Origin of the sequence: Thiorhodococcus fuscus (genome assembly GCF_042682685.1) — a bacterium.
GTDB classification, from domain to species: Bacteria; Pseudomonadota; Gammaproteobacteria; order Chromatiales; family Chromatiaceae; genus Imhoffiella; species Imhoffiella fuscus.
Genome location: NZ_JBHUHX010000003.1, coordinates 2,638 through 60,308, shown reverse-complemented (window position 1 = coordinate 60,308; position 57,671 = coordinate 2,638). Strand labels below are relative to the sequence as shown.

Annotated in this window: 49 protein-coding genes (1 of these 49 running past the window's edge); 32 read left to right on the top strand and 17 right to left on the bottom strand. The window is 62.9% G+C overall.

Features of this window, described 5'->3' with window-relative positions; translation table 11 throughout:
- Together ACFSJC_RS01505 and ACFSJC_RS01500 are read left to right on the top strand one after the other, a co-directional pair.
- Positions 1–2,177, top strand: the 3' portion of a protein-coding gene (locus tag ACFSJC_RS01505) for a hydantoinase B/oxoprolinase family protein (RefSeq protein ID WP_386022179.1). Its footprint begins 151 nt before the window's first position; 2,177 of the gene's 2,328 nt are visible here — the last part of the coding sequence; its start codon lies beyond the left edge, outside the window; the stop codon is at positions 2,175–2,177.
- Positions 2,178–2,221: 44 nt separating this feature from the next.
- Positions 2,222–2,728, top strand: coding sequence for an acetone carboxylase subunit gamma (locus ACFSJC_RS01500; RefSeq protein WP_386022176.1), 507 nt, complete (start codon positions 2,222–2,224; stop codon positions 2,726–2,728).
- Positions 2,729–2,809: 81 nt separating this feature from the next.
- On the opposite strand, the gene ACFSJC_RS01495 is transcribed toward ACFSJC_RS01500, so the two are convergent.
- The gene (locus ACFSJC_RS01495; RefSeq protein WP_386022173.1) at positions 2,810–4,831 is read right to left on the bottom strand and encodes a sigma-54-dependent Fis family transcriptional regulator; all 2,022 of its coding nucleotides are present in this window, start codon (positions 4,829–4,831) and stop codon (positions 2,810–2,812) included.
- Between the two features lie 441 nt (positions 4,832–5,272).
- On the opposite strand from ACFSJC_RS01495, the gene ACFSJC_RS01490 reads away from it, so the two are divergent.
- The 5 genes from ACFSJC_RS01490 (at position 5,273) to ACFSJC_RS01470 (ending at position 11,304) form a co-directional block, all read left to right on the top strand.
- Complete coding sequence (locus tag ACFSJC_RS01490; protein WP_386022170.1) at positions 5,273–7,249, top strand: acetoacetate--CoA ligase; 1,977 nt, start codon at positions 5,273–5,275, stop codon at positions 7,247–7,249.
- Between the two features lie 81 nt (positions 7,250–7,330).
- Entirely contained in the window at positions 7,331–8,641 is a 1,311-nt protein-coding gene (locus ACFSJC_RS01485) for an APC family permease (RefSeq protein WP_386022167.1), read from the top strand.
- Between the two features lie 380 nt (positions 8,642–9,021).
- Positions 9,022–10,401 (top strand): V-type ATP synthase subunit B, encoded by a 1,380-nt coding sequence (locus ACFSJC_RS01480; protein WP_386022164.1) that lies wholly within the window; start codon positions 9,022–9,024, stop codon positions 10,399–10,401.
- Positions 10,388–10,696: a YkgJ family cysteine cluster protein gene (locus ACFSJC_RS01475; protein WP_386022161.1), complete on the top strand. Its 309-nt coding sequence runs from the start codon at positions 10,388–10,390 to the stop codon at positions 10,694–10,696. The genes ACFSJC_RS01480 and ACFSJC_RS01475 overlap by 14 nt, the downstream gene beginning before the upstream one ends.
- Entirely contained in the window at positions 10,681–11,304 is a 624-nt protein-coding gene (locus ACFSJC_RS01470; RefSeq protein ID WP_386022159.1) for a V-type ATP synthase subunit D, read from the top strand. The genes ACFSJC_RS01475 and ACFSJC_RS01470 overlap by 16 nt, the downstream gene beginning before the upstream one ends.
- 25 nt (positions 11,305–11,329) lie before the next feature.
- Here ACFSJC_RS01470 and ACFSJC_RS01465 read toward each other — a convergent pair whose 3' ends face one another.
- Positions 11,330–12,019 carry a type 1 glutamine amidotransferase gene (locus ACFSJC_RS01465; protein ID WP_386022156.1) on the bottom strand — a complete coding sequence of 230 codons (690 nt, stop codon included), beginning with the start codon at positions 12,017–12,019 and terminating at the stop codon, positions 11,330–11,332.
- 39 nt (positions 12,020–12,058) lie between these two features.
- On the bottom strand, positions 12,059–12,625 hold the full coding sequence (locus tag ACFSJC_RS01460) for an NUDIX hydrolase (protein ID WP_386022153.1): 567 nt from the start codon (positions 12,623–12,625) through the stop codon (positions 12,059–12,061).
- A gap of 213 nt (positions 12,626–12,838) precedes the next feature.
- Here ACFSJC_RS01460 and putP point away from each other — a divergent pair, with 213 nt between their 5' ends.
- The 3 genes from putP (at position 12,839) to phoR (ending at position 16,572) form a co-directional block, all read left to right on the top strand.
- A complete protein-coding gene (gene putP / locus ACFSJC_RS01455; protein ID WP_386022151.1) occupies positions 12,839–14,350 on the top strand; it encodes a sodium/proline symporter PutP in 1,512 nt (503 codons plus the stop codon).
- Positions 14,351–14,517: 167 nt separating this feature from the next.
- A complete protein-coding gene (gene phoB / locus ACFSJC_RS01450) occupies positions 14,518–15,204 on the top strand; it encodes a phosphate regulon transcriptional regulator PhoB (protein ID WP_386022148.1) in 687 nt (228 codons plus the stop codon).
- A 39-nt stretch (positions 15,205–15,243) separates the two neighbouring features.
- Positions 15,244–16,572 (top strand): phosphate regulon sensor histidine kinase PhoR, encoded by a 1,329-nt coding sequence (phoR, locus tag ACFSJC_RS01445; protein WP_386022145.1) that lies wholly within the window; start codon positions 15,244–15,246, stop codon positions 16,570–16,572.
- Between the two features lie 172 nt (positions 16,573–16,744).
- Here the strand turns inward: phoR and ihfB are convergent, their stop codons facing one another.
- The 4 genes from ihfB to aroA all read right to left on the bottom strand — a co-directional run bounded on the left by ihfB (position 16,745) and on the right by aroA (position 21,032).
- Positions 16,745–17,122, bottom strand: a complete 378-nt coding sequence (gene ihfB, locus ACFSJC_RS01440) for an integration host factor subunit beta (protein WP_386022143.1) — start codon at positions 17,120–17,122, stop codon at positions 16,745–16,747.
- Positions 17,123–17,191: 69 nt separating this feature from the next.
- Positions 17,192–18,874: a 30S ribosomal protein S1 gene (rpsA, locus tag ACFSJC_RS01435; RefSeq protein ID WP_386022140.1), complete on the bottom strand. Its 1,683-nt coding sequence runs from the start codon at positions 18,872–18,874 to the stop codon at positions 17,192–17,194.
- A 152-nt stretch (positions 18,875–19,026) separates the two neighbouring features.
- On the bottom strand, positions 19,027–19,695 hold the full coding sequence (gene cmk / locus ACFSJC_RS01430) for a (d)CMP kinase (RefSeq protein ID WP_386022137.1): 669 nt from the start codon (positions 19,693–19,695) through the stop codon (positions 19,027–19,029).
- Positions 19,692–21,032 carry a 3-phosphoshikimate 1-carboxyvinyltransferase gene (aroA, locus tag ACFSJC_RS01425; protein WP_386022134.1) on the bottom strand — a complete coding sequence of 447 codons (1,341 nt, stop codon included), beginning with the start codon at positions 21,030–21,032 and terminating at the stop codon, positions 19,692–19,694. Before aroA ends, cmk begins: the two co-directional genes overlap by 4 nt.
- Before the next feature lie 412 nt (positions 21,033–21,444).
- Here aroA and yhbY point away from each other — a divergent pair, with 412 nt between their 5' ends.
- On the top strand, positions 21,445–21,747 hold the full coding sequence (yhbY, locus tag ACFSJC_RS01420; protein WP_386022131.1) for a ribosome assembly RNA-binding protein YhbY: 303 nt from the start codon (positions 21,445–21,447) through the stop codon (positions 21,745–21,747).
- Positions 21,748–21,749: 2 nt separating this feature from the next.
- Here yhbY and ACFSJC_RS01415 read toward each other — a convergent pair whose 3' ends face one another.
- Positions 21,750–22,586, bottom strand: coding sequence for a hypothetical protein (locus ACFSJC_RS01415; protein ID WP_386022128.1), 837 nt, complete (start codon positions 22,584–22,586; stop codon positions 21,750–21,752).
- A gap of 14 nt (positions 22,587–22,600) precedes the next feature.
- Positions 22,601–24,712, bottom strand: coding sequence for a molybdopterin-containing oxidoreductase family protein (locus ACFSJC_RS01410; protein ID WP_386022125.1), 2,112 nt, complete (start codon positions 24,710–24,712; stop codon positions 22,601–22,603).
- 319 nt (positions 24,713–25,031) lie between these two features.
- On the opposite strand from ACFSJC_RS01410, the gene ACFSJC_RS01405 reads away from it, so the two are divergent.
- Together ACFSJC_RS01405 and ACFSJC_RS01400 are read left to right on the top strand one after the other, a co-directional pair.
- Positions 25,032–25,481: a CZB domain-containing protein gene (locus ACFSJC_RS01405; protein ID WP_386022123.1), complete on the top strand. Its 450-nt coding sequence runs from the start codon at positions 25,032–25,034 to the stop codon at positions 25,479–25,481.
- Positions 25,482–25,580: 99 nt separating this feature from the next.
- The gene (locus tag ACFSJC_RS01400; RefSeq protein ID WP_386022120.1) at positions 25,581–26,777 is read left to right on the top strand and encodes an alkaline phosphatase family protein; all 1,197 of its coding nucleotides are present in this window, start codon (positions 25,581–25,583) and stop codon (positions 26,775–26,777) included.
- 22 nt (positions 26,778–26,799) lie between these two features.
- On the opposite strand, the gene ACFSJC_RS01395 is transcribed toward ACFSJC_RS01400, so the two are convergent.
- From ACFSJC_RS01395 to sufB, 4 genes are all read right to left on the bottom strand, one after another.
- Positions 26,800–27,213, bottom strand: coding sequence for an SUF system Fe-S cluster assembly protein (locus tag ACFSJC_RS01395; RefSeq protein WP_386022119.1), 414 nt, complete (start codon positions 27,211–27,213; stop codon positions 26,800–26,802).
- A gap of 86 nt (positions 27,214–27,299) precedes the next feature.
- Positions 27,300–28,628 (bottom strand): Fe-S cluster assembly protein SufD, encoded by a 1,329-nt coding sequence (gene sufD / locus ACFSJC_RS01390; RefSeq protein ID WP_386022116.1) that lies wholly within the window; start codon positions 28,626–28,628, stop codon positions 27,300–27,302.
- Positions 28,625–29,380: a Fe-S cluster assembly ATPase SufC gene (gene sufC, locus ACFSJC_RS01385; protein WP_386022113.1), complete on the bottom strand. Its 756-nt coding sequence runs from the start codon at positions 29,378–29,380 to the stop codon at positions 28,625–28,627. Before sufC ends, sufD begins: the two co-directional genes overlap by 4 nt.
- A gap of 20 nt (positions 29,381–29,400) precedes the next feature.
- A complete protein-coding gene (gene sufB, locus ACFSJC_RS01380) occupies positions 29,401–30,846 on the bottom strand; it encodes a Fe-S cluster assembly protein SufB (protein ID WP_386022110.1) in 1,446 nt (481 codons plus the stop codon).
- A 382-nt stretch (positions 30,847–31,228) separates the two neighbouring features.
- Between sufB and ACFSJC_RS01375 the strand changes: the two genes are divergently transcribed.
- From ACFSJC_RS01375 to ACFSJC_RS01355, 5 genes are all read left to right on the top strand, one after another.
- A complete protein-coding gene (locus ACFSJC_RS01375; RefSeq protein WP_386022107.1) occupies positions 31,229–31,675 on the top strand; it encodes a hypothetical protein in 447 nt (148 codons plus the stop codon).
- Positions 31,676–31,692: 17 nt separating this feature from the next.
- Positions 31,693–32,019 carry a DMT family transporter gene (locus ACFSJC_RS01370; RefSeq protein ID WP_386022251.1) on the top strand — a complete coding sequence of 109 codons (327 nt, stop codon included), beginning with the start codon at positions 31,693–31,695 and terminating at the stop codon, positions 32,017–32,019.
- Positions 32,020–32,277: 258 nt separating this feature from the next.
- Entirely contained in the window at positions 32,278–33,429 is a 1,152-nt protein-coding gene (locus ACFSJC_RS01365) for an ABC transporter substrate-binding protein (protein WP_386022104.1), read from the top strand.
- On the top strand, positions 33,426–35,996 hold the full coding sequence (locus ACFSJC_RS01360) for an ATP-binding protein (protein WP_386022102.1): 2,571 nt from the start codon (positions 33,426–33,428) through the stop codon (positions 35,994–35,996). The genes ACFSJC_RS01365 and ACFSJC_RS01360 overlap by 4 nt, the downstream gene beginning before the upstream one ends.
- Complete coding sequence (locus ACFSJC_RS01355; protein ID WP_386022099.1) at positions 35,941–36,867, top strand: diguanylate cyclase; 927 nt, start codon at positions 35,941–35,943, stop codon at positions 36,865–36,867. The genes ACFSJC_RS01360 and ACFSJC_RS01355 overlap by 56 nt, the downstream gene beginning before the upstream one ends.
- 42 nt (positions 36,868–36,909) lie before the next feature.
- Here ACFSJC_RS01355 and ACFSJC_RS01350 read toward each other — a convergent pair whose 3' ends face one another.
- Positions 36,910–37,518, bottom strand: a complete 609-nt coding sequence (locus ACFSJC_RS01350) for a hypothetical protein (RefSeq protein WP_386022096.1) — start codon at positions 37,516–37,518, stop codon at positions 36,910–36,912.
- 20 nt (positions 37,519–37,538) lie between these two features.
- Positions 37,539–38,840, bottom strand: a complete 1,302-nt coding sequence (locus tag ACFSJC_RS01345; protein ID WP_386022094.1) for a hypothetical protein — start codon at positions 38,838–38,840, stop codon at positions 37,539–37,541.
- A gap of 237 nt (positions 38,841–39,077) precedes the next feature.
- On the opposite strand from ACFSJC_RS01345, the gene ACFSJC_RS01340 reads away from it, so the two are divergent.
- The 4 genes from ACFSJC_RS01340 (at position 39,078) to ACFSJC_RS01325 (ending at position 41,170) form a co-directional block, all read left to right on the top strand.
- Complete coding sequence (locus tag ACFSJC_RS01340; protein ID WP_386022091.1) at positions 39,078–40,067, top strand: serine/threonine protein kinase; 990 nt, start codon at positions 39,078–39,080, stop codon at positions 40,065–40,067.
- Between the two features lie 18 nt (positions 40,068–40,085).
- A complete protein-coding gene (locus tag ACFSJC_RS01335) occupies positions 40,086–40,478 on the top strand; it encodes a YchJ family protein (RefSeq protein WP_386022087.1) in 393 nt (130 codons plus the stop codon).
- Between the two features lie 136 nt (positions 40,479–40,614).
- Positions 40,615–40,923 (top strand): DUF4342 domain-containing protein, encoded by a 309-nt coding sequence (locus tag ACFSJC_RS01330; RefSeq protein ID WP_386022085.1) that lies wholly within the window; start codon positions 40,615–40,617, stop codon positions 40,921–40,923.
- A gap of 52 nt (positions 40,924–40,975) precedes the next feature.
- A complete protein-coding gene (locus tag ACFSJC_RS01325) occupies positions 40,976–41,170 on the top strand; it encodes a hypothetical protein (RefSeq protein WP_386022082.1) in 195 nt (64 codons plus the stop codon).
- A 118-nt stretch (positions 41,171–41,288) separates the two neighbouring features.
- Here the strand turns inward: ACFSJC_RS01325 and lptF are convergent, their stop codons facing one another.
- Positions 41,289–42,416 carry an LPS export ABC transporter permease LptF gene (lptF, locus tag ACFSJC_RS01320; protein WP_386022079.1) on the bottom strand — a complete coding sequence of 376 codons (1,128 nt, stop codon included), beginning with the start codon at positions 42,414–42,416 and terminating at the stop codon, positions 41,289–41,291.
- Between the two features lie 183 nt (positions 42,417–42,599).
- On the opposite strand from lptF, the gene ACFSJC_RS01315 reads away from it, so the two are divergent.
- Positions 42,600–42,839, top strand: a complete 240-nt coding sequence (locus tag ACFSJC_RS01315) for a TraR/DksA C4-type zinc finger protein (RefSeq protein ID WP_386022076.1) — start codon at positions 42,600–42,602, stop codon at positions 42,837–42,839.
- A 57-nt stretch (positions 42,840–42,896) separates the two neighbouring features.
- On the opposite strand, the gene pepN is transcribed toward ACFSJC_RS01315, so the two are convergent.
- Positions 42,897–45,545, bottom strand: coding sequence for an aminopeptidase N (pepN, locus tag ACFSJC_RS01310; protein ID WP_386022073.1), 2,649 nt, complete (start codon positions 45,543–45,545; stop codon positions 42,897–42,899).
- A gap of 160 nt (positions 45,546–45,705) precedes the next feature.
- On the opposite strand from pepN, the gene grxC reads away from it, so the two are divergent.
- The 9 genes from grxC to ACFSJC_RS01265 form a co-directional block, all read left to right on the top strand.
- Positions 45,706–45,960 (top strand): glutaredoxin 3, encoded by a 255-nt coding sequence (gene grxC / locus ACFSJC_RS01305; protein WP_386022070.1) that lies wholly within the window; start codon positions 45,706–45,708, stop codon positions 45,958–45,960.
- Positions 45,957–46,367 (top strand): RNA-binding S4 domain-containing protein, encoded by a 411-nt coding sequence (locus ACFSJC_RS01300; RefSeq protein WP_386022067.1) that lies wholly within the window; start codon positions 45,957–45,959, stop codon positions 46,365–46,367. Before grxC ends, ACFSJC_RS01300 begins: the two co-directional genes overlap by 4 nt.
- A 98-nt stretch (positions 46,368–46,465) precedes the next feature.
- Positions 46,466–46,960, top strand: a complete 495-nt coding sequence (locus ACFSJC_RS01295) for a hypothetical protein (protein WP_386022064.1) — start codon at positions 46,466–46,468, stop codon at positions 46,958–46,960.
- A complete protein-coding gene (locus tag ACFSJC_RS01290; protein WP_386022061.1) occupies positions 46,957–47,832 on the top strand; it encodes an SDR family NAD(P)-dependent oxidoreductase in 876 nt (291 codons plus the stop codon). Before ACFSJC_RS01295 ends, ACFSJC_RS01290 begins: the two co-directional genes overlap by 4 nt.
- Before the next feature lie 7 nt (positions 47,833–47,839).
- A complete protein-coding gene (locus ACFSJC_RS01285) occupies positions 47,840–48,271 on the top strand; it encodes a hypothetical protein (protein WP_386022058.1) in 432 nt (143 codons plus the stop codon).
- A gap of 406 nt (positions 48,272–48,677) precedes the next feature.
- Positions 48,678–48,821 (top strand): hypothetical protein, encoded by a 144-nt coding sequence (locus tag ACFSJC_RS01280; RefSeq protein WP_386022055.1) that lies wholly within the window; start codon positions 48,678–48,680, stop codon positions 48,819–48,821.
- Between the two features lie 141 nt (positions 48,822–48,962).
- Positions 48,963–50,147: an ISAs1 family transposase gene (locus ACFSJC_RS01275; protein ID WP_386022052.1), complete on the top strand. Its 1,185-nt coding sequence runs from the start codon at positions 48,963–48,965 to the stop codon at positions 50,145–50,147.
- A 103-nt stretch (positions 50,148–50,250) separates the two neighbouring features.
- Positions 50,251–51,141: a sulfotransferase family protein gene (locus ACFSJC_RS01270; RefSeq protein WP_386022049.1), complete on the top strand. Its 891-nt coding sequence runs from the start codon at positions 50,251–50,253 to the stop codon at positions 51,139–51,141.
- A gap of 33 nt (positions 51,142–51,174) precedes the next feature.
- The coding region (locus ACFSJC_RS01265; protein WP_386022046.1) for a DUF4347 domain-containing protein at positions 51,175–57,671 on the top strand (6,497 nt) is incomplete at its 3' end.

Below are 57,671 nucleotides of genomic sequence, written 5' to 3'. Positions count from 1 at the left end.
ACCCGATCCGCTATGAGAAGATCTTCTCCAAGCTGCGCGGCGGCCTGGTCCATGCCCGCGAGACCGCGAAGAAGATCGCGGCCAGCCCGATCGTCGAGCAGGAGGGGGAACTCTGCTTCACCCTCTACAATGCCGCGGGCGACTGCGTGCTGACCTCGACCGGCATCATCATCCACGTCGGCACCATGGGCGCGGCGATCAAATACATGATCGAGAACGACTGGGAGACCAATCCCGGCATCGAGCCCGGTGACATGTTCACCAATAACGACTGCTCGATCGGCAACGTGCATCCCTGCGACATCATGACCATCGTGCCCATCTTCTCCGGCGAAAAGCTGGTCGGCTGGGTCGGCGGCGTCACCCACGTCATCGACACGGGGGCGGTCACGCCCGGCTCCATGTCGACCGGCCAGGTACAGCGTTTCGGCGACGGCTACCAGGTGACCTGCCGCAAGACCGGGGTCAAGGATCGCCTGCTGAAGGATTGGGTGCACGAGTCGCAGCGCTCGGTGCGCACGCCCAAGTACTGGATTCTCGACGAGCGCACCCGCATCGCCGGCTGCCACATGATCCGCGATCTGGTCGAGGAGGTGATCGCCGAGGAAGGGGCCGACGCCTACGAGCGGTTCGCCTTCGAGGTGATCGAGGAGGGGCGTCGCGGGCTCCAGACCCGGCTCAAGGCGATGACCCTGCCGGGCAAGTACCGCAAGGTCGCCTTCGTCGACGTGCCCTACAACCACCCCGACGTTCAGACCCCCTCGGCCTTCGCCAAGCTCGATACCATCATGCACTCGCCGGTCGAGATGGAGATCCGTGGCGACGGTTCCTGGCGGCTGGACTTCGAGGGCGCGAGCCGCTGGGGCTGGCACAGCTACAACGCCAACCAGGTCGCCTTCACCAGCGGCATCTGGGTGATGATGACCCAGACCCTGGTGCCGACCCAGCGCATCAACGACGGCGCCTACTATGGCACCGAGTTCCGCTTGCCCAAGGGCACCTGGATGAACCCGGACGACCGCCGCACCGGGCATGCCTATGCCTGGCACTTCCTGGTCTCGGGCTGGAGCGCCATGTGGCGCGGGCTCTCGCAGGCCTACTTCGCGCGCGGCTATCTGGAGGAGGTCAACGCCGGCAACGCCAACACCTCGAACTGGCTGCAGGGCGGCGGGATCAACCAGGACGGCGAGATCCACGCGGTCAACAGCTTCGAGGCCAGCTCCTGCGGCACCGGCGCCAGCGCCATCAAGGACGGACTGAACCACGCCGCCGCCATCTGGAACCCGGAGGGCGACATGGGGGACATCGAGATCTGGGAGATGGCCGAGCCGCTCCTCTATCTCGGACGCAACGTCAAGTGCAACTCCGGGGGCTACGGCAAGTACCGCGGCGGCTGCGGCTTCGAGACCCTGCGCATGGTCTGGAAGGCGCAGGACTGGACCATGTTCTTCATGGGCAACGGCTTCATGAACTCGGACTGGGGTCTGATGGGCGGCTACCCCTCGGCGACCGGCTACCGCTTCGAGGCGCACGACACCGGGCTGAAGGAGCGCATCGCGATCGGCGACTCGCTCCCGCTCGGCGCCGACACCAACCCGGACCGGCCGGACTACGAGCACCACATCGACGCCACGGCCAGGATCAAGCGCGACCAGCAGTGCATGACCACCGAGGACTGCTACGCCAACTACGACCTCTATCTGAACTATCTGCGCGGCGGTCCGGGCTTCGGCGACCCACTCGACCGCGACCCGGAGGCGATCGCCCAGGATCTCAATCAGGGAAGCCTGCTGCCGGAATATGCCCGCAAGGTCTACGGCGCGGTGATCGACCAGGACGCGAGCGGAATCTGGACCGTCGATGCGGCCCAGACCGAACAGCGGCGCAAGGCGATACGTCAGGAACGGCTGGCGCGCTCGATGCCGACCCGCGACTGGATGAAGGAGGAGCGCGAACGCATCCTCACCAAGCACGCCTCACTGCAGGTGCGGCACATGTTCGCGACCAGCTTCGGGCTTTCCGAGAAATTCCTCTCCACCTTCAAGGCGTTCTGGAGCCTGCCGGACGACTGGAGCCTGACCGAGGCCGAGCTCGGCGTCCCCTCCTACGGATCCACCTACCGCATGGACCTGTCCCTGCTGCCCGACGTGAATACCGTCAGGCTGGTGGACGAATAGGCCGTTCCCCCAAGCGTCGATCAACCTCACTCAGGAGTCATCCGATGTCTACCTATACCAAAGAACAGGTCAAGCACCTGGTCGAGGGCAAGCTCGACTGGGACACCACCATGCGCATGCTGTCCATGCCGAAGGATCGGGAGCGCTTCACCCAGTATCTCGAGGTCCTGCAGTCCAAGGTGGACTGGCCTGACCGCATCCTCCTGCCGCTCGGACCGCACCTCTATATCGTGCAGTCCGCCGAGAACCAGCGCTGGATCGTCAAGTGCGATTGCGGGCATGCGTTCTGCGATCACAGCGACAACTGGAAGCTGCACGCCAACATCTATGTGCGGGACACGGAGGAGGCGATGGCGGAGGTCTATCCCAACCTCATGGCGCCCGACACCCAATGGCAGGTCTACCGCGAATACTACTGCCCCACCTGCGGTGTCATGCACGACGTCGAGGCCCCGACACCCTGGTATCCGGTCATCCACGACTTCGAGCCGGACATCGAGACCTTCTACGAGCAGTGGCTAGGTCTGCCCGTGCCGGCCAAGGCCGCCTGACGGCCTGAAGCGAGTTTGGGCCGCCCGTCACGGGCGGTCCAGCCCATCCGGGCTGGACGAAAGGCCCCGGGGAGCGCCCCGTCAGAACCGACCGGTGCGAGATTCTTCCAGATGCCCGGACAACCCGAAACGCTTGAGCTTGAGGTAGACCGTGCTCTTGGCGATGCCCAACTCCCTGGCGACCGCCGCCATGTTCCCGCCACAGCCGCGAATGGTCCGCAGGATGACATCCCGCTCGACGCTCTCCAGCCCCATGAGTGCGGGAGCGCCGTCCTGGCCGCTCGATGCGTCGCCCCGGACCTCGTCCAGGATCTCGGGCGGCAGGTCGCGCTCGGTCAGGATCGGATCCTGGGACATGAGCAGCATGCTCTCCATGACATTGCGGAACTCGCGGATATTGCCGGGCCAGGAATACCGCTCGAGCACCGCCAGGACCTCGGGCGAGAGGGTGCGCGGCTCCACGGCGTGCTCGCGCGCCAGGAGTGCCAGATAGTGCTCGGCCAGGAGTGCGACGTCCTCGATCCGCTCGCGCAGCGGCGGAATCCGGATGCTAGTGACGGCGATCCGGTAGAAGAGGTCCATCCGGAAGCGCCCGGCCGGGATCTCGCTGCGCAGGTCGCGGTTGGTCGCGGCGATGAGCCGAAAATTGATCTTGCGCGGCTTGTTCTCGCCGAGCCGGTAGACCTCGCCTTCCTCCAGCACCCGCAGGAAATTCGGCTGGAGGTCGATCGGCATCTCGCCGATCTCGTCGAGGAAGAGGGTGCCGCCGTCCGCCGCCTCGATCTTGCCGATCATGCCGCCGCGCCGCGCGCCGGTGAAGGCGCCCTCGGCATAGCCGAACAGCTCGCTCGCGAGCAGGTCGCGCGTGAGCCCGCCGCAGTTGAGCGCCACGAATGGGCTGTCCTTGGCGGTGCCGCAGGCATGGATGCTGCGCGCGAAGACCTCCTTTCCGACCCCCGTCTCGCCGAGCAGCAGGACCGACACCCGCGAACGGGCGAGCTGACGGGCACGGTCCAGGGACTGGATGAGCGCCGGGGATCGGCCGATCACGCCGCCGAATGGTCCCTCGCCGGGCCGTTCCCGGACCGGGTTGGTCGAGGCCGCCGGACGCCTGAGACCCGAGCTCGGCGCACGCCGAGCCGGGATCGAGAGGACGGCGCCGATCCGTTTGCCCTCGACCACCACGGGCTCCAGCCACTCGGGGCGCAGCCACTCCGGCCGGGCGTCGGGGACCAGCTGTCCGTTCGTCCAGCGCAGCGTCAGATGGCCCAGCCCGTCGCCGATCGCGCCGGCCTTCGATGTGCCCAGATCCGCCAGCGCCAGTGCCGCCCGCTCGTTGGCCTTGATCGCCCGGCCGTGCCGGTCGAAGACGATCACGCCGTCGGATCCCGCGCTCGAGAGCCGGTCGACGCAATGCTCGAGCAGCCGATAACGGGCGCCGAGCTCGATCTTGGCCAGCCGGTTCTCAATGCGCCCGGCCGTCGTCACCACCAGCGCGAGGCTGTGGCGGTTGTAGGACGGCCTCAGTCCGGAGACGTCCACCACGCCCAGGACGTCGCCGTCGTAGGGGTTGCGGATGACGGTGGCCGAGCAGGTCCAGCGCTTGATGCCGGAGCAGTAATGCTCGGCGGAATGGATCTGCACCGGCTGACCGATCTCCAGCGCGGTGCCGATGGCGTTGGTCCCGCAGGCCAGCTCGCTCCAGTCCGCGCCGGACATCAGCTGGATGTCCTCCGCGGCGGAGCGCGTGATGTTGTCGCCCTCGGTCGAGAGGATGACCCCGCTGGGGTCGGTCAGGACCATGAAGGTCCCGGTCTCGGACAGGAGGTCGCGCGCGGCGGCCATGACGGGCGCCCCGGCCTCCAGCAGCTCGCAATAGTCGCCGCGCAACGCATCGAGCGACCCCGCGCCGAGCGGCGGGGCCGCGGTTCTTCGCTCCGGATCGACGCTCGCCGCCTGGCAGCGCCGCCAGGAGTCGTCGATCAGACGGCGCAGCGCGTTGGAATCGGCCTCCTCGCCGTTGAGGAACCGCTCCCAGAGATCCATCACGCGATGATCGTTCTCCGGGACAGAAAAGATCTCGCCCGGTCTCTCGACAGGCATGGCCGTTCTCCTCTCTCGTATCTCGTAGTGATCGATCGGCATGGCTCGCCAGGGGCGGTAGGCCGCCCTCGAGCCGGGAGCCGTCGAACGACGTGGCTGAATCGCCGCGTTTCTATTTATTTCAGAGGCTTGACTCTTTTCCGTCACGCCGGTCTTGTCAAGCCGTATCGCGATTCGAGCCGAACGGCGTGGGCTCGTCGCGACTCAATATTAAGCAATTGCTAAGCCAATAGTAATTCGACGCCGGCCTCGCGCCTTGCGGGCAGCACCGGCCGCACCTGGAAGCGATCGCGACCTTGGATGGCCGCGGTGCTCGGTGCGTCCGGGAACCGGTCGATGACGGCGGGCCGGGCGTCCGATTTTCGAACGCCAGGGACCAGATTGGCGTCAGCGCCCCGAGCCAGATCCAACCAGAAAAGACCACCGACGGAGGACACCCGCATGCCGAGCCCAACCGACCAGCCGATCTGGACGCCATCGGCCAGCCGCATCGCCGCGGCCAATATCACGACCTTCCGGCTGACCGCGGCGGCGCGTTGGGGGCTCGACCTGCCCGATCAGGCGAGCCTCCATGCCTGGTCCGTCGCCTCCCCCGAGCAATTCTGGATCAGCGTCTGGGAGGACGGTGGGGTGATCGGCGAGCGCGGCGAACGGGTACTGATCGATGCCGATCGCATGCCGGGCGCACGCTGGTTCCCCGACGCGCGGCTGAACTACGCGGAGAATCTGCTGCGTCGGCGCGACGCCGGCGACGCGGTCGTCTTCTGGGGGGAGGACCGGGTGAAGCGGCGTCTGTCGCACGATGCGCTCTATCTAGAAGTCGCGCACCTGGCCGCAGCCCTGCGCGGGCTCGGGGTCGAGCCGGGGGATCGGGTGGCCGCCTACCTTCCCAATCTTCCAGAGACCCTGATCGCCTTGCTGGCGACGGCGAGCATCGGCGCCGTCTTCACGTCGGCGTCACCCGACTTCGGGGCGCAAGGCGTGGTCGACCGCTTCGGCCAGGTGCAGCCGAAGGTATTGATCGCGAGCGACGGCTATTTCTACGGGGGCAAGACCATCGATTGTCTCGGCAAGCTCGCGGAGATCGTCGAGCGTCTGCCGACACTGCGCCGTGTCCTGGTCGTGCCCTATGTCCAATCCGACCCGGACCTGAGCGCCATCGGCCAGGCCGAAACCCTCGCGGCGTTCGTGGAGCCCTACCGGGACGTCGCCGAGATCCGGTTCGAACCGCTCCCTTTCGATCACCCGCTCTTCATCGTCTATTCGTCGGGGACCACGGGCGTCCCCAAGTGCATCCTCCACGGCGTCGGCGGGATCCTGCTGCAGCACCTCAAGGAGCACCGCCTGCACTGCGACATCCAGCCCGGCGACCGGGTCTTCTACTACACGACCTGCGGCTGGATGATGTGGAACTGGCTCATGTCCGGCCTTGCCAGCGGCGCCACCCTGCTGCTCTACGACGGCTCGCCCTTCGCCGGCGACGGCCGCATCCTCTTCGACTACGCGGATGCCGAGGGCATGACCCACTTCGGCACGTCCGCCAAGTTCCTGGACGCGGCGGCCAAGCAGGGGCTCGAGCCGCGCGCGACGCATGGGCTCCGGGCGCTGCGGGTCATGACCAGCACCGGCAGCCCACTGATGCCGGAAGGCTTCGACTACGTCCATACCCGGATCAAGCCCGACCTGCAGCTCGCCTCCATCTCCGGCGGGACCGACATCCTCTCCTGCTTCGTCCTCGGCAACCCGGCGCTGCCGGTCTGGCGCGGCGAGATCCAGTGCCGGGGACTCGGCATGGCGGTGGACGTCTGGGACGACGATGGCAATCCGCTGCGGGGCGCGAAGGGCGAGCTCGTCTGTACCAGGCCGTTCCCCTCGATGCCGCTCGGTTTCTGGTCCGACGCCGACGGCAGCCGCTACCAGGCGGCCTACTTCGAGCGCTTTCCCGGCGTCTGGTGTCACGGCGACTTCTGCGAGATCACCGCCCATGGCGGACTCGTCATCCATGGGCGCTCGGACGCCACCCTGAATCCAGGCGGCGTGCGCATCGGCACGGCGGAGATCTATCGCCAGGTCGAGCGTCTGGAGGCGGTGGTGGAGTCGCTCGTCATCGGCCAGGACTGGCCACCGGAGCGTCCGACCGACGTGCGGCTGGTGCTCTTCGTCAAGCTGCGCGACGGGCTCAGCCTGGACGAGGCGCTCGCCGAGCGCATCCGCCGGACGATTCGCGACAACGCCACCGCACGTCACGTCCCGGCGCGCATCATTCAGGTTCCCGACATGCCGCGTACCCGCAGCGGTAAGCTAGTCGAACTCGCCGTCCGCAACCTCGTCCACGGGCGGGCGGTGAGCAATCGCGAGGCGCTGGCGAACCCAGAGGCGCTCGATCACTTCCGTAACCGTACCGAGCTTGCGTTTTGATCCACAATCTTGCCAGTCTCTTCGGGAACCGCGCCCAAAACGAAAGGTTTAGGTTAGACTCGATCAATACTGGTAAAAATTATGGGAAAACGCAGCGATAAAAAACTCAGCTACTGGGAGGTCACGTCAATAGGAATCGGCGGGATGGTCGGTGGAGGAATTTTTGCTGTTCTCGGCCTCTCGGTGGAACTGACCAATGGAGGCGCTCCGGTCGCCTTTCTGATTGCAGGAATCGTTGCCCTCGTCACGTCCTATTCGTATGCAAAACTCTCCGTCGCATTTCCAAGTCAAGGAGGAACGGTCACATTCCTAGATCAGGCATTTGGCCCAGGTTTGTTGACAGGGAGCGCGAACATCCTGTTATGGATCAGCTACATCGTCATGCTATCGCTGTATGCCTATGCCTTCGGTAGCTATGGCGCATCCTTCTTTCCGAAGGACTCACAGGAATTCTGGAAACATATTCTAATCACCGCCAGCATCCTTGGCATTACCGGGCTCAATCTATTCAACGCCAGACTGATTGGCAAGGCCGAAGACTGGATCGTACTCCTAAAACTGTTGATCCTTTCACTTTTCATTGGGGTTGGCATCTGGGGCATTGACAGCGCAAGGATTGCACCTGCTTCATGGTCGTCCCCAGCCAGCCTGATTGCGGGCGGGATGATCATCTTTCTCGCTTATGAGGGATTCGAGCTGATTGCCAATACCGCGCAGGATGTACGAGACGCACCGAAGACGTTGCCTCGCGCGTTCTATTCAAGCGTTGGCTTCGTCATCGTGCTCTATATCCTGGTTGCCATCGTTACCGTTGGATCATTACCGGTCGATACGATTGTAGAGGCGAAGGATTACGCACTCGCCGAGGCGGCACGCCCGTCACTGGGTCAAGCAGGATTCGTCTTGATTGCCATCGCGGCGATGCTTTCGACGGCTTCAGCCATCAATGCCACGGTTTACGGTGCCGCTCGTCTGAGTTACGTCATCGCAAAAGACGGTGAACTCCCAAGCATTCTTGAAAAGAAAACATGGGGGAAACCGCTGGATGGACTTCTGATCACATCGGGAGCCACATTGTTAATCGCCAATCTGACCGAACTCTCCAGCATGTCCACGATGGGCAGCGCTGGTTTTCTTTTGATTTTTGCAGCGGTTAATGGCGCCAACCTGGTATTGGCCGACGACACACGAAGCGGTCGTCTTCTTTCGCTAATCGGTATTATGCTCTGCCTCGGTGCGCTAGGAAGCCTGATTTGGCAAACCGCAAACGATTCAGCCGAACAGCTTTGGTTTTTGTTCGCAATGGTAGCGACAGCGGCCTTTATCGAATTTTCGTTCCGAATCATTACGGGACGAAAAATGAACATTTCAAATCCTCGAAAGACATCATAGAGCGCTCGATACAGCAGAACAGCACATGAAAAAACCATGGCTCCGTGAACCAAGTGACGGACCAGAACAGGAAGGGGTGAAAACAAAAAGATGCTACAGAATGCCGGAGCCCGGATCCGATCGGCCTCTGACGCATTGGTCACCAGACCGCCGGAAACGCCTGATATCGGATCCTTCCCGTCGGGCGTCTACCACCGTTACGATGGCGCATCCTGGTACCGCAACCAGGAACAGAACGTGAGGACCCGTAGCGTGCACTATCTGGCCAGCGGAGCAAGCAATGTCTGGGCGTCGAAGAGACGGGCCGGATCGCCTTCCATGTCCATGCCAGCCAAGTGCCCAAGAGTTTGGAGCTTGAGTCAAACGAGGAACATCGAATCATGAGCATCAAGGAATACCGCACCGCCATCGAAGCCAGGGGCGGCCTCCTGGTGGTCAAGAACACCCCTGGCGTGGCATTCGGCGACCGGGTGCGGATCGAGGACCATGCGGGTCAGATCCGCAACGGTCAGGTGATCCGCGCGGCGGACGACGAGGTGCTGATCCTGGTCTTCGAGGGCACGGACGATCTGGACCTGGAGAACACCTGGGTCCGCTTCATGGACGAGCCGATCGAGATCGCACTTTCGCCCGAGATCCTGGGACGCGAGTTCAACGGTCTGGGCGAACCGCGCGACGGCCGTCCGCCGGTGCTATCGGGCCTACGACGCCCGGTGGGCGGCTCGGCGATCAATCCGGCCGCCCGCACCTATCCGCGCGAGTTCATCCAGACCGGCATCTCGACCATCGACGGGCTGAACAGCCTGGTGCGAGGACAGAAGCTGCCGATCTTTTCGGGCTCGGGTCTGCCGCACAACCGGCTGGCGGCGCAGATCGTGCGCCAGGCCAAGCTGGTGGATCAGGACTCCAGCTTCTCGGTGGTATTCGCAGCCATGGGCGTGTCCTACGCAGACGCCAAGTTCTTCCGCGACGAATTCGCCAACTCGGGCGTGCTGCGCAACGTGGTGATGTTCATCAATCAGGCCGACGACCCGCCGGTGGAACGCCTCACCCTACCCCGCACCGCACTGACTGCGGCGGAGTATCTGGCCTACGACCTGGACCGCCATGTGCTGGTGGTGCTGACCGACATGACCAATTACGCCGAGGCGCTACGCGAGGTGGCGACCGCCAAGGGCGACGTGCCGGCGCGCAAGGGCTATCCGGGTTATCTCTACTCGGACCTGGCCGAACTCTACGAGCGCTGCGGACGCATCCATGAGCGTCACGGCTCCATCACCATGATGCCGGTGGTCTCCATGCCTTCGGACGACATCACCCACCCGATCCCGGACCTGACCGGCTATATCACAGAGGGTCAGATCGTACTCTCGCGCGAGCTGCACAATCAGGGCATCTATCCGCCGGTGCACATCTCGCCGAGTCTGTCGCGTTTGATGAAGGACGGGATCGGCAAGGACGACACCCGCGAGGATCATCCGCGCGTCGCCGCCCAACTCTATGCCCTCTACGCCCGCGCCCAGGAAACGCGTAACCTGGCATCCATCATCGGCGCAGACGAACTTTCAGAGCGCGACCGACGCTATCTCGGTTTCGCCGACGCATTCGACCAAACTTTTGTCGGTCAGGGCGAATCGGAGGACCGCTCGATCGAGGCGACACTGAATCTTGCCTGGGAGCTGATGAGCGGCTTCCCGCGCGATGCGTTGACCCGAATGAACGAAACCGATCTGGCCAAGTACTACCATGAACGCGACTGACGACGACCCGCCCGACACACCGCCCCCAGCGGTTACCTGCGACTCCTGCGCGGCGGCCTGCTGTCGTCTGGAGGTCATATGCCTGACCGACACCGGCGTTCCGCACCGCTATACCACACATGACGCCTGGGGAGCTGTCACGATGAGACGTCTGGACGACGGCTGGTGCGCCGCGCTCGATCGCGACACGCTCCTGTGCCGCATCTACGAACAACGGCCCCTGCTGTGCCGCGAATACGAGATGAGCGGCCCCGATTGCCTCGCCGAGCGGGAGGACGCATGGCGCAACAGTTGATCAAGGTTCCACCGACCAAGAACACGCTGCTTCGGCTCAAGAAGCAGATCAAGTTCCTGGAGGACGGGCACGATCTGCTCGAACGCAAGCGTGAACTGCTGACGCGGCTGGTCTACGAGCGCATTGGCGAATACCGCAAGCTGCGCGCGGCGGCGGAGGACACGCTCGCCCAAGCCTATCGCTGTCTGAGCATCACCCATCTACGCATGGGCAGCCGAGGCATCCAGCAAGCGGCGCTCGGGGCGCAACCGGCACTCAAGGTCGATATCCTGCCGCGCCGGGCACTGGGCGTGGAGTATCCGGCGGTGACCAGCGAGCGCATTCCTCTGACCCCGGTTGGTCTGCTGGGGAGCGACGCCAGCTTCGACAGCACACGCGACAACCTCGCCGACACGGCAGTCTTCCTGGCCCGTCTCGCCGAGGTCGAGATCGCCCTGCATCGCCTGCTGGAGGAACAGCGCAAGACCCAAAAACGGGTCAATGCGCTCAAATACAACATCATCCCCCGCTACCAGCGCACCATCCATTTCATCCAGTCATCGCTCGAAGAGGAAGAGCGCAACACGCTCTTCCAGGTCAAGCTGCTACGGCAGAGGGCGGAGGCATAAGGCGTAGGTGCGAATTCATTCGCACCTACGGCAGCCGATCGAGGATTCCAAATAGCACAGCGTTGATGCGCGCGTAGTCCTCGGCCGTTGCGGCCAAGATGCGCTCGGCGCTCTGGATGTAACCGCCCGGTACCAGTTCGTCGGCGCAGTGGGTGGTGATATCGGTCACGCTCTGCGGGGTCGATTCGATATGGAACTGGAGTCCCAGCACCCGCCCCTCGTAGAGATAGGCCTGGTTCCGACAGGCCTCGCTGGAGGCGAGATGGACCGCGCCCGGCGGTAGATCGAAGGTGTCGCCATGCCAATGGAAAACCTCGAAGCTCGGCGGCAAGAAGCCGGTAACCTCAGAGTCATGCCCCGCCTCGCTTAGATCGATGGGGAACCAGCCGATCTCGATGTGCGGATTGCGATGGACCCGCGCCCCGAGCGCATCGGCGATCAGTTGCGCCCCGAGACAGACGCCGATCACGGTTTTTCCAGCAGCGATGGTCTCGGCGATGAAGGCCTTCTCCGGGATGAGCCAGGGATGTTCCCCCTCGTCGTAGATTCCCATCGGACCGCCCATGATGAAGAGTCGATCGAAGGCATCCTGCCCAGGCAGCGCCTCGCCGGCATAGACCTGGGTTCGGGTCAGCTCATGGCCGCGCCGAGCGGACCAGTCGGCGATCGCGGCAGGACCTTCGAAGGGGACATGCATCAGGCAGTGGTTACGCATGGAGCGATCCTGCATCGGAGAGTGGCTCAAGGTCTCGCGTCAGCATCCCGGATCCTCGGACAGCATCTCGAAGGCGTTCTTGATGTAGGCGCCGGCACGATAGAGCCCGATCAGGGTCTTGCTGTCGGTGATGGTGCCGTCGTTGCACCAATCGAGCGCCTGGGACAGCGGCAGCCAGTGGACCTCGATGACCTCGCCGTCCTCGTGCGCCAGCGGCCGACTGTCGAGACCGCGCGCCAGCCACAGATGGATCACCTCGGTGAAGATGCCGGGCGAGCTGTGCATGAAGCCGAGATCCGTCCAATCCGCCGCATCCAGACCGGCCTCCTCGGCCAGTTCGCGCCGGGCGGTCTCGAACGGGGTCTCACCCGGATCGATGCGACCGGCCGGAAGTTCCCACAACCAACCGCCGCCGGCATGGCGGAACTGTCGCAGTAGACAAACGCGGTCCTGATCGTCGAGGGCGACGGCCGCTGCGCCGCCGGGGTGTCGCACGATCTCGAGTTCGACATGTCCGCCATTCGGCAACTCGACCGTCTCCAGTGACAGGTCGATGACCCGCCCCTGATAGATGGAGTCGCCCTTCAGGATCTGCCCTTCACTCATCGCAATTACCTCTCATGACGTTTGACCCGCTGTCTGATGCCCACCGGAACCAAGGGGCCGGTAGAGTCGGGTCGAGCCGAGCAGCGACCGGCGAGGGACGACGAAGATGCGACCTCGCGGTGGCCTCGGTTGGAAGCCGCTTTCGAGACGCTCTAAACTAGCCGCCTCTGCGCGATTCGACAACCCGAATCGACTTCCCGTAAGGAGTGACGAGTGACCCAACATCCCGCCATCATCGCCCTGACCTTTGGGGTCTATTTCGCCATCGTGCTGCTAATCGGCTGGTACGCCTACCAGCGCACGCGCGATCTATCGGACTTCATCCTCGGCGGACGCAAGCTCCGAAGCGGTGTCGCCGCCCTGAGCGCCAGCGCCTCCGATATGAGCGGATGGCTTCTACTCGGACTGCCTGGGCTGGCCTATGCCGCCGGATTGGAGTCTCTGTGGCTCGCCGGCGGACTACTGCTCGGAACCTGGCTCAACTGGCGCATCGTGGCGCGACGGCTACGGATCTTCAGCGCCGCCTATGATGACGCACTGACGCTACCCGAGTATTTCGGCAAGCGCTTCGACGATCGCTCCGGAGTGCTACGCGGACTGGCCGCGTTCTTCATCCTCGCCTTCTTTCTCATCTACACCGCCTCGGGCCTGGTGGCCGGAGGCAAGCTGTTCGAATCCGTCTTCGGCGTCGACTATGTCCTCTCGGTCAGCCTGGCGGTGCTCTCCATCCTGATCTACACCGCCTTCGGCGGCTTCCTCGCCGTGTCCTGGTCCGATGTACTCCAGGGCCTGCTGATGGCCCTGGCGCTGGTCCTGGTCCCCGTGATGGGGCTGGAGCTGATCGGAGGCATCGAGCCCGCTCTGAACCGCATCGTGGAGATCAACCCCAACCTGCTCGATCCCATGACCCATGACGACGGCAGCCCGCTCGGACTCATCGGGATCCTGTCGCTCGCGGGCTGGGGGCTCGGGTATTTCGGACAGCCGCATATCCTGGCTCGCTTTCAGGCGATCGCGTCGCACCGCCAGGTCGGCACGGCACGACGCATCGCGGTCACCTGGGTGGCGATCACCCTGACCGGAGCGGTCCTCACCGGGATGATCGGGACCCTGTTGATCGATCCGCCGCTGGCCGACGACGCGCGCGAAACCGTGTTCATCGTGCTGACCAACCTGCTCTACCACCCGCTGGTGGCCGGCATCCTGCTCGCCGCCATCCTGGCCGCCATCATGAGCACGGCCGACTCGCAGCTCCTGGTCTGCTCCTCGGCCTTCACCGAGGACGTCTATCGCACGCTCTTCAGACGCTCGGCCAGTCAATCCGAGCTGGTCATGGTCGGACGCATCGCGGTCGCCTTCGTGGCGCTGGGCGCCTTCCTGATCGCTCTGGACCCAGACACGCTGGTGCTGGATCTGGTCTCCTATGCCTGGGCCGGATTCGGTGCCGCCTTTGGCCCCGCTCTGGTGTTGTCGCTCTACTGGTCGCGTATGACCAATCTTGGAGCCCTGACCGGCATCCTGACCGGAGGACTGACGGTCGTGATCTGGAAGCAGATGGACGGCGGGATCTTCGATCTCTTCGAGCTGGTTCCTGGAATGCTCTTCTCGACGATCGCCATCGTCATCGTCAGCCGGCTCGACCGCACGGACAGAACCGACCGACTGGCGAAGGAGTTCGAGCGGGTTAGAGACAGCGATCCGGACGCCGATCCGTCCCCAAGCTGAGGTCGACGTGAAGGGTCCGAGATCACAGTCATCGGACCGTCATCAGTTGTCCATAAAATGGGTTCCAATACCCCTCGTCCGGTGTCGGGCAATCCGATCCGGACGCGGCTCCAGACTCCACTGAAAGGCGCACTCAACAGGCGTTTCGCACCCCAGGACCCGTGGCCATGGCAACCATTCTTGTCGTCGATGATGAACCCGATATCCGCGAAGTCATGCGCTTCGCGCTCGAAAGCGCGGAATACCGCGTCATGGAGGCCGGCCATGCCGACGATGCGCGCCGACTGCTCTCCAGCGACAGCGCGGATCTGATCCTGCTCGACTGGATGCTACCGGGCCGCTCGGGACTGGAGCTGGCGCAGCAGCTCAAGCAGAACCCCAAGACCCGCACCGTGCCGATCATCATGATCAGCGCACGCGGGGAGGAAGAGGATCGGGTCAAGGGACTGGACACGGGCGCCGACGACTATATCGCCAAGCCCTTCTCGCCCCGCGAGATGGTCGCCCGCGTCAAGGCGGTGCTACGCCGCACCAAGCCGGATGAGCCGGCGGACGAGATCGACATCGGCGGTCTGCGCATCGACAACATCAGCCACCGTGTCAGCGCCGAGGGTCGCGCCATCGAGGTCGCCCCGACCGAGTACCGTCTGCTGCATTTCTTCATGACACACGCCGACCGGGCCTTCAGCCGCTCGCAGTTGCTGGATCAGGTCTGGGGCGATCAGGTCTACGTCGAGGAGCGCACGGTCGACGTTCACGTGCGCCGGCTACGCAAGGCATTGGAATCGACCGGTCACGACGGCCTCCTGCAGACGGTACGCGGCGTCGGTTATCGGTTCTCAGACAAAGTCTGATCCAACTTGGGAAACAAGGTCGCCTTACGCGGGGAGTCTATGCGGCGCCCCCTGCTCTTCGAGCTGAATCTGCTGCTTCTGCCGACGTGCGCCAGTTTCACATTGGCCTCGCTGCTCGGCATGAGCGCGGCATGGTTCTGGCCGCTCGCCGTCCTCCCCTACATTCTGCGCTCGCTCTATTACCTGATCCGGCTCACAGGCCTGATCCGACGGCAGCACCGCCTGGCGCCGCCCTTTCCGCGCGGTCTCTGGGGCGAGGTCTATCGCAGCATCGCCCGCTATCAGCAGCGCGCGCGCAAGGGCCGCAAGCGCCAGATCCGGTTCAGTCGACGCTTCCGCGAAGCCGCCAACGCGGTCCCGGATGCCCTGGTCATCCTCAACAAGCAGTTGCGGATCGACTGGGCCAATCCGGCTGCGGCGCGACTCATGAACATCCATTGGCCAGAGGATGACGGACAGCTCTTCACCGACATCCTGAACAACCCGGAGCTTGACGAGTTCATCGAAGCCAGCGAATACATGCGCCCGCTCGACATCGCGCCGGAGCACAACCGAGCCGTCATGCTGTCGCTTCGAATCACGCCGTTCGGCGAGCGCAAGAAACAGCGCCTGGTGGTCGGGCGCGACATCACCAAGATCTACCACCTGAATATGATCCGGCGCGATTTCGTGGCCAACGCCTCACACGAGCTGCGCACCCCGCTGACGGTCATCGCGGGCTTCGTCGAGAACCTGATCGACACCCCGACGACGCCTATCACGCACCGTCGCCCGCTGACCCTGATGCACAATCAGACCGAGCGGATGTGCTCCATCATCGAGGATCTGCTAACGCTCTCCCGACTGGAAATGGACGAGAAGCCGGGCGAGCAGCGGGCGGCCGACGTCCCGGACGAGCTACATCTCATCATGCAGGAGGCTCAGGCGCTGAGCGGAAGCCAACATCGCTTCGAGATAGAGGTCGATGATGCGCTACTGCTGCTCGGCAGCGAACCCGAGCTGCGTAGCGCCTTCTCGAACCTCATCTTCAACGCGATCAAGCACACACCGGCCGGAACGCGCATTCGCGTCCGTTGGGACAGCGACGAGGATGGCCCTATTTTCGCCGTCGAGGATGACGGTCCGGGGATCGCGCCCGAGCACCTGCCTCGGCTGACCGAGCGCTTCTACCGTGTCGACCGCGCACGCTCGCGCGAATCCGGCGGAACCGGTTTGGGGCTGGCCATCGTCAAGCACGTCCTGAACCGCCATGAGGCACGCCTGACCATCTCAAGCGAGCCAGGGGTCGGATCCATCTTCTCCTGCCGGTTTCCGGCGAACCGAATGATCTGGCGAGACGAGGAGCCGCAATCCAGAAGGACGGGATAATACCGGCCGGTCACCAGCTAGGGCGCGCGGGAATCGGACCGCACCGGAAACCTCGCGCCATGCGAGCCGAACGCAGGCACAAGGACCGGGCTGAATGGGTCCGATCGACGAACGAAGGGTTACGATCTCAAGCGAAGAAGGCACCGCGAATGGGATGCCTCGAAGCGTCGAATTAGCGGGATACCGCGACTGGAACGCGTTCCAGCTCCTCATCCGACGAGGACTCGCCGTCTTCCGAGGAAGACGCTTGACCGTCGAGGGTCGCCTGGAAGGCCTGATTGACGCGATCTCTCAGTTCCTTTCCGGGCTTGAAATGGGGTACGTGCTTGCCAGCCAGCGACACCGAGTCGCCTGTCTTGGGGTTGCGCCCAATGCGCGGCGGGCGGTAGTGCAGCGAAAAGCTTCCGAATCCGCGAATCTCGATTCGCTCACCGGACGCGAGCGCGGTGCTCATACGCTCGAGGATCTTTCTGACGGCCTCTTCGACATCTTTATAAGGAAGATGGTCCTGCTCGGCGGCCAGAATGTCGATCAGCTCCGATTTCGTCATGGTTTCGACTCCTGGGAAAAGCCAGTGGGGCCCATGACGGGCCCCACACTCACAGTGGAACAGCGGAAATCAGTTGCCCCGCTGAGCCTCTTCCATCTGCTCCTTCAGGATGTCACCCAGGGTCGCAGTGCCATTGGAGGCCTCACGCGAGTAGCCCTTCATTGCGGTCTGCTCGTCTTCCATGTCCTTCGCCTTCATCGACAGCGACAGGCTGCGGTTCTTGCGATCGACGCCGAGGAACTTGGCCTCGACCTCTTCACCGATCTTCAGCACCGAACGTGCGTCCTCGATACGATCGCGCGAGATCTCGGAGGCACGCAGGTAACCTTCGACACCGTCGGCCAGGGTGATGGTCGCACCCTTGGCATCGACATCGGCGATCACGCCGGTCACGACGCTACCCTTCTCATGCAACGCCACGAAGCTGGAGAAGGGATCCTTGTCGAGCTGCTTGACGCCGAGCGAGATGCGCTCGCGCTCGGGATCGACCGACAGGACGACGGTCTCGAGCTCATCGCCCTTCTTGTAGCGACGCAGTGCCTGCTCGCCGGCCTCGTCCCAAGAGATATCGGAGAGGTGGACCAGGCCGTCGATGCCGCCGTCCAGACCGATGAAGATACCGAAGTCGGTGATCGACTTGATCTTGCCGGAAACGTGATCGCCCTTCTTGTGGGTCACGGCGAACTCGTCCCAAGGATTCATGGCGCACTGCTTGATGCCGAGCGAGATGCGGCGACGCTCCTCGTCGATATCCAGCACCATGACCTCGACCTCGTCGCCCAGGGCCACGACCTTGCTCGGATGGATGTTCTTGTTGGTCCAGTCCATCTCGGAGACGTGCACCAGACCTTCGACGCCCTCTTCGATCTCGACGAAGCAGCCGTAGTCGGCAATGTTGGTGACCTTACCGAAAACACGGGTGCTTTCGGGATAGCGACGCGAGATGTTGACCCACGGATCCTCGCCCATCTGCTTGAGGCCGAGAGAGACGCGCTGACGCTCGCGATCGAACTTGAGCACCTTGACGCTGATCTCGTCGCCGATCTCGACGACCTCGGACGGATGCTTGACGCGACGCCAGGCCATGTCGGTGATGTGCAGCAGGCCGTCGATACCGCCCAGATCCAGGAAGGCGCCGTAGTCGGTGAGGTTCTTGACCACACCCTTGACTTCCATGCCCTCTTCCAGGTTCTTGAGAAGCTGCTCGCGTTCGGCGCTGTATTCCTCTTCCACCACGGCACGGCGGGAGACGACCACGTTGTTGCGCTTGCGGTCGAGCTTGATGACCTTGAATTCCTGCTCCTTGCCTTCGAGGTAGGTGGTGTCGCGCACCGGACGCACGTCGACCAGGGAGCCTGGCAGGAAGGCACGCACGGTACCCAGGTCGACGGTGAAACCGCCCTTGACCTTGCCGTTGATCATGCCCTTGACGGTATCCGCGTTCTCGAATGCCTTCTCCAGGAAGTCCCACGCGGCGAAACGCTTTGCCTTCTCACGGGACAGGCGGGTGACGCCGAAGCCGTCTTCGACGGCATCCAGTGCGACTTCCACTTCGTCGCCGACGGCAACCTCCAGCTCACCTTCGGGCGACAGGAACTGACTACGAGGAACGATGCCCTCGGACTTGAGCCCGGCATTGATGACGACGTTGTCGGAGGTGATCTCGATCACGGTTCCGACGACGATGGTTCCCGGCTGCAGCTGGGTAGTATTCAGACTCTGTTCAAAAAGTTCGGCAAAGCTTTCGGTCATGAGATCCAGTTATCCTGAGAACGGCGCGCTATCCCGCCCCATCCGGAGCGAGGGGTATTTAAATAAACGAAAAGGCCGGCGCATTCTGCACCGACCCACCAATAAGAGGACGCCCGAGCCCACGGATTGCCGCAGGACAATACGCCCACCCATCAAGGGACCAGTTTCGGGAAGACGCGCCTCACCTCTTCCAGAACCCGATCGAGCACTTCAGCGATAGACATGGCGGTAGAATCGACAAGGATCGCATCATCGGCCGCGCACAAAGGGGCCACCGGACGATTGCGATCACGCGCATCCCGCTCACGAATGTCTCGTACAAGTTGGGGGAGGTTAGCATCCAACCCCTTGCCTTTCAACTGTTTATATCGACGCTCGGCGCGCACCTCGGGGCTGGCGTCGAGGAAGATCTTGAGCGGCGCGGCGGGAAATACGACGGTTCCCATGTCGCGCCCATCCGCAACCAGACCGGGCTCGCGGGCCATGCGGCGCTGCCAGTCGAGCAGCCTGGCACGCACCTCGGGGTGCGCGGCCACCTTGGAGGCGGCCATTCCGGCCTCTTCCGTGCGGATCTCCGCCGAGACATCGTCCTCGCCGAGCAGAACTCGACCGGAAACGAAGCGCACCGGCAAGCTGTCGGCAAGCCCTGCCAAAGCGTCGGCATCCTCCAGCGCAACGCCCTGGCGTCGCGCGGCGACACCCAAGACCCGATAGAGCGCCCCGCTGTCGAGGCTGCACCAGCCCAAACGCTCGGCGAGCAGGTCGGTGAGGGTTCCCTTTCCGGTCCCGGACGGACCGTCGATGGTGATGACGGGAATCACGCTCGAACCTCCCGAATCCCCAGACCGATCCCGGCCGCGAGGCCGGCGAACCCCGGGAATGAGGTCTCGACGTTCAGACAATCCCGGATCTCGACCGGTCCGCTCGCACGCAACCCGGCGATGGCGAAGGCCATGGCGATACGGTGATCGCCATGGGCATCGATGGCTCCACCCTCGGAGGCCAGCGTCGAGCCGAGCGTGCCGCCGACGATACGCATACCGTCCGCACGAGGCTCGGCCTCGATCCCCAGCCGCGCCAAACCATCGGCCATCACCTGAATCCGATCGCTCTCCTTGACGCGAAGCTCCTCGGCACCCGTCAGCAGGGTCTCGCCCTCGGCACAGGCGGCCGCAATGAAGAGCGCGGGAAATTCGTCGATCGCCAAGGGAACCTGATCCTCGGGAATGCGAATGCCCTTGAGCGACGCCGAACGCACCCGGATGTCGGCCACCGGCTCGCCGCCCTCGATACGCCGGTCGATCAGCTCGATATCCGCCCCCATCAATCGCAGGATATTGATCACACCGACACGCGTCGGATTGATCCCCACGGATTCGAGGGTCAGATCCGAATCCGGCGCGATACTGGCGCCAACGAGGAAGAAGGCCGCCGAGGAGATGTCCGCCGGAACCCGCAAGCGACAGCCTTGTAGACGCCCACCGCCCTTGAGACAGACACGGGAGCCATGCGTGCGCACGGAGTAGCCGAAGGCGGTCAGCATGCGCTCGGTGTGGTCGCGGGTTGGAGCCGGCTCGGTGACGCAGGTCTCGCCGTCGGCATAGAGCCCGGCGAGCAACAGACAGGATTTGACCTGAGCGCTGGCAACCGGCATGGCGTACTGCATACTGCTCAGGCTGGAGACGGGCTCGATCCCGAGTGGAGCGGTTCCGGTTTCGGTGGTCTGGATACGGGCGCCCATGGCAGCCAACGGCTCCGTGACCCGGCGCATCGGGCGCTTGGTCAGCGAGGCGTCGCCGATCAGGGTCGTCGCGAAGGACTGACCAGCCAACAGACCGGAGAGCAAGCGCATGGAGGTACCCGAATTGCCCAGGTCCAACGGACCGTCCGGCGCGCTCAGCCCCCGCAAACCCACGCCGCGCACTCGGACCTCGCCGTCGCTTGGCCCTTCGATCTCGACACCCATGCGCCGAAAGGCCGCAAGGGTCGCCAGGGCGTCGGCCCCTTCGAGGAAACCGGTGATGTGCGTCTCGCCCTCGGCGATCGCAGAGAGCATGATGGAACGATGAGAAATGGACTTGTCGCCAGGCACGCGCAGACGTCCCTGCAACGAGCCGCCCGGCGTCACCAGAAATCGAAGATCGGATACTTGAGCCAAGTTCACTCCCACGCGCGGAGTTCGAATTCAGAAAGGTTGGGCATTCTAGTCTTGCCCATCCGAAGGGTAAACCGCCGTGCTTCGCAAACGGTTTGCAGCATCATCCTGTCGTGACGCCCAAAGGTGTCCGCTCAAGATCGGCAACTCCACCGACACCGACACGCCCGCCGGCCAGCTGTCACCCGACCCACCCTAGATTCGGCCGTATCATCGTCACGCGTTGGGTATTAGAATGGTGCCCCCTCTCGCCGCCTCCACGCCACGAAATCGTCCCAGACGTCTCAGCGCGGCATCCTTGCCGGATGCCCAGACCCAATGCCCGTCGAGGCCGAGCGTGGAACCAGCATGCGGCGAACGGACGAACGCCCAACCTCACGCTAGACCCGCCCCAGAGACGAGTCCCCGGAAATACATGAATATCACTGAAAAACAGAAACGCTGGCTCAAGAAGCAGGTCCACCACCTCAAGCCGGTGGTCACCGTCGGCCAGCACGGCATCAGCGAGTCGGTTCTGGCCGAGATCGAGATCGCGCTCGACCACCACGAACTGCTCAAGATCAAGATCAACGCGGGCGATCGCGAGGACCGCGACGCGGCGATCGAGGTCATCCGGGAGCGAACCCAGGCCGATCTCATCTCCCGCATCGGCAACGTGGCGGCCTTCTACCGCCACAACCCGGAGAAGCGCGACCCCATCGAGATACCGAAACTCTGATCTCAGCCGTCCAGGCCCAGTTCGCGCACCAACCGCATCCCCAAGCGTCGGTCGTGACAACGCACGATCGCCGCGCGGTCCGGGGCATGCACATCCAGTTGCAACCGTCCGTCCGCCTCGCGGACACGCGCGATCTGCTCGGCGGACGGCGGCTCCGTGCCGAACAAGGAGATCACCAATCCCCCTGAAACAGGAGGCGGCGGCGCGAACGACTCGCCATCGACGAGCGCGACCCAGGCAGGAATGAACTCCGATCCATAGAGGTCGAAAAATCCATTGGAGCCGCGCAGATGCATCTCGATGGGACGCCCGCCGATCATCTCCAGATTGCATAGCCCGGTGTAGCCAGGCAGGCACCGCCGAATCATATCCACCAGTACCGACTCCTCATCCCCGAGTTCGCCCCCGACATCCCAATAGACCGGGCGCTCGCGATCCTTGAGGCGCGATGCGCGTGTGTGCGCGAACCAGAGCGGCTCGCCATCGCGCACCAGACAATCGCTGCTCAGGTGCTCGCCGATCAGATGCTCGCACCAGAAGCTGCCCGGCTCCATCGGCACCCGGTCGGCGGGAACGGAGCGGGCATTCAGCGCCATCCCAGCCAGGTTGACGACAGGCTTCACAAATACACGCGCGTCGGGCGCAACGCCGCAATCGATCGGATCCACGCCGCAAGGGGCCGCACGCAAGCCGGCAGCCAGCGCGAGACTCAGCTTGTCGTAGACCTGGCGATGATCCGGATTCAGACGCCAGGCCGCTGCATCGTTCACGGCCACAGTGACGCGCGGCTGGGGCTGGAACAGGTTCTCTCTTCCCGACTGCACTCCGACGAAGGGCATTAGATCCTCCTCTCTCAGCTCGAATCCGAAACGGACGCCACCTCACATAGGCTCGACTTGAAGGGCGGAAAGCCGCTGATCGGATCCAGATAGCGATCGTCGATCAATTCGTTGACATTGGCGTGGTTCCATCCATGAGCGCAATGGACCACGCCCGGCTTGACCCGGTCCGTGATTCGCGCAACGAAACGGACCGCCCCACGCGGCGAACGCACGCTCACCCAGGCGCCATCCCGAATCCCGCGCGCACCGGCGTCCTCGGGATGGATCTCGATCAGCGGATCGGGTATGCCAGGGCGCATCCGCTCCAGATATTGATGCTGAGAGTGGGTCGCAAATTTGGTCCGCGCCCCACTGGTCAGCACAAGCGGATAGTCGCACGCAATCTCCGGGGTAGAGACGGGGCTCTCGGCCGGTTCGCGATAAACGGGCAGACCCTCGTGACCGGCGGCGCGCAATTCCTCCGAATCGAATTCCACCTTACCGCTCGCGGTGGGAAAGCCGCGCAACCGATAGAGCCGCTCGGCATCCAGGAAACCATGCTCGACCAGCTCCTCAATGGCGTCGGCGTAGACGGTCACGCCATTCGGGTTCGCGTAGACCTCCTCGCGAATCTCGTCCGGGATGCCCTCGGCCGCCTCGGCCCAGGCCGCCTCCAGATCGCCCTGCCAGAAACGCTCGCCCATCCCGAGCCGCACACCCAGTTCGAGAAAGATCTCCCCATCGGGACGCGCCTCGCCCTTGGGCGGGACGACCGCGCGCCGATAGCGCAGCTCGCCCTGATAGGCGCAGCCCGGATAGGCGATGAGCGCCGGTCGCTCCAGATTGGTCGCCGCCGGCAGGACGATATCCGCCTGCAGGGTCGCCGGGTTGTGAAAGAAATCGGTCGCGACGAAGAAATCGAGCGCGCCCAGCGCCCGCTCCATGCGTTTGGAGTTGGGCCACATGGCGGTATTGATACCCATGGCCACCAGGGCGCGCACTGGCTGCGGCCGTCCGTCCAGAATGCAGTCGGGCAGCAACATACTCTGGCCCGCCGGCCAATAGCGGGTCCAGACCGGATAGACCTCGTCGCCGATACGCGGCGGCAATTCAGTGCGGCAATAGTCGAACAGCTCGATCGGCTTGGGCATCACCTTGTCGTTGAAGAAGCGGTTGCCCCCTTCGCGATCCAGATTGCCGGTCACCGCCGACAGCAGGATGAGCGCGCGGTGGTTCTGAAAGCCGTTGCTGTGCTGCACGGTCGAGGTCGGCGACAGATTGAGCTGAGCCGGACGCGTGGTTGCGAACAGCTCAGCCGCCGCGCGGAGGTCCGCCTCGTCGATCCCGCAGATCCCGGCCACGCGCGCCGGATCGAAGGCTCGGACATAATCGCGAAAGGCTTCCACGCCATTCGCCCATTCATCCAGGAACGCCTGATCCTGCCAGCCGTTGGCGAAAATCAGATGATGGAATCCAAGCGCCAGCGCGCCGTCCGTGCCCGGTCGGATCTGCAGATGGATGTCCGCCCGCTCGGCTAGGGGCGTGCGACGCGGGTCGACTACGATCAGCCGTCGGGTCGGTCCATCCAGCCCCTGAGCAGCGGTTCGAATGTTGGCGAGCGGATGGCTGTCGAAGGGTGGAATGGAGCCGCGTGGGTTGGTCGACCAGACCAAATGGCAGCGCGTCTTGGGCGAGACCACGGTCGAGGTGGTCTTGATCTTGTAGCCGAAGGTGACCTTCTCCGCGACCATGGTGGCCGAGAAGCAGCAGCCGCTCTCGGTCAGATAGTTCGGCGACCCGAAGGCGTGCGCCAGACGCTGGAGCTGGGGCCGCACCTCCTTGGTATAGCCGGCGAAGAAGGCCACCGTCGGCGCACCCTGCTCCGCCCTGATCGCCTGCAGTCGCTCGGCGATGGTGTCGAGCGCCTCGTCCCAGGAGATCCGCTCGAACTCCCCACTCCCCTTCGGTCCCACCCGTCTCAGCGGATGGAGCAGACGCTGCGGATGCTCGCGGCGGTCGATCTGGGCGTAACAACGGGGACAGTCCGGCCCCTTGATTCCAACCGGCTCGCCGGCCGCGTCGAGCTCGACCTCGATCGGACAGTTGGCATCGCACTCATAACAGGTACTGGGTTTCGACGGCATTCAGCCCCCTTTGAAATGACCCGGCAGGTCGCAGCGCAGAAATTCTCCGGAACCTCACATGGAGCGCGATAGAGCCGATCTCAACATAGCCTCCCCCGAGACCGATCAGGTCGAGCACGCCGACACAGCGATCGTCCCTCCCATGGCCGAGACCGAGGCTCCACAGCGAGCGCGACACAGATGCCGCACCGGTCCAATCCATTCGTTACAACCCGAAAACGCGGAGTAGTTCGCAACGAACATTGTGCCAATACTGCGATCATCTAGCCGGAATGCCCCAGCGGGAATGAAGAAGACAAAGACTCAAGAGGATGAGTGGATGACGAAGAAAGAAATACTGACGCAGCTACGCGCGGCCAAGACCGCACACATCCAATGGCGCTCCTATGCACAGGCACTGATCGCGGGGCTACCGGTCGACCAGGATCATGTCCCCGTTGTCCACACCACCTGCAAGTTCGGGAAATGGTATTACGGGCCAGGCCAGGTACTGAGCAACCTGAGCGCCTACGAGGCGATCGATGTCCCGCATGAGACATTGCATCAGATCTACATGAAGATCTTCCAGACCCTCTTCAGCGAAGACGATCGCTCGATGCTCCAGCGACTCTTCGGCTCCAAGGGCCAACTGGACAAGAAGCGCCGGCAGGAAGCCGACATCATGATGCAGAACCTGCTCGCCGTGTCGCGCACACTGCTGGAAGCGATCACGCTTCTGGAACAGGAGGTCATGCAGTTGTCGGACGAAGAACTCGCGGCACTCTACTGAGCCTCACCCATTGTTCTCGCGCACCCAGGTGCGTGAGAATGGCCCCGAGACGTCCCGCCCTCATCGCTCAGGGCGCGCATCAAACGGGGGACGAGGCGAATGCCGAAACCAGATCTGTTCAAGCCAGACTATCGGGGTGGCGGCATCGTCAACCTCATGAGCAGCATCCTCCAGTCGCGCGGCGGGTATTCCGACTACGCGCCTCTGGACCTGCTTCCAGTCGAGGAACTAAGCCAGCCGACCAATCTCGTCCTGCTGGTCATCGATGGACTCGGCGCCGATTGGTTGGCTCGACGCTCACCGAACGGAATCCTGAGCCAGGGGCTTCGCGGCGCCATCACCTCGGTGTTCCCGCCGACCACGGCCGCCGCGATCACGACCTTCCTCACTGGAGAAGCCCCGCTTCAGCACGGCCTGACCGGCTGGTTCACCTATCTGCGCGAACTGGGTAGCGTCATGACCGTTTTGCCCGGAACGCCCCGATATGGCGGCATTTCCTATCGTCAGGCCGGAATCGATCCGATCCAACTGTTCGGCCACACCTCGGTCTTCGACCGCATCCAGGCACGCGGTCTCTGCGTCTCGCCCAATTTCATCGCCCGCTCCGACTTCAATCTGTCGCATGCTGGATCGGCCGAGATCCTCCCCTACCAGGATCTCGGCGACATGTTCCGCCAGACCGCACGGGCACTCAGGCCCCAATCGCGCTGGGGCAAGCGCGCGCAACCGGACTCGACCTATTGCTATCTGTATTGGCCGAAGCTGGACAGCCTGGGTCACGAACGCGGGATGGAAGGCACGGAGACAGCGGACCACCTCGGCCAGATCGAGCGGGCGGTCGAGACATTCCTCGCGGCCATCAAGGGGACGGACACCTTGGTGATGGTGACGGCAGACCACGGTCAGATCGACACCACGCCAGCCGATATCCTAGACCTGGCCGATCATCCCGAGCTGGAGGATGCCTTGCTGCTACCGCTCTGCGGTGAGCCTAGGGCCGCCTTCTGCTATCTGCGCGAGGGTCGCGGCGCAGGCTTCGCGGCCTATTGCCAGGAGCGGCTGGGGGATCGAGTCGACCTCGTGCCCAGCCGAGCGTTGGTAGAAGCGGAGCTGTTCGGGCTGGGATGCGAGCACCCGAGATTCGCGGATCGAATCGGCGATTATTGTCTACTGCCGCGCGGCCAGGGCGTGATCCATCAACACCTGCCGAGCGAGCGGCCATACGCGCAGATCGGCGTCCACGGCGGGCTTTCCAGGGCGGAACTCATGGTCCCGCTCTGCGTCTTCCACGCCTGACACTCACCCTGGACGCGCATCCTCACATAAGCCCGAGCTGCAATCGCGCCTCGTCGCTCATGTTGTTCTGATTCCAAGGCGGATCCCAGACGAGTTCCACCTGGACCTCGCCTACGCCCTCGACCCGAGCGACCGCATCCCTGACCATCAAGGGCATCATGCCAGCCACCGGACAGGCTGGGGCGGTCAGGGTCATGTCGACCTTGACGTCGCCGTCGCCAGCAATATCGATGCGGTAGATCAGCCCGAGATCGTAGATGTTGATCGGGATCTCGGGGTCGTGGACCATCCGCAACGCTGCGATGATGGGCTCCCGCAGCGCCTCGGCATCCATCTGCTCGACAGCGACGTCCCTATCCACGTCCAGGCGCTCTGTCTCGTCAGACGTATCATCATCATGCCGCCCGAAACCGGCGAAACGGGCCAATCTGTTCATGTTCAACCTCTCGACAACGCTAATGGCGTAAACCTAGCGCAAAACTCAACGGATCCGCGCAACCGGATACTCTCGATGCTCATGGATCAATTCATCGGGGCAGATTCGAGTCGCTGACCGACCTGCTCCGACACATAGTCGCGCAAGGCATCCGAGCTCAACCGCTGGACGACCTCATCGGCGAAACCGAGACACAGCATGCGTCTTGCCAAGGATGCGCCGATACCGCGCGAGCGCAGATAGAAGAGCATCTCGGGCTCGATCTGCCCGACCGTCGTCCCGTGGCTGCACTTGACGTCGTCGGCGCTGATTTCGAGCTGCGGCTTGGTATCCACCTCGGAATGCTCGGAGAGCAATAGGTTGCGGTTGGACATGGCCGCATCCGTCTTCTGCGCCTGTGGCGCGACGAAGACGCGTCCATCGAAAACCGCCCGTCCGCGCCCGTAAAGAATGCCCTTGAAGGTCTCGCGGCTGCTGCAGTTGGGCAACGCGTGCAAGACATCCAGGTGATAATCCATCAACTGGCGATCGCCGGCGAGATAGAGCCCCTGGAGGTCGCATTCGGCATGCTCGCCCTGGAAACGGCAGTTCAGATCGGTCCGCGACCAACTGGCGCCTAGCCCGATGTTGACCCCCTGATAGCGGCTGTTGGCTGACTGGGTCAGATAGAGTCCGGTGATATGAAAGGCATTCGGGCTCTCCATCTGGATGCGGTCGTGCTTGAGCAGCGCATCGCGTCCCAATGCCAGTTCGAGAACCGAGTTGGTGCAGTAGATCGACTCACCGAGGCTGACATAACGCTCGATCAGCGTCGCCTGAGCACCATCCTCCAGCACCACCAGATGACGCGGCTGCGCCACGCGCGGCTCGTCGAGGCCAACCGACAGATGGATCAGCTCGATCGGACGCTCCAAGGCCACGCCGCGCGCGACGAAGAGGACGAGCCCGTCATCCAGCCCCGCCGTATTGAGGGCAGCGAACAGCGGCTGAGAATCGGTCGGCGCCACGGCGTTCAGGTGTGCGCGCAGGAGATCGGGCTCGTTGGCGATCAGGTCGCGCAGTCCGGCGACACGCACCCCGGACGGCAGATCCTCGTGCGCCGACAGCTCGGGCAGATAGCGACCGTTGACCAACAGGATGCGATAGGCGTCCAGCCCCGGAATCAAGACCTCCTCCAGGTCGTCCGGCTGCAAGGCGCTCATGTCCTCGCCGGCTCGGACGAAATCCTGTTCCATCAGCCCCTTGAGACTGGTATAGCGCCAGGACTCGGTCTTGGAGTTGGGAACGTCGAGCCCAACCAGCCGCTCGCGGGCGAACGAGCGCTGGGCCTCAAGCCAATCCGGACGCACCTCGACCGAAGGAGCGTCCGGCTCGGCCAACCAACCCGCGAAGCCAGTGAACGCCTCGTCGCTCATGCCGCTTGCCCCTCCGAGTCGATCCAGCCGTAGCCCTTTTCTTCGAGTTCGAGCGCCAGTTCCTTGCCACCGGAACGGATGATCCGTCCCTTGGCCAAGACGTGGACATAATCGGGCTGGATGTAGTCGAGCAGACGCTGATAGTGGGTGACGACGATCATGGACCGCTCGGGGCTGCGCAATGCATTGACCCCATCGGCAACCACGCGCAACGCGTCGATGTCGAGACCCGAGTCGGTCTCGTCGAGAATGGCCAGCCTGGGCTCCAATAGGGCCATCTGGAAGATTTCGTTACGCTTCTTCTCGCCACCCGAGAAACCGGCGTTGACCGCACGTTTCAGCAGGGCGTCGTCCAGATCCAGGATCTTGAGCTTTTCCTTGATGAGACGCAGGAAGGACACCGCGTCCAGCTCGGGCTCGCCGCGCGCCTTGCGGAGGCTGTTGAGCGCCGCCTTGAGGAAATAGGTGTTGTTGACGCCGGGCAGTTCGACCGGATACTGAAAAGCGAGAAAGAGCCCGATCTGGGCGCGTTCCTCCGGCTCCAGCGCCAGGAGATCCTGCCCCAGGAAGGTCGCCGAACCGGCGGTCACCGAATAGCCCTCGCGACCGGACAGCACATGAGACAGCGTGCTCTTGCCCGCGCCGTTCGGCCCCATGATGGCATGCACCTCGCCTGGGGCGACCTCCAGGTCCAGCCCCTTCAGGATTTCTTTGTCACCCACGTTGGCCTTGAGGCCTTTGACAGACAGCATCGTCCACTCCAAATGTGCGTTTAACCGACCGCGCCTTCGAGACTGATGCTCAAAAGCTTCTGGGCCTCGACCGCGAACTCCATCGGCAGCTCGTTGAAGACCTCCTTGCAGAAGCCATTCACGATCATGGAGACGGCGTCTTCCTCGGTGAGGCCGCGCGAGCGGCAATAGAAAAGCTGATCCTCGCTGATCTTCGAGGTGGTCGCCTCGTGCTCCATCTTGGCCGAGGGATGCTTGACCTCGATATAGGGCACCGTGTTGGCGCTGCAACGGTCCCCGATCAGCAGCGAATCGCATTGTGTATGGTTGCGCGCGTTCTCGGCGCGCTGGCTGATGCGCACCAGCCCCCGGTAAGTCTGCTGACCCTCGCCGGCCGAGATCCCCTTGGACACGATGGTCGAGCTGGTGTTCTTGCCGATGTGGATCATCTTGGTCCCGGTATCGGCCTGCTGGCGCCCCTTGGTCACGGCGACCGAATAGAACTCGCCGACCGAATCGTCGCCACGCAACAGACAGCTCGGATACTTCCAGGTGATGGCCGAGCCGGTCTCGACCTGGGTCCAGGAAATCTTGGAGCGCGCGCCACGGCAGTCGCCACGCTTGGTGACGAAGTTGTAGATGCCGCCCTTGCCCTGCGCATCGCCGGGATACCAGTTCTGGACCGTGGAATATTTGATCTCGGCATCGTCCATCGCGATCAGCTCGACCACCGCCGCATGGAGCTGGTTCTCGTCACGCTGCGGTGCGGTGCAACCTTCGAGATAACTGACGTAGCTGCCAGCCTCGGCGACGATCAGGGTGCGCTCGAACTGGCCGGTATTGCGGGCGTTGATGCGGAAATAGGTGCTCAACTCCATAGGACAACGCACACCCTTGGGGATGTAGACGAAGGTCCCGTCGCTGAAGACGGCAGCATTGAGACAGGCGTAATAATTGTCCGTATGGGGCACCACGGATCCCAAATAGGGCTTCACCAGATCCGGGTATTCGTGGACCGCCTCGGAGATGGAGCAAAAGATGACGCCCGCCTCGGACAGGGTCTTGCGAAAGGTGGTCGCGATCGACACGCTGTCGAACACGGCGTCGACCGCAATGCCGGCGAGCGCCTTCTGCTCTTCGATCGGAATGCCGAGTTTCTCGTAGGTTTCGAGCAAGAGCGGATCGACCTCGTCGAGACTCTGGGGCCCGTCCTCGGGACGCTTCGGCGCCGAGAAATAGGAGATCGACTGAAAATCGATCTTCGGATACTGCACCATCGCCCACTCGGGCTCACGCATGGTGAGCCAGTGACGATACGCCTTCAGACGCCACTCGGTCATGAACGCCGGCTCGCCTTTGCGTAACGAAATGGCGCGCACGACATCCTCGTTCAAACCGGGCGGCAAGGTATCTGACTCGATCTCGGTCGAGAACCCGTGTTCGTATTCCGACTTGACGATGTCATCGACGGCTCGGGCTGAGGTCATCGCTCCTGGCTCCATATCTTGACTGTATTGCTAGGTTTTTAATATACGCCCATGAGGATTCGATTCAACTCCCCGCGCTCGCACCCTCCCCCTCGGAATGCGGGTCTAGCCCACATGGGGATTCCCCCCCGAACGGAAAAGATCGATTGCCGACGCAATTGATATCACCGACCGATTATATTCCGACTTCGAACGACTGCTCAAAAGTGGCGCACTCATTGCGTCTGGATCAAGCGCGAAAGGCCCGAACGGAAGGGTGGACTGGAACCCTCTCGGCGCCACGCCCCGAAACGATTTCCGCTCGAAATCGCGACCTGGCGCATCCCCGAGCCCCGGCCAGACCTGTGGTAGAGTGCCCGGTATTTCTCTAGGAGATTCCCTGATGCCATCGTCGACCTATCCGAATCGCGCCCAATCAATGTACACCAAAGTGCTCGGCTTCTCTGCGGCATTGACCCTGATCGCGATCACCGGCTGCCAGAGCCAACCATCCACGCCCACCGTCAAAAACGCAGCTTCCGCCTGCATGGAGCGTTGCGAACTGGCGCAAAGCCAATGCGCCGCGCGCCAAGAACTACGCGAGCAGGAATGCCAAACGCACGTACTGAGCCCAACGGTGACGTCCGACAACGCCTGCCAAGGCACCGCATACGGTCGCTGCCTCGAGCCCGTAGACTGCCTGGGCGCGGACATGGGCATCTGCGAGACACAATACCAAGAGTGCGCGCGTACCTGCGAGTTTGCACCCAAGCCGGAGGACCAGGACTCCACCGAGCCCGCGACCACCGACACGACCGCGACAGCGGATGACGGGGCCGCCAAGAAGTGAGCGCCTCGGCCAACTCGCTGGCATGGATCTATCTCGCGCTCGCTGGTGCCTGCGAATGGGGTTGGCCCGTCGGCCTGAAATATGGACTCTCGCCGACCGGTCTCAGATGGGGCTGGATAGTCTTCGCCATCCTCTGCATGACAGCGAGCGGGGCCTTCCTACTGCTCGCCCAGAAAACCATTCCGATGGGAACCGCCTATGCCGTCTGGACCGGCATCGGCGCTGTGGGGGCTTTTAGCCTTGGCATCTGGCTCTTCGCGGAGCCAGCGACGCTCGCCCGTTTTTTCTTCGTCGGACTCATCATCGCCGGAATCGCCGGACTCAAGCTCACATCCTCGCACTGATCGAAATCGCTCCATTCGGAGAGCGATGGCGATTTAGCGTCTAGATTTACCCGTTAGAAGAGCGCGCCTACCGCGCGGCTATACCGGTAATCTAGGAACGACGCGATGCGCTGGCCCTCGGCAGACGATTCCCCGAAGACGCGCCCGACCTCGTCTCGACGCAGAGCCCTCTGCCAGGCGATGGCGGGATTGGCGCTCGAACCGATTCAAGCCATTGGCGCTCCCTTCATTCACACCAAGGGACGAGTCAGGCTCCGTGTGCTCGGAACGCACGTCACGCTGCGCGAGGCCATCAGACGTCAAGCGGAGCAGGATCTCGGCATCGATCTGGTCTTCATGCCTGGAGGCAACGCCGAGATTTTGTATCAGGCATCGTCCGATCCGGACAGTTTCGATGTCTACGAGCAATGGTCGAACAGTATCAAGATCCTCTGGCGAGCCCAGAGCATCCAGGCGATCGAGACGCGACGCATCGCCCTCTGGGATGCGGCCAGCGACCTCGCCAAGACCGGCAGACTGACGCCCGACGCCCCAATTGGGCGCGGCGACGCGCCCTGCAAGCTGATCAACGTCCAACCGAACGGGGCGCTCGGCCCGGATCCAACAGGGCGAATCAGCTTTCTTCCCTATGTACACAACGTCGATGCCTTCGGCTACGACACGCGCATCGTACCGACCGGCACACCCTACGAAACCGAGAGTTGGGGCTGGATGCTGGATCCTCGGTGGCGCGGGCGCGTCGCCCTCGTCAATGATCCGACGATCGGTCTGTTCGATATGGCGCTTGCCGCCCAGGCTCGCGGCCTGATCGAGTTCGAAGATATCGGCGAGCTCACCAAGGCCGAGATCGATCGGCTGTTCGAGATCCTGATCTCCTTGAAGCTCGCCGGACATTTCAGCGGCTTCTGGAGCGAGGTGCCCGAATCGGTCGAGATGATGCGCAGCGGTCGCGCTGCCATCGCCAGCATGTTCTCGCCTGCCATCACGGACCTCAACGAGTCCGGAATTTCAGCCGTCTATGCCGCGCCCCGAGAAGGCTATCGAGCCTGGCACGGCGTCATGTGTCTGTCATCGCGCTGCCAGGGACGCGCGCTCGACGCCGCCTACGACTACATGAACTGGTGGCTGTCCGGCTGGCCTGGGGCCTTCGTCGCGCGCCAGGGCTATTACATCTCGGTTCCCGAGCCGGCCCGCGCGCAACTCACCCCAAACGAATGGGACTACTGGTACGACGGCAAGCCGGCGGCGACCGATCTCCCTGGCCCGGACGGAGCGATCGCCGTGCGCGCCGGCAGCCTGCGCAATGGCGGGTCCTATTGGCAGCGTTTCAGCAACGTCGCGGTTTGGAACACGGTGATGAACACCTACGAATACAGCCTGCCACGCTGGTACGAGCTACTGCTCGCATGACGACCGAAGCCCGCCACCGCGCCCCCGGCGCGCTCGCCAACCTGCCCATCGGACCACGGATAGGGCTCGGCTTCAGTTTAGTCCTGATCGCATTGATCGCCGTCACACTCATCGACCACATGGGATTGCAGCACTCGAACGAGCAATTCCGGCGCTCAGAATGGCTCACGGCCCAAACCGACACGATTCTCGATATCGAGCTGCGCATGACCGATCTACAGCGACGGGTCCTCGCCTTCACCTATTCGGGTTATTCGGGGATCGTCATCCGGGTACGGGGTTTGGTAACCGAACTGCGCCAACGGATGGAGGAGGTCAACGACAACCTCGACAACCCGGAACAGCGCCAGCTCCTGACGCGCATGCTTGAGCTCTTCGAACTCTATGCACACAATTTCGATCGCGCGGTCGAGGAACGCAAACGGCATGACCGCTGGACCGACGAAGGACTCACCCCGCTAAACGCACGGGCGGTCGTCCTGATCCAAAGACTCCAACAGACACTGAAACGCGAAGATCCCGCGATCGGCGCCACGCTGACCTTCGGGCTGGAGGATCTGCTGCTCGCCCACCAGGATGCGCTCGCCTTCCAGAACACCCCCGACTCGACCTTGATGCAATCGGCGCTCGCCCGACTGAATGCCTTCGAGGCCCATCTGAAGCAGGTGGCACAGAGCGCACAGGATTCGGGGCAAACCCAATCGATCGAGGAACTGAACGCGCTCGCGGAGCAATATCGCACCGCCTTCTTCGGCATGGTGCGATCGACCCGCGCCTACCTCTTCCTCATCTATGTCGTCATGGCCGGAGAGGCCGCCGAGCTCGACCGACTGGCCGACACCCTAAGGGACTGCACGCTGGCCCAGCAATCGGAACTCCGTCGCAAGATGGATCAGGATATCCGCACGGCCCGCAACATCACCCTCAGCCTCTCCGGATTGACCATTCTGCTGACTGCAGCGCTCTCCTGGCGTATCGCCCGAGGGATCACGCGACCGCTGATCCTCATGAGCAATACGCTCACCCAGCTCTCAGAGGGACAGATGGATGCAGAGATTCCCTATGGCGATCGTGCCGATGAGATCGGCGCCATGGCCAAGGCCGCCAACATCTTTCGCGAGGAAGTCGGCAAGAAGCAGCGCGCCGAGGCCGCCAACCGCGCGAAAAGCCTCTTCCTCGCCCATATGTCCCACGAGCTGCGCACGCCTCTGAATGCCATCCTGGGCTTCTCGGAACTCATCGCCCACATGCCGAGCACCCCCAGCGAACAACACGGTTATCTGCGCATCATCAATCACAGCGGCAACCATCTACTCGACATGATCAACGACATACTGGACATGTCCAAGATCGAGGCGGGGCAGTTCGAAGCCCAGATTGCCCAAGTCGATCTCCGGCAATTGCTGGACGACGTAACCTCCATGTTCGCCCTAAAGGCCGAGCAGAAGGGACTCGACTTTCGGATCGAGTGCTCGGCGGAGGTTCCAAGGGCGATCCAGACCGATGCAGGCAAGCTGCGGCAGATTCTGATCAATCTTCTGGGAAACGCCATCAAATTCACCGATCGCGGCCACATTCGGGCAACCATCTCTGTCGAGCACTCGGAATCGGATCCTCCAACGCTTCTCTGCGAGATCAAGGACAGCGGCAGAGGCATCCCTCCCGATCGGCTCGCATCCATTTTCGAGCCCTTCGTGCAGATCGATACCAGCGAGCGAGAGGGAACCGGGCTCGGACTCGCCATCAGCAAGCGATTCGCCACCCTGCTTGGCGGGAGCATCGAGGTCGAAAGCGCAGTCGGCACAGGCTCCCACTTCCATTTACGGTTGCCGCTCGACATCGCCGAGCACGTCCCCGCCTCCCCCTCGACGCAGACCGAATTTCTCCCTATGGCGCAACCCGAGCCCAATCAGCCTGCGTATCGCATCCTCAATGTCGAAGACAACGCCAACAACCGCTTGCTCTTGGAGACGCTTCTGAAGGCAGCAGGCCTCGACCTGAGAACGGCCACCAATGGCGCCGAAGGTGTCGAGGCATTCAGGCAATGGCATCCCGATCTGGTGCTGATGGATATCCGTATGCCGGTCATGGATGGATTGGAGGCAACCCGCCGCATCCGCGCCCTGCCAGGGGGAAAGACATGCAGGATCGTCGCGATCACCGCGAGCTCCCTAAGCGCCGAGCGAGAGCAAATCCTCTCCGCCGACTTCGACGGCTTTATGAGCAAACCCTACCGCAACCGCGACGTCCAATCACTGCTTGAACAGCACCTGGGCTTGAAGTTTCAGGAGCAGGACAACAATTGCGAAACGTTCAACACGGAATCGGGATCGCACCTAACCCTGCCGAAGGACCTACACTCCCTATTGACTGAGCCACTGATTCTCGGTGATGCGAAACGTATCGAGGCCGCTCTCGACAACATCGAACCGAAACACCCAGCCGTTGCCGCCATGCTCCGAGACTGGGCCGCCGACTACCAATATCAAAGGATTCTGAGCTGGCTCGACGATGACAACGATTCTGGAAGAACCCACAACGGCGGCCACCATCCTGATCGTGGATGACGCACCGGAAAACCTCAACCTACTCGGCCGCATCCTCGAAGACGCCGATTACCGGGTTCGCCGCCAGCCGACCGGTCACATGGGGCTCACCTCCGCACTCACTGCCCCCCCCGACCTCATCCTGCTCGACATCCGGCTGCCAGACATTGACGGCTTCGAGCTCTGCGATCGACTCAAGCAGAATTCTGACACCAAGGATATCCCGATCATTTTCATCAGCGCACTGAATGACGCGGGAGACAAGGTCCGGGCCTTCTCGTCCGGTGCCGTGGACTATGTCACCAAACCCTTTCAGGCCGAGGAGGTCCTGGCGCGGGTCGCCATCCATCTACGCCACAACGCCTTTCAGCGGCAGCTCGAAATGCAAAACCGCGAACTCGAACGGCTCGCCACCACCGATCCCCTCACCGGCATCCTGAATCGCCGCAGCTTCACCAGCTACGCGGAGCACTATCGCGCACGCGCCGACCGCTACCATCAGTCTGGTTTCGGCGTAATCCTGCTGGACATCGACAAATTCAAACGGATCAACGATGCATTCGGGCACGACATTGGCGACCGCGTGCTGGTCGAGATGACCGAGCGCATCCGCTGCGGGCTCCGCGAGGTCGACCTCTTCGCCCGCTGGGGTGGAGAGGAATTCATCATTCTATCGCCCGAGACCCCCCAAGAAGGCGTCATCCATTTGGCCGAGCGTTTGCGTCAAGCGATCGCAGGAGATGAGATCGCCCCGGCCGGTCAGGTCACCGCAAGTTTCGGGGTGGCCATCAGTCGCAGGGGAGAAAAGCTGGATGACCTGATCCGACGCGCGGACTTCGCCTTGCTCGACGCCAAGACAGCCGGACGCAACCGGGTTCAGTACGTGGAATAGCGCAAGGCGCCCACAAGGCAGACGCCAACCAACCAGGCTCGATCAATCCAGGTCTTCGGTATCCTTCGCTTTGTGCCTAGGCAAAACGCTTCTGGCCGGCTCGGCATCAAGCGTCTTGAGTACGCGATCTTCCGCAGCGAGGCGTTTGGAGTTGATGACCTTTTCCTGACGGGTCCGCACCGCATAGCCGAGCGCGGCGCCACCCGCCGCCGTTAGGGTCACCAGACCAAGCGTCATGAATTGAGCCAGCATCATGGCCACCCCGACGCCAACGGCACCGCCCACCACGACCCCGGTCTTGAGACTCATGCCCACCGAGCTGCGCTTGCGGGCCTTCGAGGCCGCCCGCTCACTGGTCAGGCTCGCCTTCGCCCGCTGCTGCTCGGCCTTGACCCGAATCTTTTCGCGTTCCTTGGAGAAGCGCTCGCTCGCACGTGACACCGCCCGGTGACGATCGGCGTAAACGATGGTATTGAACCAAAGCGCCACCACGAACCCGATCGCCGCCGCGATCAGAGCGAACAATGGCCACGTCGTCATCCAGTCCGTATTGAGGGCGGTGTAGACGAGCAGCACGGTCAGGCCCTGCAACAGAAATATCCCGATGAGAAAACGAATCAGACTACCGATACCGAATGGAATGATGTTCATGACAAGGTTGGACCGCCTCCTCAGGCCTTGTGTCGCTCGATCGAATGGAAGAGGGTGCAGGCGACGCGTCCGGCCCGAAGCGGATCCGGCGCGCCAGCGAAATGACCCAGCATGATAATCCAACGCTCCCCGGGCGTCGGCTTCTCGTCATCCTTGGCATCCGACTTGATCGGCAGACGCAGCAGACGCTCCCGAATCAAGGCCAGACTCTTGGCGTTGCCACTGAATTCAATCGGAATGGGACGATCGTAGGCGTCCACGACGGCGTAGAGATACTCGGGCCCGACTCCCGAGAGATCGGCGACCAACCTCGGGGCGCGGGGAGACGAGGGAAGTAGGCCCGGCTCCAGCGTGGCGACCAGGAAGGGCCCACTCTCCGTATCGAGACGCGCGGCCAAGGTCTTCTGACCATCTCGGCGCAATTCGCGGCGCAGTTGGCCACGCATAAAATCGGACAGCTCGGGGGAAATCAGATCGCTCAGGGCCGGACCGTCGAGCCTCGGGTCGACGGGAACCAGGAAGGCATGGGCCTCGGCACTGGGGGCACCGAGTTCCTCCGGAGTCGTCGCCACATAGGTCTCGATCAGCCGAAAGAGTTCGCGATAACGGGCGGCATCCACGCCAGTCAAGCGCGAGAACCCCTTCCCGACGAGCACGAAGGTATAGATGCCGTATCCAGGCACGGCCTCCTCGAACAGCCGATTGAGCGCGACGGAGGCATCCAATCTTCGTCCTTCACCGGTGGAGGGAAAATAGAACATGCCATAGGCCGGCAACCCGCCCCCATCCAGTCCCTCTTCCGCCTCGACCAGATTCACCTGACGCTCGAGTCCGGTGTCCAATGCACGCTCGACCTGGCGCCTGGCCGGCAGCCCCAGTACGGAAACGGCGCGCCGAGCAATCGCATCCCGGCTGTCCGTCCCACCTTGAGCGGCCATCTCCTCCAGGATCTCGGCGTCCTTTCCGCAGTCCCCGAGCAACAACGCCTCGGTCGCCGAGGCAGGGTCGACCCCGGAGAAATAGAGATCGGCCACGAGCGAACGCAGGAAATTCCGTTCACCCTCCCGTTTGGCACAAACCCCAGCGACCTCCTTGCGCAAGGCGACGGGATCCAGGCTGTAGACGAATGAGTCGGGAAGCGACATTCCCGCAACCGAACGACCGATTTCCAAGCGAGATTCGGAGCCATCCGGCGTTCGGCGCCAATCGGGTTCGGGAGGCGCCTGCACCGAGCCGTCGGCACTATCGCCACGGCCTGCGTCCGCAGCCGGTTGCAGCCCACTACAGCCGAACAGCAATGGCAACAGACAGATGAGAGACAACCACAGCCGCCCCGAGCGGGCAACGGCCGAGCATGATCCAAATGCAGCTTGGGGCACGAAACGCACAGTCATCGGCAGAGGACACATCAAGATCAACGCATGTCGGTGACAAAGCTTCATGATAGCGGATTGCGGACGGGGAAGACGCCTGAAAGACCCGCCCACTCGGCGCGATCGCGTCATCCATTGCCAACTTGTCATGATACATGCCGGAGGCGGCTCGGCTAGAATCGCCCCATGACCACACCCAATCCGACCCCTTATGCCGACCTCACACCGGACCGCGTCCTCGACGCAGTCGAGAGCCTCGGCCTCATAACCGACGGACGCCAACTGGCCCTGAACAGTTACGAAAACCGGGTCTATCAGATCGGCATCGAGGACGGCGCCCCGCTCATCGCCAAATTCTACCGCCCGAACCGCTGGAGCGACGCGGCCATCCTCGAAGAACATGCCTTCACCGCGACCCTGGCCGAGCACGAGATCCCCGCCGTTGCGCCATCCGTCATCGACGGTCGAACGCTGCACCAATTCGGCGGCTACCGCTTCTCGCTGACCGAGCGTCGAGGCGGCCGCCACCCCGAGCTGGAAGATCCCCAGGTCCTAGAATGGATCGGGCGCCTCATCGGCCGCATCCATGCCGTTGGAGCCGTCAGTCCATTCACCCATCGACCGACCCTCGACATCGCGCGCTTCGGCACCGAGCCGCGCGATTTCCTGCTCGAACACGACTGGATTCCGGCCGACCTACTACCAGCTTACAGCAGCGTGGTCGATCAGGCATTGGAAGGCGTCGCCCACTGCTACGAACGCGCCGGATCGCCCGCGCTCATCCGTCTGCATGGCGACTGTCACCTCGGAAATCTGCTCTGGACCGATGCCGGCCCCCATTTCGTCGATTTCGACGACGCCCGCATGGGACCGGCCGTTCAGGATCTCTGGATGCTCCTCTCCGGAGATCGCCAGGAAATGAGCCGCCAACTCGCCGACGTCCTGGCCGGATACGAAGACTTCTGCGAGTTCGACCACCGCGAACTCCACCTGATCGAGGCGCTACGAACGCTGCGACTCATCCACCACTCCGCCTGGCTGGCCCGCCGTTGGCAAGATCCGGCATTCCCCGCCGCCTTCACCTGGTTCGGCACCCAGCACTACTGGCAGGACCAGGTCCTGCAGCTCCGGGAACAGATCGCGGCCATGCAAGAAGGGCCGCTCTGGTCCGCCTGATCCACAGGAGAGACGCCGATGCCAACCGACTGCCCCTGCGACTCGGGGCGCCCTTACGCCGCCTGCTGCCGACCCTATATCGCCGGAGAAGCGCAGGCGCCGACCGCCGAGACCCTGATGCGCTCACGCTACAGCGCCTTTACGCGTAACGCGACCGACTATCTGCGTCATAGCTGGCATCCGGATACCTGCCCGAGCGATCTGACGCCGGATCCGTCCGCAACATGGATCGGACTCAAGATCCTCGCGACCGAGGCCGGCGGACCGGACGACGAGACGGCAACGGTCGAGTTCGTCGCCCGCTACAAGATCGGCGGTCGCGCCTACCGCCTGCATGAGCGCAGCCGTTTCGTCCGATACCAGGGACGCTGGGTCTATCTCGACGGGGAGTTCAACCCGTCATCGCGCTAATCGCCAAACGCGCACCAGCCTTACCCGCACCACATCGACACTGAAACAGCCCGGTGACGCGACGCGACGAAAGCGGTTAAAGTTGCGGGCTTGGTCGAGTTCGCTCTATCCGGTCGCCACGCGAGAGGTAACGAGAATGCGAGATGACTACGGACGTCCTTTGCACGAGGAAATCACGGTGACGGGGTCTGCCCTTCTGGACAAGGTCAAAGAATTGATCCAGCAGGGAAACGTCCGACGCCTCATCATCCACCGCCCGAGCGGTAAAGTGCTGGTCGACATCCCACTGACCGCAGGCGTGGGGATCGCCGGGGTGCTGACCCTATTGACGCCTATGCTCGCCGCGATCGGCGCCATGGCCGCCTTGTTCGCCCAATTCCGGGTACAGATCGAGCGCGATCCAGGATCTGTTTACGAGCACCGCGACGACGCCAAGCGCCGCTAGGGGTCGTTAAACCTGCCCCCATCAACCATCGAGTTAGAAACGAGAATCCAAGATGCAGCAAATCAAGAAAACCGCCGAGTACACCCTGTTCCAAAAGAAATCCGGCCGTTATGCGGTCAAGGGCAAGGACAAAAAATGGATCGGCGGTGAGGCGAAGCAGCAGATCCTGGTCGACGAGAAGCTGATCACCCTGCCCGAGCCCAAGGCCGCTCCCGAACCGGAAGCCGAGGCAAACGAGGCCGAATAAGCCACCTCACTTCCCGCTTTACCCCGATTGCATGGGGGTTGATGGGGTGTGCGCCGATCCGACCCGCGCGCAATGCAAATGTCGGTCGTGCCGCCTCGCCTCCATCACCCCTCGCCCATCAGACCGCCTTTGCTCCCCCACCCCCGCGCGCGGTCGATAGACGATGCCTCACTCGCTGGACCCAGAAGGTCTCTGGCAAGAGCCAGAAATAGACGAGCACCAGGATCAGGAACTGATACCAGAGGCTACCAAGCCAAGGCGGCGTCGCCCCCGTCTCCAGCCAACTCTCGGCCAGACGCTGTAGATTGAAGAAGCAGAAGTACGCCAGAAAGGCCAGCATGAGCCGTCCTGAAGTGCGCTGGCGCGGCGAGATATCCACCAGTGGAATCGCCATGACGACCAGCGTGAAGATGGCCAGCGGTGAGGCGATGCGATGCTCCAACTCGACCCGATCCCCCAACTCGGACGAGCCGATCAACTCCTGAGTTGACATGGTCGATCGCTTCGAGATCGGCCGACGCTGCGTATCCGCGCCCGGAACCCGAACGAGATAGTCATCGAAATCGGCGACGAGGAACGCACCCGAACCGGGATTTCCGTCGAAGCGATGACCATGGGTCAAGGAGACCAGATGGTCTCCAGTCGCCTCGTCGATGCGATGCAGACCTCCGTCGCTGACGACCAACCGCGACCGATCGCCTCGGCGATCCAGAATGAAAACGTCGCTGAGAGATTTGCGCCGGTCGATTTCGCCGATGTAGACCACCACCTGCCCCGCTTCCTCGACATAGAAGCGTCCGGCCTGCAGTCCGGCGATCTGAGCCGCCTGCTCCTTCTGCTGAAGCCGTATCTGATGGATACCGTTGGAGGCCCAGGGCTGCAGGACCAGCGAAAACCACGCGGTCAGCGCGGCGACAGGGAGCGCAAGGATCAGGAGTGTCCGGTAGAGGCGTGGCGGACCGGCACCGCCCGCGTTCATCGCAATCAGCTCGCTATCGCGCGAAAGACGATTGAGCGTGACCAGAATGGCGAGGAAGAAGGCGGGAGGCAGAAGGCTTGGGATATCGCGGACGAGTTCAAAACGCAGGTAGCGGAAGACCATGTCCACGCCCAACCCTCCCACGTTCACCTGCTCCAGGGTACGCAGGAACAACATGCTGGCGACGATGAGCACCAGCACCAGGACGATAGAGAGAAAGACCTTCGCCACCTCGCGAAGGACATAGCGATCAAGAATTCCGAGCATGTTCCGCACCACCTGCCATCAATAGCCAATTGTGTCATGCGGAAGAGGCGACTGGCCATTGCCATTGGCGAGGTGCGCACAGTGGCCGACCACCGTCATGCCATGGCCATCAAACGCTCATCCCAAGATCATCGAGCAGGCACATACTTAGCGTTCGAACCTACAAGCAAAGGTCCGAACAGCATGGAAAAATTCGCCGATGTGCTCGATATGGCCCAAGCCCACACGGAGCGCGAGATCGAACTGAGGGTCAGCGCCATCCAACGTCACGCCAACAGCGGATTCGGCCGCGAATCCTGCATCCTGTGCGGAGAACCGATCCCCGAAAGCCGCCGTCGGCACGTTCCCAACGCCCAACGCTGCGCCTCCTGCCAAGAAGCGCTCGAACGCGACCAGACCCCAATCAGACGATCTGCCGCCTGACGCGCTACGCTCCGAGCGAGCGAGGCAGCGAAGTCAGGCTTCGCTGCCGCCCCGAGCCTATTGGGCAGCCTCCAGCGCCTTGGACGCCACCTCGTAGACATCCTTCGAGAGTTCCTCGGTGTCCAGAATACGATGCAGTTCGGCGCACATGAGCGACTGACGCACCCGATCGAACCTCCGCCAGCGGATCATGGATTTGAGCAGACGCGACGCGATCTGCGGATTGAGCGGATCCAACTCCAGGACGCGATCGGCCAAAAAGCGGTAGCCGCCGCCGTCCGGTGCATGGAATCTCACCTGATTGGCATTGCAGAAGACGCCGATCAGACTGCGCACCCGATTGGGGTTGCGCAACGAAAAGTCCGGGTGCTCCATGAGATGCAGGACCTGATTCAGCGCATCCTCGCGCGAACAACTGGCCTGAACGGCGAACCATTTGTCGATGACCAAAGACTCCTTGGACCAACGTCGATAGAAGGCCTCCAGCGCCGCCTTGCCCTCCGTGCCGCCGTGGTTGGCCAACAGACTCAACGCCGCCATGACATCGGTCATGTTGTCACCATTGGCGAACTGATCTTGGCACAGCCCCAAGATCTCGGCATCCGGGGCCTGCATCAGATAGTGCAGCGCCAGGTTACGGATCGCGCGCCGCCCCACCGCTTGCGGTGTGAAGGCATAGGGGGATCCATCGCCGGCGTTGGCGCGATAGACGCCGAGCAGATCCGCCCTGAGACACTCGCCGATACGTCGCTCCAACACCGCGTGCGCACGGTGGATACCGTCGACATCGACCACATCCATCTGATCGGCCAGATAGCCCTCGGTCGGCAAGGTCAACACCTCGGCGAGCAATGCCTGATCGCCAGCGGTATCCAGCAAGGCACTCCGAAAGGCGTCGCAGAAACGATCCGGAACGACATGATCGGGATCCCGGACCAGCGTCAGCAGCAAGCGCTGCATCAGGGTCTGCGCCGCATCCCAGCGGTTGAAGCCATCGCTATCGTGCGCCATCAGGAACATCAAATCCTCATCGCTCTGCTCGAAGCGCAGCTTCACCGGGGCGGGAAAGGCGCGCAGCAACGAGGGAACCGGCTTGGCCGAGAGACCGACGAACCGAAAGCGCTCCTCCTCCTTACGCAGTTCCAGCACGCGCGTTCCGGCGCGCGGGACCTCGGATTCGCCCTCCAGGCGCAGCGGCAGATCCTCGCCATCGGCCCCCAGCAAACCGATGGCAAGCGGGACGTGAAAGGGCGACTTCTCGGGCTGACCCGGCGTCGGCGGGGTGAACTGACGCACGCTCAGGGTATAGACGCCCGTCTCGGCGTCGAATTCACCCTCGGCCGTGAGTTCGGGCGTCCCCGCCTGCTCATACCAGCGTCGGAACTGAGTCAGATCGCATCCGCTCGCATCCTCCATGCAGCGCACGAAATCCTCCGTCGTGACGGCCTGGCCGTCGTGACGCTCGAAATAGAGATCGGTCGCCCGACGGAAGGCCTCTGGGCCGAGCAGATTGGCCTGCATCCGCACCACTTCGGCGCCCTTCTGGTAGACGGTCGCGGTATAGAAGTTGTTGATCTCGATATAGGAATCTGGACGCACCGGATGCGCCATAGGCCCCGCGTCCTCGGAGAACTGATGCGCACGCAGCAGACGCACGTCGCTGATACGCTTGACGCCGCGCGAACCGACATCGGCCGAGAACTCCTGATCGCGATAGACGGTGAAGCCCTCCTTGAGACTGAGCTGAAACCAGTCGCGACAGGTGATGCGGTTGCCGGTCCAGTTGTGGAAATACTCGTGGGCGATGACGCTCTCGATGCCGTCGAAATCCACATCGGTCGCCGTGTCCGGGCGGGCCAGCACGAACTTGTCGTTGAAGACGTTGAGCCCCTTGTTCTCCATCGCACCCATGTTGAAGTGACTGACGGCGACGATCATGAAGATGTCCAGATCGTACTCGCGCCCGAAGCGCTCCTCGTCCCAGCGCATCGCCTTTTTGAGCGAGCGCATGGCGTGGTCGCACTTATCGACATTTTGGGGCTCGACGAAGATCTTGAGCATCACCTCGCGCCCCGAGGCCGTGGTGAAACGATCTTCGATCGCGCTCAGGTCGCCCGCAATAAGGGCGAACAGATAGCTCGGCTTGGGAAAGGGATCCTCCCAGCGCACCAGATGACGCCCCCCGTCGAGATCCCGCGCCTCGATCGGATTGCCGTTGGACAGCAGCACCGGGAAACGCGCCTTGTCGGCCACCAGCGTGGTCGTAAAGCGCGCCATCACATCGGGACGGTCGAGGAAATAGGTGATGCGCCGAAACCCCTCCGCCTCGCACTGGGTGCAGAGCATGTCGCCGGACTGATAGAGCCCTTCGAGCGCCGTATTGAGGCTTGGATGGATACGCACCCGGGTCAGCAGGCTGAAGCGGTCCGGAATCCGATGCAGGGTCAGCGAGTCCTGATCCACCCCGAACTCCGAGCCGGTCAGCGGATGTCCGTCGATTTCAATCGCCTCCAGATCCAGCTGCTCGCCGTGCAAGACCAGCGAGCCATCGCCGCGCGTCGCGGCCGGATTGCGGCGTAACTGCAGAATGGACTCGACCAAGGTCCGGTCGGGGTCCAGCTCGAAATGCAGATCGACCCGATCGATCAGAAACTCAGGTGGCTGATAGTCCTTGAGACGGACGGCATGCGGCGTGTCACGGTACATGGGAATCCTGCATTCGCAATCGAGTGAGAATTAGGCACCCGGCCCCGATCAGACGTTGGTCTTTCGGTCACGAGCCCCACTTTTCAAGGCAGCTTGACGTCACGACCCCGGCCGGCGAAGCTCGCGCACCGGATCAACGGTAACAGGATCGAAAGACAGCATGCATCAGGTGACCATCTATACGACCCAAATCTGCCCCTACTGTACGCGCGCCCGCAACCTACTGAAACGCAGGGAAGTCGAGTTCGATGAGATCACAGTCGATCAGGACCCGGCCCAGATGGCCATTATGGTCGAGCGCAGCAATCGGCACACCGTACCCCAGATTTTCATCGGCGACCATCACGTCGGCGGTTACGACGACCTGGCGCTGCTGGATGCATGCGGCGAGTTGGATGAGCTGCTGGATCGATGAAGGACGCGACCAGTACCCAGGAATTGCGGCTCGACAAATGGCTGTGGGCCGCGCGTTTCTTCAAGACGCGCCAACTCGCGATCGAGGCGATCAACGGCGGCAAGGTCCATCTCGACGGACAGCGCGTCAAGCCGAGCCGCTCGGTGCGCCCTGGCAATCAGGTCGAGATTCATAAGGGCGGCCTCTCCTGGACGGTCGAGGTCCTGGCCATCGACAAACAGCGCCGCTCGGCGAGCGAGGCGTCAAAACTCTATGTCGAGGACGAAAAAAGCCGAGTGAAGCGCGAGGAGCTGATCCGCGAACGTCGCGACCTCGCCCTCGGTCAACAGGATTCGGGCGGACGCCCCTCGAAGCGCGACCGGCGCATGATCCAGCGCTTCACCGGCCGGGGAGAGTCCGACGCCTGAGGCATCGGATGATGCCGATGGGATGACCGAAGCACGTCGATCCCGGCCATAGCCCTATCTGATCACGCCAGACCGAGCCCTGATACAGCGAGGATCCGATGGACGACGACGCCTTTCGCGACACCTATCGTGCCCTCGATCAGCGCGTCTGCGCCTTCGAGAAAAGCCTGCTGACACGCCAAGCCTCCTGCTCGCTGGCCGAGCGCTTCTGTATCGCGGAGCGCGAGGGTGTTCAATGCGGTTCAGAGACAGCCCAAGGCGTCTGTCGCGACCTCTTGGAAAGACTGCACCAGGAGGCGCGCTTTCTGACCCGCTCGACCGCACCGGCCGGATCGCGACCGCACCGGCTGGCGCTTCGGGTCCAGGTCGGAGGGCTGCGCGGCATCGCATCGGTTCTGAATGCGGACGCCCCCGAAGACGCCCTACCGGAACCGCCGTTCATCGAGGACGTGAAGGCCACGCTCGATGCCGCGCGCGCTCGGTTCGGCGGACTGGATCGCCTCCCCTTCTCCATGATCATGCGTCAGATCGCCGCCTACCGCGATCGGGTGCGCCCAAGACGCCCACCTTCTCCAGGAGACAGCACCGCATGACGCCCGACACCGACACACGCACCGCCCTGGTCACAGGGGCCAACTCCGGTCTGGGCAAGGCCATCGCACACGCACTGGCCAGCCGAGGACTGCGAGTAGGGATGGTCGCGCGCGACCGGATCCGGGGCGAGGCGGCACTCGACGAACTCCGGGCCCAGACCGGAAACGCCGACCTGCATCTCTTTCTCGCCGACCTCAGCGATCAGACCCAGATCCGCGCTCTGGCCGCCCAGGTGCTGGAGCGGTTCGACCGGCTCCATGTGCTGGTGAACAACGCAGGCACGGCATTTCCTGAACGGCGGCTGAGCCCGGACGGCATCGAATGCGCCCTGGCGGTCAATCATCTGGCGCCCTTCCTGCTCACCCAACTGCTGCTGGAGCGGCTGAAGGACAGCGCACCGGCACGCATCGTCAATGTCGGCACCCGCATCGATACCGCCATGGACTTCTCGGACCTCAACTGGGAACGGCGCCCCTATCGACTCATGCGCGCCTACGGACAATCCAAACTCGGAAACCTGCATTTCACCTTCGAACTGGCACGCCGACTGAGCGGAAGCGGGGTTACGGTCAACTGCGTCTTCCCGGGCGTCTTCCGCTCCAACCTCGGCGGAACGGACGGTGCCCAGGGCCGCTTCTGGAAACTTGTCGACAGACTCATCGGCTGGGCACTGCACTCACCGGACGCAGCCGCGCGTCCGCTGATCGAATTGGCGCTCTCGCCCGAATGGGACGCCGTCAGCGGAGCCTATCTCGCCAAGGGCCGGCGCCTGCGTCCACCCGCTCAGACGCTCGACCCGAACGCGAATCGGCAGCTCTGGACACGGAGTGAACAGCTCACCGGGCTCGCAGCCTTCCATCCCGGCGCCTGATGGCTGGATGTCGCCAAAAACAGCGTCGATCCTGCCCTTCAGCGCGAGCGAATTGGTGACCGTCACCGACTTCCACCACTTCGCCCGTATCGCCCAGTCCTATTGGGGTGGTCGGATCTATCCCAATTACCTGTTTCCCTCGCTGGCTCCTGATTTCCCGCTCCTGTCCGAAGTGGACGGAATCGGCTTGCGTTTACAGGTGGGCAACGACTACATGATCGCGCTCAATCGTCGCGAGCAGTTTCGGCCCGCACGCGCGGTCTTGGCGCGCGGAGCGGTGCCGGACGAGGTGATGAAGCGGATCGGAGCGCTCTTCGCCGAGGGCGAACTGGGATTCCATCCGGTCCAGGCCCAGGCGCTCGCCCTGAGTGCCTGCTCGGCGTATCGGCAGCAGGGCCGGTCGGAGTCGGCGGAGCACCGCGACGCGGCGGTTCGCTAGTACCTGGCGGCCAATCGCCGACTAACTGAGGTGGGCAAAGCGCCGCTGTAGTAAGGACAAGCGTCCCGATGTTCGTAGACACGAATTTCTCAGCGTTCCGGGCGTTCGGAGTACGGGGTAATTCGCGCCGATATCAAACGACCTGTTTCAGAAACGTTTGCGCTGCCCACGATATTCGACTCGAAGCCCTTCTTTGCGCCCCCTATTACCCTTTTACCGTTTATTTCATTGGAGATTATCATTGACTAGCCGATATAATCGGCTGGAATACGGCGAGTGTCGCTTGATGTCGGACTGAGTGGGCTCGCCGGACGTTGCCGCAAGCGGGATCCGCGAACAGCCTTGTCCCAAACGCCCTGGCAACACCGACCACCTGCTGATCCTCTCTGGAGCCACGGCGCCCACAATGACCACTCAAGCAGATACGTCTCTCTTTTGCATGATCAATTCTGCAGACCCTGAACGGAACGGTGGGCATCAGGAAGTCGCCTTCGTCGAAAGCAATATCGCCGATGATCAAACCCTGCTCGACGGGTTTGATGTCATTTAGCCGTGCATCGTTAACGATGAACCCGACGACGGGTAGTACGCAGGGCGATCGCATCAAAATATTACCGAATACTGTTGGACTGAATAGCCGGATTCCCCCAGACTCGCGCGCCCGTTTTTGCTGCCCTTGCGAGCGTCTGTCATGCCGGAAATGCCCTCGGATCGATCCTTGTTGACCCATTTCTCGACGCTGGAGGATCCGCGCTGTGCGATCAAGCAACGCCATCGGCTCAACGACATGATCGCGATCGCCATCACCGGTGTGCTCTGCGGGGCCGATGGCTGGGTGCAAATCGCCGAATTCGGACGTGCCAAGCAGGCATGGCTGGAACGGTTCCTGGAACTGCCCAACGCAATCCCCGCGCACGATACCTTCGGGCGGGTGTTCAGTCTGATCGATCCGCAGGTGTTCGAGACCTGCTTTCGCGACTGGGTGGAGACGCTGCGTGAGATCCTTCCGGGCGAAGTGATCGCCATTGATGGCAAGACCTTGCGCCGCTCGCACGACCGGGCCAAGGGCCTGGGAGCGCTGCATCTGGTCAGTGCCTGGGCGGCCGACAATCACCTGGTGCTCGGACAGCTTGCCACCGAGGCCAAGTCCAATGAGATCACGGCCATCCCCAAGCTGTTGGATCTGTTGCTGATTCAGGGCTGTATCGTGACCATCGACGCCATGGGCTGCCAAACCAAGATTGCTGCCCAGATCATCGATCAAGGGGCCGATTACGTCCTCGCGCTCAAGGGTAACCAGGGCACCTTGGCCACCGAGGTCGAGGAAGCCTTCATCAACGCCGATGCCCGAGACTACGCCGACGTCGACTCCCAGTTCCTGGAAACCGTTGAGCAGGGGCATGGGCGGCGCGAGAAGCGCCGCTATCGGACCCTCGGCGACCTCTCCGGCGTGTCGCGCTGTGCTGGATGGACGGCGTTGAACATGATCGGCATGGTCGAGTCCGAGCGCGAGATCCATGGGGTGACCTCGCGCGAGACGCGCTATTACATCGCCAGCACCGGCACCGACGCGTCGGTCTTCGCCCGTGCCGTGCGCGGTCACTGGGGTGTGGAAAACCAACTGCATTGGAGTCTCGATGTCGCCTTCAATGAGGACGCCTCGCGCGTGCGTGATCCCGATGCCCGCGAGAATCTGGCCGTGATGCGGCGCGTGGCCTTGACCCGTCTCAAGCACGACGACACCAAGCTCGGCATCCAGAGCAAGCGCCTGAAAGCCGCGTGGAACGAGGCCTATCTGGAGAAATTGCTCTTCGAGGCGCCAAAATCCACTGCACAATCATCAACGTCCAAATCCTCGAATATTAGGAAAACGTGATGCGATTGCCCTGGGGTAGTACGTCTTCGATCACATATGCGGGCACGACTCTTTCTCTTTCCCCCGACGGAATAATCCCATGGGGCGACACGAAAGGAGGGATATGACCACGCGCTATCACTTTATTTCTGGCCTCCCGCGATCGGGCAGTACCCTGCTCGCCGCGATTCTGCGTCAAAACCCTCACTTCCATGCCGGGATGACCAGTCCGGTCGGTGCATTGTTCAACGGTATGCTCAATCAGGTCAGCGCCGGCAGCGAATGGGGACCGGTTGTCACGACGGAGCAACGCCGACGTCTTCTGCGCGGTATCGTCGACAGCTACTACGCCGACCAGCACGACAAAACGGTGATCTTCGATACCAACCGTCTCTGGTGCGGCAAGCTGCCGGCCCTACTTGATTTGTTTCCCAAGACCAAGGTCATCGCTTGCGTGCGTAACGTCGCCTGGATCATGGATAGCCTGGAGCGGCTCTACCGCGCCAACCCCTACGAAAATACCCGGCTGTTCAACGACGAGAGCGAGCGCAATACCGTTTACAGCCGGGTCGACACCTTGGCTCAACGCAATCGTTTGGTCGGCTTCGCTTGGTCGGCTCTTAAGGAGGCATTCTATGGTGAGCAGGCGGCCTCTCTTCTGGTCGTCGAATATGAAATGCTGGCGCAAGCGCCTCACAAGGTCGTCCCCCTGATCTACCGCTTCCTCGATCAGCCTTCCTATGATCACGATTACTCGAACGTCGAATACGACGCGCCAGAGTTCGACAACGCGCTCGGCGTTGGCGGCTTGCACCGGGTGCGCTCAGAGGTGCGCCTGACCCCGCGATCGAGCGTTTTGCCGCCGGATCTATTCGAGCGCTACTCCAATCTTGCGTTTTGGCAAGACGATCAGAACAGCCGCGCGCACCGCATCGTGGCGCAACCGTCCGCCGTTCGGAATTTTGCCGGCTTACCTGAACCCACCTCAAGTATCCAGTCCGCCACGCCGCAATGAGCGAGTCGGCCTTCCTGCTTCGGAGCATGATCCATGACCATCGCCGCCATCCAATCCATTTCCAGTTCCTTGAGCATTGCGAGCGCCCCAACGAATGATTCCGCCCTGATGGCAGCGCCCAAGACGCTCATCGTGGTCGACAGTCGCGTGCCGGACTTCCAGGCAGTCATCGCAGCGCTCGATCCGGACGCCGAGGTGCTGATTCTGGATCCCGGTCTCGATGGGGTCTCCCAGATCGCTCAGATGCTTGAGGGGCGGTCCGATCTGGATGCCCTGCACATCGTGTCCCACGGCGATGCCGGGGTTTTACTGCTCGGCAACGGTGCCCTGCATGGCGGCAATCTCGATGACTATGCCGAATCGCTCGCCGCCATCGGTTCCGCCCTGAGCGCGGACGGCGATATTTTGCTCTATGGCTGCGACGTTGGTGCCGGTGAGACGGGACAGGCGTTTCTCGCCGGTCTCGCGCGCGTCACCGGAGCCGATATCGCCGCCTCCGACGATGACACCGGCAGCGATGGCGATTGGGATCTGGAGGTCGTCACCGGCGCCATCGCGCCGTCCAGTCTGCCGGTGGCCGATCGATTTGCCGATTACGATTTCGATCTACAGACCTTCAGCGTCTCCACGCTCGCGGAATTGAACACCGCGTTGAGCACCGCCGCCGGCAACAACACGTCCGATACCATCACCCTCACGGCCGGTATCGCGGCGAGCAGCGCCAGCGACATGAGCGACAGCTCGACCGACGGGCACCCCACGATGGTGGATATCAATATCACCGATGGTCAGACATTGGAGATCGTCGGTGGCGGCAATACGCTGGACGCCAACTATTACGGAAGGGTTCTGGAGGTCCGGGCGGGAACCGTCAGTCTATCCAATCTCACGATCCGGGACGGTGTCGTGTCCGGTGACGGCGGCAATGGAATTAGTACGAGTGCATCGGATATCGATGGCGGTGATGCCATGGGGGGGGGCATACGCAATGCTGGCACCTTGACGCTGAATGGAGTCACCGTGACCGCCAATCGCGCCGCTGGCGGTGGGGGTGGTTCGTATACGTCCGACAATAATTTAGCGGTGACCACCTCCGGCGTCAGTTATGGCCACGGAGGAGGCGGCGGCGGCGGTTACGGCGGTATCGGCGGCGGCGATGGCGGTGAGCGAGGGCAGGAAGCCCCGGCGCCAGGGAGTTCCTCTGTGCCAAATCTCACCGGAGCAGAGCCAAAGACCCTTGGTGGTGGTGGTATCGGTGGTACCGGAGGGGAAGGCATCGGTAACGGCGCTGCTGGCAATCAATTCGGCGGTGGCGGCGGTTCCTCCAGTGCGGGCGCGGGGTCATCTTCTATGTATGGCGGCGACGGCGGCCTTGCGCTTGGCGTCGGCGGAGGAGGAGGAGGAGGAGGAGGGATGGATGCTGCTATCGGTGCAGGAGGCGCGGCGGTCGGCGGCATCTTCAATTCAGGCACCCTGACCATCCTGAGCTCGACCATCTCGGGCAACGGCGGTGCTGGAGGCGGTGCGGCGGGTGTTGATTTTATATCAGGTGGGGGCTATGCGACGGCCGGCGGCGGTGTCGCTGCGGGAGGCATCTTCAACGACGGCGGCACCCTGAACATGGATGCCGCCTCCTTTTTGGGCATGTCTGGAAACGCCGGATCAGGAGGTTTCGATAGCAATTACTCTGGACATGTCGGCGTCCAAGCAGAGGGTATCGCGAACATTCGTAACGATGGAAATAGCGACGGTACGACCGACATCATTCAATTGAATACGAACTATGTCGCCGCGACCACCGACGCCACCTCCACCGTTACGGCTAGCGCGACACTGAGCGAACCTTCGACCTTCGCTACCACGGCGACCGATGTCGGCACGGCGGTCGCGTTGCTCGACTTCACCATTACCGACGCGGGCACCTCGGATGGAGCCGCCACCACAGTAACGGGCTTGGCCGTCGACGTTTCTGGTACGACCGACGATGCCGAGCGCGGCAACATGGTCTTTCTGCTCAGTGGTCCCGACGCCGCCGGTGTGCAAGGCACCTACGACAGCAGCACTGATCAGATTACATTTTCCGGCCTGAGCATTGCGGTTGATGACAACAGCGATGAAACCTACACCATCAGCGCTTATTACAACGACGATGCCGGTGCCAATGATCTCACCGACGGCCATCACCTGATCCTCAGCGTCGATGATGGCGGTTTCACCACCGGTTCGGGCAGTTCCACCTTTGCCTCGGGCCAAGTCACCAACGGATCGGGCGCCGCCATCGACATCACCGCTACCAAGCTGGTATACGGCCAAGCCCCGAGCGGGACGGTCACCAGCGGTGCGGTCTTCGGCACGCAGCCGATTCTGCGGGCAGTGGATGCGCGTGGGAACGTCGACGCGGACTACGTTTCCGACGTCACCTTAACCGAGGACGGAGCGGGCTCGCTCGGCGGCACCACGACCCTGGCCGCAGTGGCGGGCGTGGCGACCTTCACCAACATCGAATACAACGCCGCCTCCGACGCCGACGCCAACTTCACCCTGACTGCCGCCAGCAGTGGTCTGACCTCGGCCGCCGCCACCAATATCGACCCCGATGTGATCGCGACCCAGCTGATTTTCTCGACCCAGCCGGCGCCGACATCGATCGCCAGTGGCCAGAGCACCAGCTTCACCAGCGCCCCAGTGGTCAGTGCGGTCGATGACGACGGGAGCGTCGATACGGACTATGCCACCGACATCACCCTGTCGGTGACCGACCCCAACGACAGCACGGTCGACGGCACCGTCAATAGCTTGTCCGTCACCAGCGGTGACCAAGACGCCGACAACGCCACGGTCACCCTGACCCCATCCAACGGCGCGGTAACCTTCACCGGCCTCACCCTGCAATACACCAACAGCGGGGCGAGTGATGACCTGGCGCTGCACGCGACGAATTCGAGCGCGAGCTTCAACGTCAACAGCGCGACTCTCACCTCGACGACCAATGCCGCTCCGGTCATCAGTAACCTCGACGGCGACAGCGTCGCCTGGGCTGGAGTCGGCAGTACTGTGGCGTTGGATGGCAGCACCGCGCTGACGATCAGCGACTCTGAAAACGATGTGGGTAACAACTGGAATGGCGCGACGCTGACGGTGAACCGGGTCACAGGCGGCACGGACGACATCACCGCCAACGACGTGTTTAGCTTCAATCAGTCTGGATTTACGGTCAGCGGTAGCGATCTGCAATCGGGCGGGCAGACCTTCGCCACCTACACCAATACCGGTGGCGTACTCACCGTCAACTTCGCCGACAGCGGCACCGATGCCACCAACACGCTGGTACAAGATGTCATGCGCGGCATCCTCTACCGCAACGACACACCCTACGGCGACGCCACCATCCGCTTCGCGCTTTCGGACGGCACCGCCACTACCAACGCCGACGTGACGGTAACCAGCCCGACCATCTATGTCGACACCAGCGATTCGGCCAGCACCGCCGTGGCCGCAGCCGACGACGACGGCGATGCCGCCGACGGCTTCACCTTGTACGAGGCGCTGGCCAAGGCAGAGTCGGGCGATACCATCAAGCTCCTCGACGGTACCTATTACGGCCAGTTCCGCGCCGCGACCGGCGGCATCACCCTCGAATCCGCGAGCGGGGACGCCAGCAAGGTGACCCTGGCCGCGCCGGATACCGCCGCCTTAACCGCTTCTGATCAACAAACACTGCATAGCCTAGACCGCTATCCGATCCTGGATCTGCGGACCACCACGCCCGATTCGGACGAGATCCTCGTCCAAAACCTGACCTTCGACGGACGGTTCCAGGCCCTCGACGTGGACGACCAGAAGGACATGCTGGGGATCGGTGTCTATAACACCAATGCCACCATCGACCATGTGGAGATCAAGGGCATTGCGGCACCCTTGACGGAAACCAACGACGATCGGCACACCGGGCCCTATTTCTACGAAGACAACGGCAACCGTTATTACTCTGGTTTCAGCAACAATATCGGCATCATGGCCGAAGGGGCCACGGGCGTCTCTGTGGATGTCGCCATCAAGAACTCCGACATCAACACCTTCCAGAAGACCGGCATCATCGGGTGGGGGCCGGGACTGGACATTGACATCACCGACAACACCATTACGTCCGTCGGTGCCTATGGCGTGGCCGTCCAGAACGGCATCCAGGTCGGCTCTTCAGGTGCTCGGACCGGCACCACCGGCACCATCACCGGCAATACCATCAAGGGCCTCGGCTCCGGTAATCCTGACTACGGAGCCACGGCGATCCTCGTCAGCCAGGCTGAAACCTTTGAAATCGCGAACAATTCACTGGTCAGCGACGGAATCGAGAGCAACGGTGAAACGTACGGGATCACTTTCAATGGGCAGACGACCAATGTCCATGACAATACATTCACCAATTTCTACGCAGGCATTCTCGTCTTCGGAGCCACGGGGGTAACGTCTTACGATGGCAACAACTTCAACGCCACCTACTATGCTATGTATGACGTGCAAGGAAGCACCAATCAACTCATCACCGGCACCAGCGGCCCAACCGTCAGCAACGGCCTGGGCTATCTCCAGTATTACCTCGAAGGCGGCGATGACAGCTTCACTGATGACGGTGCGGCACCGTCGCTGGTGGATGGCGGCACCGGTCAAGACACGCTGTCCACCGGCAGCGGCAATGACTTCTTGATCGGCGGACCGGGCGATGATTCGCTGAGCGGCGGTGCCGGCAACGACACCTTCAAGGGCAGTGCGAGCGGCCTGGATGGCGACACCATTACCGACCTGGCGGTCGGCGACGCCATTCAGTTGACCAGCGTCAACGGCCTTTCGGTCAGCAACATCCGCATCAACTCGGGCGTGTTGCAGATCGACACCGACGCCACCGACTTCGCCTCGCCCGAGGTGTCGATCACCCTGAGCAACACTCCTAACCTTGCCTTCAGCGCCAGCACCACCAATGGCGGCGCGGACATGCTGTTCACAGCGATCGCGCTCAATCCGCCCTCCGCCGGCGGCGATGTCACCGTCACCGCCGCCGGCGGCAGCGACGCGGTCAGCATCCAGGAGGACGCCCAGCCTACGGTGGCAAACGTCCGCCTCAGCCCCAACACTCGCGACGACAGCGAGGACGGTCAGGGCGCGGTCGATCAGGTACGTATCAACACGGTTACCGGCGGCACCTTGACCCAAGCCAACGGCGACGCCATCGCGCTGGGCGCATCGGGCACGTTGCTGGATCTCACCGACGGCAGCCTGGATCTGCGCTTCACCCCGTCCGCAAACCGTGACACCGCCGCCAGCTTCACCTACTTCATGGTCGACGACAGCGGGCTCAATTCCGAGAACGCCTCCACCGCCACGGTCAACATCACGCCTGTCAATGACGCCCCGAGCGCCGCCATGGTCAAGATCACCGGTAGCGCGACCGAGGGCAAGGCACTGACCGCCGACACTGCCGCCCTGGTCGATCCAGACGGTGGTCACGGCCCGCTCAGCTACCAGTGGTTGCGCGGCGACGGGCAGACGCCTATCGCAGGGGCCAGCGGCGCCACCTATGTGCTGACCGGCGACGACGTCGGCGCCAAGCTGTGGGTTAGGGTCAGCTACACCGACGGGCGCGGCACCGCCGAGCAGGTCGTCAGCGAGAGCCCCAGCGCCACCGTCAGCGCGCGCTCGAATGCCCCGACCACCACCTTCTCAAGCGGCGCCTACGCCGAGCAGACCCACACCCTGGTGCTCAGCGGCAGCGACCTCGACACCCTGCTCGCCAGCGGCGAGGGCACCGACACCGACCTCAAGGCCCGGCTCGACTGGAGCAAGCTCAGCTGGGACATCGACGGCGACAGCACCACCACCGACGTCGGCTTCGCGCTCGCCGACATCGCCTCGGCCCAGGTCCTCGACGCCGCGCACCTGGGCATCGTCCTGACCGAGAGCAAGGCCACGGCGCTCAAGGGCACCAGCGGCTACGGCGGTAGCAACGACACCCTCGACATCGGCCAAGGCTTCGCGCGCGACGCCGCCCTCACGCCCGCCACCGGCGACGCCCGGGCCAACGCCCCGCTGAGCATCACCGCCGCCGACACCACCGCGCCCACCGCCACCATCGCCAGCGGCGCCTATACCGAGGCCAGCCGCACCCTCGTGCTGAACGGCGCCCACTTCGACACCCTCCTGGAGAACGGCGAGGGTGCCAGCACCGACATCCAGGGGCGCCTCGACTGGTCCAAGCTCAGCTGGGACATCGACGCCAACAGCACCGCCACCGACATCGGCTTCGCACTGAGCGACATCGCCGCAGCCAGGGTGACGGGTGCCAATACACTCGCCATCGAGTTCACCGCCACCAAGGCCGCCGCGCTCAAGGCCACCAGCGGTTATGGCTCCAGCCCCAGCGCCGACACCCTCGACATCGGCGCCGGCTTCGCCCGCGACCTCGCCGGCAACGCCGCCACCAGCGACGCCAAGGCCGATGCGCCACTCAGCATCAGCGCCGACACGACCGCCCCCCT

What these genes read in the sequence shown, in the direction of transcription:
- ACFSJC_RS01360 (WP_386022102.1), top strand. Translation starts at nt 33,426, where the DNA reads ATGACGACCGAAGCCCGCCACCGCGCCCCCGGCGCGCTCGCCAACCTG.
- grxC (WP_386022070.1), top strand. Translation starts at nt 45,706, where the DNA reads ATGCATCAGGTGACCATCTATACGACCCAAATCTGCCCCTACTGTACG.
- ACFSJC_RS01325 (WP_386022082.1), top strand. Translation starts at nt 40,976, where the DNA reads ATGCAGCAAATCAAGAAAACCGCCGAGTACACCCTGTTCCAAAAGAAA.
- ACFSJC_RS01480 (WP_386022164.1), top strand. Translation starts at nt 9,022, where the DNA reads ATGAGCATCAAGGAATACCGCACCGCCATCGAAGCCAGGGGCGGCCTC.
- rpsA (WP_386022140.1), bottom strand. Translation starts at nt 18,874, where the DNA reads ATGACCGAAAGCTTTGCCGAACTTTTTGAACAGAGTCTGAATACTACC.
- ACFSJC_RS01410 (WP_386022125.1), bottom strand. Translation starts at nt 24,712, where the DNA reads ATGCCGTCGAAACCCAGTACCTGTTATGAGTGCGATGCCAACTGTCCG.
- ACFSJC_RS01275 (WP_386022052.1), top strand. Translation starts at nt 48,963, where the DNA reads ATGCCGGAAATGCCCTCGGATCGATCCTTGTTGACCCATTTCTCGACG.
- ACFSJC_RS01400 (WP_386022120.1), top strand. Translation starts at nt 25,581, where the DNA reads ATGCCGAAACCAGATCTGTTCAAGCCAGACTATCGGGGTGGCGGCATC.
- ACFSJC_RS01475 (WP_386022161.1), top strand. Translation starts at nt 10,388, where the DNA reads ATGAACGCGACTGACGACGACCCGCCCGACACACCGCCCCCAGCGGTT.
- ACFSJC_RS01285 (WP_386022058.1), top strand. Translation starts at nt 47,840, where the DNA reads ATGTCGCCAAAAACAGCGTCGATCCTGCCCTTCAGCGCGAGCGAATTG.
- ACFSJC_RS01290 (WP_386022061.1), top strand. Translation starts at nt 46,957, where the DNA reads ATGACGCCCGACACCGACACACGCACCGCCCTGGTCACAGGGGCCAAC.
- ACFSJC_RS01295 (WP_386022064.1), top strand. Translation starts at nt 46,466, where the DNA reads ATGGACGACGACGCCTTTCGCGACACCTATCGTGCCCTCGATCAGCGC.
- ACFSJC_RS01495 (WP_386022173.1), bottom strand. Translation starts at nt 4,831, where the DNA reads ATGCCTGTCGAGAGACCGGGCGAGATCTTTTCTGTCCCGGAGAACGAT.
- ACFSJC_RS01340 (WP_386022091.1), top strand. Translation starts at nt 39,078, where the DNA reads ATGACCACACCCAATCCGACCCCTTATGCCGACCTCACACCGGACCGC.
- ACFSJC_RS01490 (WP_386022170.1), top strand. Translation starts at nt 5,273, where the DNA reads ATGCCGAGCCCAACCGACCAGCCGATCTGGACGCCATCGGCCAGCCGC.
- ACFSJC_RS01465 (WP_386022156.1), bottom strand. Translation starts at nt 12,019, where the DNA reads ATGCGTAACCACTGCCTGATGCATGTCCCCTTCGAAGGTCCTGCCGCG.
- sufB (WP_386022110.1), bottom strand. Translation starts at nt 30,846, where the DNA reads ATGACCTCAGCCCGAGCCGTCGATGACATCGTCAAGTCGGAATACGAA.
- pepN (WP_386022073.1), bottom strand. Translation starts at nt 45,545, where the DNA reads ATGTACCGTGACACGCCGCATGCCGTCCGTCTCAAGGACTATCAGCCA.
- ACFSJC_RS01460 (WP_386022153.1), bottom strand. Translation starts at nt 12,625, where the DNA reads ATGAGTGAAGGGCAGATCCTGAAGGGCGACTCCATCTATCAGGGGCGG.
- ACFSJC_RS01395 (WP_386022119.1), bottom strand. Translation starts at nt 27,213, where the DNA reads ATGAACAGATTGGCCCGTTTCGCCGGTTTCGGGCGGCATGATGATGAT.
- ACFSJC_RS01500 (WP_386022176.1), top strand. Translation starts at nt 2,222, where the DNA reads ATGTCTACCTATACCAAAGAACAGGTCAAGCACCTGGTCGAGGGCAAG.
- ACFSJC_RS01375 (WP_386022107.1), top strand. Translation starts at nt 31,229, where the DNA reads ATGCCATCGTCGACCTATCCGAATCGCGCCCAATCAATGTACACCAAA.
- ihfB (WP_386022143.1), bottom strand. Translation starts at nt 17,122, where the DNA reads ATGACGAAATCGGAGCTGATCGACATTCTGGCCGCCGAGCAGGACCAT.
- ACFSJC_RS01270 (WP_386022049.1), top strand. Translation starts at nt 50,251, where the DNA reads ATGACCACGCGCTATCACTTTATTTCTGGCCTCCCGCGATCGGGCAGT.
- ACFSJC_RS01355 (WP_386022099.1), top strand. Translation starts at nt 35,941, where the DNA reads ATGACAACGATTCTGGAAGAACCCACAACGGCGGCCACCATCCTGATC.
- ACFSJC_RS01415 (WP_386022128.1), bottom strand. Translation starts at nt 22,586, where the DNA reads ATGCCCTTCGTCGGAGTGCAGTCGGGAAGAGAGAACCTGTTCCAGCCC.
- ACFSJC_RS01280 (WP_386022055.1), top strand. Translation starts at nt 48,678, where the DNA reads ATGACCACTCAAGCAGATACGTCTCTCTTTTGCATGATCAATTCTGCA.
- phoR (WP_386022145.1), top strand. Translation starts at nt 15,244, where the DNA reads ATGCGGCGCCCCCTGCTCTTCGAGCTGAATCTGCTGCTTCTGCCGACG.
- lptF (WP_386022079.1), bottom strand. Translation starts at nt 42,416, where the DNA reads ATGCTCGGAATTCTTGATCGCTATGTCCTTCGCGAGGTGGCGAAGGTC.
- ACFSJC_RS01335 (WP_386022087.1), top strand. Translation starts at nt 40,086, where the DNA reads ATGCCAACCGACTGCCCCTGCGACTCGGGGCGCCCTTACGCCGCCTGC.
- ACFSJC_RS01485 (WP_386022167.1), top strand. Translation starts at nt 7,331, where the DNA reads ATGGGAAAACGCAGCGATAAAAAACTCAGCTACTGGGAGGTCACGTCA.
- ACFSJC_RS01470 (WP_386022159.1), top strand. Translation starts at nt 10,681, where the DNA reads ATGGCGCAACAGTTGATCAAGGTTCCACCGACCAAGAACACGCTGCTT.
- yhbY (WP_386022131.1), top strand. Translation starts at nt 21,445, where the DNA reads ATGAATATCACTGAAAAACAGAAACGCTGGCTCAAGAAGCAGGTCCAC.
- ACFSJC_RS01330 (WP_386022085.1), top strand. Translation starts at nt 40,615, where the DNA reads ATGCGAGATGACTACGGACGTCCTTTGCACGAGGAAATCACGGTGACG.
- sufD (WP_386022116.1), bottom strand. Translation starts at nt 28,628, where the DNA reads ATGAGCGACGAGGCGTTCACTGGCTTCGCGGGTTGGTTGGCCGAGCCG.
- ACFSJC_RS01350 (WP_386022096.1), bottom strand. Translation starts at nt 37,518, where the DNA reads ATGAACATCATTCCATTCGGTATCGGTAGTCTGATTCGTTTTCTCATC.
- ACFSJC_RS01315 (WP_386022076.1), top strand. Translation starts at nt 42,600, where the DNA reads ATGGAAAAATTCGCCGATGTGCTCGATATGGCCCAAGCCCACACGGAG.
- ACFSJC_RS01405 (WP_386022123.1), top strand. Translation starts at nt 25,032, where the DNA reads ATGACGAAGAAAGAAATACTGACGCAGCTACGCGCGGCCAAGACCGCA.
- sufC (WP_386022113.1), bottom strand. Translation starts at nt 29,380, where the DNA reads ATGCTGTCTGTCAAAGGCCTCAAGGCCAACGTGGGTGACAAAGAAATC.
- phoB (WP_386022148.1), top strand. Translation starts at nt 14,518, where the DNA reads ATGGCAACCATTCTTGTCGTCGATGATGAACCCGATATCCGCGAAGTC.
- ACFSJC_RS01300 (WP_386022067.1), top strand. Translation starts at nt 45,957, where the DNA reads ATGAAGGACGCGACCAGTACCCAGGAATTGCGGCTCGACAAATGGCTG.